The organism is Sphingosinicellaceae bacterium (assembly GCA_019285715.1).
GTDB lineage: Bacteria > Pseudomonadota > Alphaproteobacteria > Sphingomonadales > Sphingomonadaceae > Glacieibacterium.
Map to the genome: position 1 here is coordinate 799,202 of CP079108.1, position 57,533 is coordinate 856,734.

The 57,533-nt window shown below is 67.3% G+C and carries 53 protein-coding genes and 1 pseudogene (2 of these 54 running past the window's edge); 27 read left to right on the top strand and 27 right to left on the bottom strand.

The window, feature by feature from the left end; genetic code table 11:
- The 4 genes from KX816_03750 to KX816_03765 form a co-directional block, all read left to right on the top strand.
- On the top strand, window positions 1-436 hold the 3' portion of the coding sequence (locus KX816_03750) for a VOC family protein (GenBank protein QXQ08385.1). It extends 50 nt beyond the left edge of the window; only the last 436 of its 486 coding nucleotides appear in the window; its start codon lies off the left edge, out of view; the stop codon is at window positions 434-436.
- Between the two features lie 171 nt (window positions 437-607).
- The gene (locus tag KX816_03755) at window positions 608-1,969 is read left to right on the top strand and encodes an amidohydrolase family protein (protein QXQ07174.1); all 1,362 of its coding nucleotides are present in this window, start codon (window positions 608-610) and stop codon (window positions 1,967-1,969) included.
- 23 nt (window positions 1,970-1,992) lie between these two features.
- Window positions 1,993-3,369, top strand: coding sequence for an amidohydrolase family protein (locus KX816_03760; GenBank protein QXQ07175.1), 1,377 nt, complete (start codon window positions 1,993-1,995; stop codon window positions 3,367-3,369).
- 237 nt (window positions 3,370-3,606) lie between these two features.
- Window positions 3,607-5,988, top strand: a complete 2,382-nt coding sequence (locus tag KX816_03765) for a TonB-dependent receptor (protein ID QXQ07176.1) — start codon at window positions 3,607-3,609, stop codon at window positions 5,986-5,988.
- A 345-nt stretch (window positions 5,989-6,333) separates the two neighbouring features.
- Here KX816_03765 and KX816_03770 read toward each other — a convergent pair whose 3' ends face one another.
- Complete coding sequence (locus KX816_03770) at window positions 6,334-6,711, bottom strand: UrcA family protein (protein QXQ07177.1); 378 nt, start codon at window positions 6,709-6,711, stop codon at window positions 6,334-6,336.
- 113 nt (window positions 6,712-6,824) lie between these two features.
- Between KX816_03770 and gcvA the strand changes: the two genes are divergently transcribed.
- Complete coding sequence (gene gcvA, locus KX816_03775) at window positions 6,825-7,706, top strand: transcriptional regulator GcvA (GenBank protein QXQ07178.1); 882 nt, start codon at window positions 6,825-6,827, stop codon at window positions 7,704-7,706.
- Window positions 7,707-8,069: 363 nt separating this feature from the next.
- Window positions 8,070-8,660 carry a PEPxxWA-CTERM sorting domain-containing protein gene (locus KX816_03780; protein QXQ08386.1) on the top strand — a complete coding sequence of 197 codons (591 nt, stop codon included), beginning with the start codon at window positions 8,070-8,072 and terminating at the stop codon, window positions 8,658-8,660.
- Between the two features lie 84 nt (window positions 8,661-8,744).
- On the opposite strand, the gene KX816_03785 is transcribed toward KX816_03780, so the two are convergent.
- The 4 genes from KX816_03785 to KX816_03800 all read right to left on the bottom strand — a co-directional run bounded on the left by KX816_03785 (window position 8,745) and on the right by KX816_03800 (window position 14,612).
- Complete coding sequence (locus tag KX816_03785) at window positions 8,745-9,605, bottom strand: OmpA family protein (GenBank protein QXQ08387.1); 861 nt, start codon at window positions 9,603-9,605, stop codon at window positions 8,745-8,747.
- A gap of 371 nt (window positions 9,606-9,976) precedes the next feature.
- On the bottom strand, window positions 9,977-12,304 hold the full coding sequence (locus tag KX816_03790; GenBank protein ID QXQ07179.1) for a DUF3772 domain-containing protein: 2,328 nt from the start codon (window positions 12,302-12,304) through the stop codon (window positions 9,977-9,979).
- Between the two features lie 557 nt (window positions 12,305-12,861).
- Window positions 12,862-13,284 carry a hypothetical protein gene (locus tag KX816_03795; GenBank protein ID QXQ07180.1) on the bottom strand — a complete coding sequence of 141 codons (423 nt, stop codon included), beginning with the start codon at window positions 13,282-13,284 and terminating at the stop codon, window positions 12,862-12,864.
- A 239-nt stretch (window positions 13,285-13,523) separates the two neighbouring features.
- Window positions 13,524-14,612: an AI-2E family transporter gene (locus KX816_03800; protein QXQ07181.1), complete on the bottom strand. Its 1,089-nt coding sequence runs from the start codon at window positions 14,610-14,612 to the stop codon at window positions 13,524-13,526.
- Window positions 14,613-14,872: 260 nt separating this feature from the next.
- Between KX816_03800 and KX816_03805 the strand changes: the two genes are divergently transcribed.
- Window positions 14,873-15,439, top strand: a complete 567-nt coding sequence (locus KX816_03805; GenBank protein QXQ07182.1) for a hypothetical protein — start codon at window positions 14,873-14,875, stop codon at window positions 15,437-15,439.
- A gap of 73 nt (window positions 15,440-15,512) precedes the next feature.
- Here KX816_03805 and KX816_03810 read toward each other — a convergent pair whose 3' ends face one another.
- The 3 genes from KX816_03810 to KX816_03820 are packed head-to-tail and all read right to left on the bottom strand — an operon-like array spanning window position 15,513 to window position 19,643.
- On the bottom strand, window positions 15,513-16,472 hold the full coding sequence (locus KX816_03810) for a hypothetical protein (GenBank protein QXQ07183.1): 960 nt from the start codon (window positions 16,470-16,472) through the stop codon (window positions 15,513-15,515).
- A gap of 17 nt (window positions 16,473-16,489) precedes the next feature.
- Complete coding sequence (locus KX816_03815) at window positions 16,490-18,004, bottom strand: hypothetical protein (GenBank protein ID QXQ07184.1); 1,515 nt, start codon at window positions 18,002-18,004, stop codon at window positions 16,490-16,492.
- A 25-nt stretch (window positions 18,005-18,029) separates the two neighbouring features.
- Window positions 18,030-19,643 (bottom strand): hypothetical protein, encoded by a 1,614-nt coding sequence (locus KX816_03820; GenBank protein QXQ07185.1) that lies wholly within the window; start codon window positions 19,641-19,643, stop codon window positions 18,030-18,032.
- A 366-nt stretch (window positions 19,644-20,009) separates the two neighbouring features.
- On the opposite strand from KX816_03820, the gene KX816_03825 reads away from it, so the two are divergent.
- Together KX816_03825 and KX816_03830 are read left to right on the top strand one after the other, a co-directional pair.
- Entirely contained in the window at window positions 20,010-20,834 is an 825-nt protein-coding gene (locus KX816_03825) for a hypothetical protein (GenBank protein QXQ07186.1), read from the top strand.
- 8 nt (window positions 20,835-20,842) lie between these two features.
- Window positions 20,843-21,187 carry a hypothetical protein gene (locus KX816_03830; GenBank protein QXQ07187.1) on the top strand — a complete coding sequence of 115 codons (345 nt, stop codon included), beginning with the start codon at window positions 20,843-20,845 and terminating at the stop codon, window positions 21,185-21,187.
- A 52-nt stretch (window positions 21,188-21,239) separates the two neighbouring features.
- Here KX816_03830 and KX816_03835 read toward each other — a convergent pair whose 3' ends face one another.
- The 6 genes from KX816_03835 to pqqA form a co-directional block, all read right to left on the bottom strand.
- Window positions 21,240-22,220 (bottom strand): aldo/keto reductase, encoded by a 981-nt coding sequence (locus KX816_03835; protein ID QXQ07188.1) that lies wholly within the window; start codon window positions 22,218-22,220, stop codon window positions 21,240-21,242.
- A gap of 58 nt (window positions 22,221-22,278) precedes the next feature.
- Window positions 22,279-23,361, bottom strand: a complete 1,083-nt coding sequence (gene pqqE, locus KX816_03840) for a pyrroloquinoline quinone biosynthesis protein PqqE (protein QXQ08388.1) — start codon at window positions 23,359-23,361, stop codon at window positions 22,279-22,281.
- Window positions 23,362-23,435: 74 nt separating this feature from the next.
- Window positions 23,436-23,708: a pyrroloquinoline quinone biosynthesis peptide chaperone PqqD gene (gene pqqD, locus KX816_03845; GenBank protein ID QXQ07189.1), complete on the bottom strand. Its 273-nt coding sequence runs from the start codon at window positions 23,706-23,708 to the stop codon at window positions 23,436-23,438.
- Window positions 23,705-24,439, bottom strand: coding sequence for a pyrroloquinoline-quinone synthase PqqC (pqqC, locus tag KX816_03850; protein ID QXQ07190.1), 735 nt, complete (start codon window positions 24,437-24,439; stop codon window positions 23,705-23,707). The genes pqqD and pqqC overlap by 4 nt, the downstream gene beginning before the upstream one ends.
- Window positions 24,436-25,338 (bottom strand): pyrroloquinoline quinone biosynthesis protein PqqB, encoded by a 903-nt coding sequence (pqqB, locus tag KX816_03855; GenBank protein ID QXQ08389.1) that lies wholly within the window; start codon window positions 25,336-25,338, stop codon window positions 24,436-24,438. Before pqqB ends, pqqC begins: the two co-directional genes overlap by 4 nt.
- A 7-nt stretch (window positions 25,339-25,345) precedes the next feature.
- Window positions 25,346-25,537, bottom strand: a complete 192-nt coding sequence (pqqA, locus tag KX816_03860; protein QXQ07191.1) for a pyrroloquinoline quinone precursor peptide PqqA — start codon at window positions 25,535-25,537, stop codon at window positions 25,346-25,348.
- 151 nt (window positions 25,538-25,688) lie between these two features.
- Between pqqA and pip the strand changes: the two genes are divergently transcribed.
- The 6 genes from pip (at window position 25,689) to lexA (ending at window position 31,403) form a co-directional block, all read left to right on the top strand.
- A complete protein-coding gene (pip, locus tag KX816_03865; protein QXQ07192.1) occupies window positions 25,689-26,657 on the top strand; it encodes a prolyl aminopeptidase in 969 nt (322 codons plus the stop codon).
- Window positions 26,650-28,125, top strand: coding sequence for an MFS transporter (locus tag KX816_03870; protein QXQ07193.1), 1,476 nt, complete (start codon window positions 26,650-26,652; stop codon window positions 28,123-28,125). The genes pip and KX816_03870 overlap by 8 nt, the downstream gene beginning before the upstream one ends.
- Before the next feature lie 106 nt (window positions 28,126-28,231).
- Window positions 28,232-29,020, top strand: coding sequence for an indole-3-glycerol phosphate synthase TrpC (gene trpC / locus KX816_03875; protein ID QXQ07194.1), 789 nt, complete (start codon window positions 28,232-28,234; stop codon window positions 29,018-29,020).
- Complete coding sequence (gene moaC / locus KX816_03880; GenBank protein QXQ07195.1) at window positions 29,017-29,487, top strand: cyclic pyranopterin monophosphate synthase MoaC; 471 nt, start codon at window positions 29,017-29,019, stop codon at window positions 29,485-29,487. Before trpC ends, moaC begins: the two co-directional genes overlap by 4 nt.
- Window positions 29,484-30,701, top strand: a complete 1,218-nt coding sequence (locus KX816_03885; protein QXQ07196.1) for a molybdopterin molybdotransferase MoeA — start codon at window positions 29,484-29,486, stop codon at window positions 30,699-30,701. The genes moaC and KX816_03885 overlap by 4 nt, the downstream gene beginning before the upstream one ends.
- 36 nt (window positions 30,702-30,737) lie before the next feature.
- Entirely contained in the window at window positions 30,738-31,403 is a 666-nt protein-coding gene (gene lexA, locus KX816_03890; protein QXQ07197.1) for a transcriptional repressor LexA, read from the top strand.
- 43 nt (window positions 31,404-31,446) lie between these two features.
- Here the strand turns inward: lexA and KX816_03895 are convergent, their stop codons facing one another.
- Both KX816_03895 and KX816_03900 read right to left on the bottom strand, forming a co-directional pair.
- Entirely contained in the window at window positions 31,447-32,838 is a 1,392-nt protein-coding gene (locus tag KX816_03895) for a ComEC/Rec2 family competence protein (GenBank protein ID QXQ07198.1), read from the bottom strand.
- A gap of 3 nt (window positions 32,839-32,841) precedes the next feature.
- Window positions 32,842-33,633, bottom strand: coding sequence for a DUF4131 domain-containing protein (locus KX816_03900; protein QXQ07199.1), 792 nt, complete (start codon window positions 33,631-33,633; stop codon window positions 32,842-32,844).
- A gap of 49 nt (window positions 33,634-33,682) precedes the next feature.
- Between KX816_03900 and gltX the strand changes: the two genes are divergently transcribed.
- Window positions 33,683-35,110: a glutamate--tRNA ligase gene (gene gltX / locus KX816_03905; GenBank protein ID QXQ07200.1), complete on the top strand. Its 1,428-nt coding sequence runs from the start codon at window positions 33,683-33,685 to the stop codon at window positions 35,108-35,110.
- Window positions 35,107-36,387 (top strand): citrate synthase, encoded by a 1,281-nt coding sequence (locus KX816_03910; GenBank protein QXQ07201.1) that lies wholly within the window; start codon window positions 35,107-35,109, stop codon window positions 36,385-36,387. Before gltX ends, KX816_03910 begins: the two co-directional genes overlap by 4 nt.
- Window positions 36,388-36,459: 72 nt before the next feature.
- Here KX816_03910 and KX816_03915 read toward each other — a convergent pair whose 3' ends face one another.
- The 7 genes from KX816_03915 to KX816_03945 all read right to left on the bottom strand — a co-directional run bounded on the left by KX816_03915 (window position 36,460) and on the right by KX816_03945 (window position 42,690).
- A complete protein-coding gene (locus KX816_03915; GenBank protein ID QXQ07202.1) occupies window positions 36,460-37,191 on the bottom strand; it encodes a phosphoadenylyl-sulfate reductase in 732 nt (243 codons plus the stop codon).
- Window positions 37,184-37,669, bottom strand: a complete 486-nt coding sequence (locus KX816_03920) for a DUF934 domain-containing protein (GenBank protein QXQ07203.1) — start codon at window positions 37,667-37,669, stop codon at window positions 37,184-37,186. Before KX816_03920 ends, KX816_03915 begins: the two co-directional genes overlap by 8 nt.
- Window positions 37,662-39,308 (bottom strand): nitrite/sulfite reductase, encoded by a 1,647-nt coding sequence (locus tag KX816_03925; protein ID QXQ07204.1) that lies wholly within the window; start codon window positions 39,306-39,308, stop codon window positions 37,662-37,664. Before KX816_03925 ends, KX816_03920 begins: the two co-directional genes overlap by 8 nt.
- Window positions 39,308-39,565 (bottom strand): DUF2849 domain-containing protein, encoded by a 258-nt coding sequence (locus tag KX816_03930; protein QXQ08390.1) that lies wholly within the window; start codon window positions 39,563-39,565, stop codon window positions 39,308-39,310. The genes KX816_03925 and KX816_03930 overlap by 1 nt, the downstream gene beginning before the upstream one ends.
- Window positions 39,565-40,335, bottom strand: a complete 771-nt coding sequence (gene cobA / locus KX816_03935) for a uroporphyrinogen-III C-methyltransferase (GenBank protein ID QXQ07205.1) — start codon at window positions 40,333-40,335, stop codon at window positions 39,565-39,567. The genes KX816_03930 and cobA overlap by 1 nt, the downstream gene beginning before the upstream one ends.
- A gap of 124 nt (window positions 40,336-40,459) precedes the next feature.
- Entirely contained in the window at window positions 40,460-42,103 is a 1,644-nt protein-coding gene (locus KX816_03940) for a phosphoenolpyruvate carboxykinase (protein ID QXQ07206.1), read from the bottom strand.
- A gap of 86 nt (window positions 42,104-42,189) precedes the next feature.
- On the bottom strand, window positions 42,190-42,690 hold the full coding sequence (locus tag KX816_03945; GenBank protein ID QXQ07207.1) for a DUF4142 domain-containing protein: 501 nt from the start codon (window positions 42,688-42,690) through the stop codon (window positions 42,190-42,192).
- 132 nt (window positions 42,691-42,822) lie between these two features.
- Here KX816_03945 and KX816_03950 point away from each other — a divergent pair, with 132 nt between their 5' ends.
- The 6 genes and pseudogenes from KX816_03950 (at window position 42,823) to KX816_03975 (ending at window position 47,211) form a co-directional block, all read left to right on the top strand.
- On the top strand, window positions 42,823-43,590 hold the full coding sequence (locus tag KX816_03950; protein QXQ07208.1) for a response regulator transcription factor: 768 nt from the start codon (window positions 42,823-42,825) through the stop codon (window positions 43,588-43,590).
- Entirely contained in the window at window positions 43,559-45,151 is a 1,593-nt protein-coding gene (locus KX816_03955; GenBank protein QXQ07209.1) for a sensor histidine kinase, read from the top strand. The genes KX816_03950 and KX816_03955 overlap by 32 nt, the downstream gene beginning before the upstream one ends.
- Window positions 45,148-45,555, top strand: a pseudogene (locus KX816_03960) (aldolase). Before KX816_03955 ends, KX816_03960 begins: the two are co-directional and overlap by 4 nt.
- 105 nt (window positions 45,556-45,660) lie before the next feature.
- On the top strand, window positions 45,661-46,536 hold the full coding sequence (gene rapZ / locus KX816_03965) for an RNase adapter RapZ (GenBank protein QXQ08391.1): 876 nt from the start codon (window positions 45,661-45,663) through the stop codon (window positions 46,534-46,536).
- Window positions 46,533-46,940: a PTS sugar transporter subunit IIA gene (locus KX816_03970; GenBank protein QXQ07210.1), complete on the top strand. Its 408-nt coding sequence runs from the start codon at window positions 46,533-46,535 to the stop codon at window positions 46,938-46,940. The genes rapZ and KX816_03970 overlap by 4 nt, the downstream gene beginning before the upstream one ends.
- A gap of 1 nt (window position 46,941) precedes the next feature.
- Window positions 46,942-47,211, top strand: a complete 270-nt coding sequence (locus tag KX816_03975) for an HPr family phosphocarrier protein (GenBank protein QXQ07211.1) — start codon at window positions 46,942-46,944, stop codon at window positions 47,209-47,211.
- A gap of 45 nt (window positions 47,212-47,256) precedes the next feature.
- On the opposite strand, the gene pdeM is transcribed toward KX816_03975, so the two are convergent.
- The 4 genes from pdeM to KX816_03995 form a co-directional block, all read right to left on the bottom strand.
- A complete protein-coding gene (pdeM, locus tag KX816_03980; protein QXQ07212.1) occupies window positions 47,257-47,925 on the bottom strand; it encodes a ligase-associated DNA damage response endonuclease PdeM in 669 nt (222 codons plus the stop codon).
- Window positions 47,926-47,974: 49 nt separating this feature from the next.
- Window positions 47,975-48,835: an NAD(P)-dependent oxidoreductase gene (locus tag KX816_03985; protein ID QXQ07213.1), complete on the bottom strand. Its 861-nt coding sequence runs from the start codon at window positions 48,833-48,835 to the stop codon at window positions 47,975-47,977.
- 56 nt (window positions 48,836-48,891) lie between these two features.
- Window positions 48,892-51,339 (bottom strand): ligase-associated DNA damage response DEXH box helicase, encoded by a 2,448-nt coding sequence (locus tag KX816_03990; GenBank protein ID QXQ07214.1) that lies wholly within the window; start codon window positions 51,337-51,339, stop codon window positions 48,892-48,894.
- Between the two features lie 87 nt (window positions 51,340-51,426).
- Window positions 51,427-52,074 (bottom strand): PEPxxWA-CTERM sorting domain-containing protein, encoded by a 648-nt coding sequence (locus tag KX816_03995; GenBank protein QXQ07215.1) that lies wholly within the window; start codon window positions 52,072-52,074, stop codon window positions 51,427-51,429.
- Between the two features lie 231 nt (window positions 52,075-52,305).
- Here KX816_03995 and KX816_04000 point away from each other — a divergent pair, with 231 nt between their 5' ends.
- The 4 genes from KX816_04000 to KX816_04015 all read left to right on the top strand — a co-directional run.
- Window positions 52,306-54,570, top strand: coding sequence for a S8 family serine peptidase (locus KX816_04000; GenBank protein ID QXQ07216.1), 2,265 nt, complete (start codon window positions 52,306-52,308; stop codon window positions 54,568-54,570).
- A gap of 76 nt (window positions 54,571-54,646) precedes the next feature.
- Entirely contained in the window at window positions 54,647-55,708 is a 1,062-nt protein-coding gene (locus KX816_04005) for an SDR family oxidoreductase (protein ID QXQ07217.1), read from the top strand.
- Window positions 55,709-55,762: 54 nt separating this feature from the next.
- The gene (locus KX816_04010; protein ID QXQ07218.1) at window positions 55,763-56,722 is read left to right on the top strand and encodes an NAD(P)-dependent oxidoreductase; all 960 of its coding nucleotides are present in this window, start codon (window positions 55,763-55,765) and stop codon (window positions 56,720-56,722) included.
- 62 nt (window positions 56,723-56,784) lie between these two features.
- Window positions 56,785-57,533: the 5' portion of a ligase-associated DNA damage response exonuclease gene (locus KX816_04015; protein QXQ07219.1), read on the top strand. It continues 253 nt past the right edge of the window; the window shows 749 of its 1,002 coding nt (coding positions 1-749); the start codon lies at window positions 56,785-56,787; its stop codon lies off the right edge, out of view.

Genomic DNA, 57,533 nt, shown 5'->3' on the forward strand with positions numbered 1-57,533 from the left:
CAGCGGCGTCATGACGCTGTTCTATTACGACGACGTCGCTGCCGCAGCGCGCTGGTACGCGGCCAATCTCGATTTCGAAAAGGTCATCGACTACGATTGGCTGACTGTCTTTCGGGTCGTCGATCGCAGTTACCTCGGCCTTGTCGCCGCCGGTGCCGGCAGCCAGCGGCCCGTTGCCGGCGCGAACAAGGGCGCAATGATCAGCATCGAGACCACCGATCTCGACAAATGGCACGACCGCTTCTTCCGGGCGGGGGTCGCGGGCACCGGTCGGGGCCTCGATATCGGCTGTGACGGCCAGAGCATCGAGTTCAAGGTGCAGGATCCCGGCGGCTATACCGTCGAGTTCTTCGAGTGGATCGATCCCCCGATCGCCTGGACCGATGGCGACGAACAGCGGCGACGACTTTTGCGCCTGTTACCCCTCGCAGACTGACCACAGGGTCGCGCGTCGCTCGAGAGTGAATGCATACTCGCGGAGGACCTGGTCGACGCACCGATAATCATGAACAAATAGTTTCATGAATTATCATATGCATAATCAAGTTTTAGGCTTGAATGATTATTGGTGCTGTGTACGCTGTGTCGACAAAGGGGAACACAGGCCATGCGCGTTACACGCTTTCTTACAGCGATCGCCGGCCTGCTCGCGTCCGCCGCTTTTGCCGCGCCGCCAGCCGTCATCCACGCCGGACAACTCCTTGAAACGCCGGGCAAGCCGCCGCTGGTGCAGGCGACTCTGGTGGTGGTCGATGGCAAGGTGCGCGAGGTTCGCCAGGGCTTCGTCGACCCAGCAGTGCTCGGCCTGCCTGCCGCAACCAAGGTTATCGACCTGTCGCGGATGTTCGTCATGCCGGGCTTCATCGACCTGCATGTCCACCTGAGTTCGATCGGAATACGCGACGCCGCGGTTCGCAAGCCGACGGAGTATTTCAGCCTGGTTGGCGCGCATAACGCCAACACGACGCTGATGGCCGGCTTCACCACAGTCCGCGACCTGGGGTCGATCGGCTACACCGTGTTCGCGCTCCGCGATGCCATCCGCGACGGCCTGGTGCCGGGGCCGAAGATCCTCGCGTCCGGTGATCCGATCAGTCCGACCGATGGCCACGCCGACAATCACGGCTACCGCGAGGACGTGATGAACGCGATGCTGCGCCGCGGCGTCTGCGACGGTGCCGACGACTGCCGGCGCGCCGTCCGTGCCGCGGTCAAGCGCGGCGCCGATGTCATCAAGGTCATGGCCAGCGGCGGGACGCTCGACGAGTCCGACGCCCCGACCGACAAGCAGTTCACCGATGCCGAACTGCAGGCCATCGCCGAAACCGCACACGGGCTCGGCCGTAAGGTCACCGCCCACGCCCATGGCAAGGACTCGATCGACGCCTGTATCCGCGCCGGCTTCGACTCGATCGAGCACGGCATGTGGGCCGACGCCGAGACGCTGAAGGCAATGAAGGCCAAGGGCATCTGGTTGATCCCGACGGTCTATCCGATCGACTATGTCGGCGACACACCCGAGAAGGTGCGCGCCGGGCCGATGAAGGACCTGCCGCCGGTCTCGCTGGCCAAGGTCATCGCGCTCGGCAGCCAGCCGAAGAAGCTGGCGAAAATGGCGCACCAGATCGGCACCAAGATTGCCCTCGGTACCGACGCCGGGGTCTATCCGCACGGGCAGAACGCCAACGAGTTCGTCGAGTATGTCACCGCCGGCATGACGCCGATGCAGTCGCTGATCGCCGGCACCTCGGACGCCGCCGAGGCCGGCGGCATCAAGGGCGTCGGGCGGCTCGAGCCGGGGATGGCGGCCGACCTCGTGGCGCTGGCGACGAGCCCGCTCGACGACATCCGCGCGGTCCTCGACGTGCCCTTCGTCATGCGCGACGGCATCGTCTTCAAGGACGGCGGCACGGCCGTCCCGATCCAGCAGTCGCGCGTCGAAACCGACGACGTGCAGGACGCCTACTGACCTCCTTTCGACAGGAAAAAGCGATGCAGACGGTCCGGGCGATGCGCAGACTCCTACTCGGTGCGGCGGCGACGCTGGCGCTCGCGGGCATCGCGCGCGCCGATACCTATACGATCGAGCATGTCACCGTGATCGACGGCCGCGGGTCGCCGCCGAAGCCCGACATGACCGTCGTCGTCGACGGCGAGCGGATCGCCTCGGTACTGCCTTCCGCGGTCGCGGGCGCCGTCCGTGGCACGGCGATCGACGGGCGCGGCAAATACCTGATGCCGGGGATGATGGATATCCACATCCACCTGCGCGGCGTCACGCCCGGCATGAACCCCGACGGCACCCACAAGACCGACCGCAAGGTCGCGCAGGCGGCGCTCGCCAGCTACCTGTATGAGGGCTTCACCAGCATCTACGACGCCGGCAACCAGCCCGAGAACATCCTCTACGAGCGCACCGAGGAGCGCGCCGGCCGCATCCAGTCGCCGCGCATCTTCGCGACCGGTAATCTGATCACCTATCCGGGCAGTCACGGCGACTCGATGGCGGTTCGTATCGCCAACTTCGAGAAGGACAAGGCGCTCCTCGACAAGCACATCGCCGAGCAACAGCCTGACGTCCTCAAGGTGACGTACGACGAGGAGGGCTGGGGCAGCCGGCCGATGATCACGCTGATGCCGCTGCCGCTGCTGCAGGACATTATCCAATACTACAACATGCACGGCATCCGCACGACCGTTCACGTTTCCAACGAGCGGCGCGCGATCGAGGCGATCTACGCGGGTGTCGACACCCTCGCCCATCCGGTGATCCAGGGACCGGTCAGTGATGCGTTCGTCAAGCTGATGGCGGTAAAGAAGGTCCCGTTCGCGACGACGCTGACCATAGGCGAAAACTACAGCCGCCTCACCGAACATCCCGAGTTCCTCGACCAGCCCGACTATGTCGCGGCGTTCGCGGCCGACGAGCGCAACAAACTGCGGACCGAAACCCGCGCTGCCTACCAGGCTCGATCGTGGACGTGGTGGATGAAACTGATGACGCCGATCTGCGAGGAGAATATCCGCAAGATCGTTGCCGCCGGGGGAGTCGCTGCGCTCGGTACCGACCAGTCGAGCGGACCGGCGGCGCACCGCGAGATGCAGTTGCTGGTCCAGGCCGGGCTTACACCGCTCGAGGTAATCAAGATCGCGACCTACAACGGCGCGGTTTTCCTTGGGAAGGCCGATGACCTCGGCTCGGTCGAGCCGACCAAGCTCGCCGACCTCGTGCTGCTCAACGCCGACCCGAGCGTGAATATCGATAACGCCAGCAACATCGCCCTCGTCATCAAGAACGGGAAGATTGCAGACGAAAGCAAGATGCCGCTGGCAGGTGGGGTGCAGAAGAGACGCTACACAGCGAAGTAATCAGTCCCCCAATCCGGGAACCAAGATATCGATAAATCGCCGCTCTAGCAGCGGCGCATAGGCTGCTGGCGTGATCGTGACGTTCGAGACGACCGTATAGTTCACAGAATAAATCCTTACGGCGGGTCACCGACCCGAGCAGTCAAGTTTTGCTGTTGCTTTAAGCCTGAAGGGACGTAACATATGATTCTGAATATGCTGGCGCGGGGAGGCGCGGCACAGAGGGGAACACCGGACATGACGAGAAGGTCATCATTTTGCGCGCTCGCTACGGCCCTGCTGGCGTCGCCCGTCGCCGGCATCGCCGCTCCCGCTGCCACGGCTGACGTCACCGCCGCAGCGGCTGATGATGCCCTTGGCGGCGATATCATCGTCACCGCCCGCAAGCGCGGCGAGGAGCGTCTGCAGGATATTCCGGCGTCGATCTCGGCGCTCAGTGGAGACACGCTGGCGAAGATGGGCGTCTCCAAGTTCGAGGACTTCGCCTACAGCGTCCCCGGCCTGACCTTCACCGACCAGGGCCCCGGCCTCAAGCGCTACACCCTGCGCGGCGTCCAGTCGGCGGGGCAGGAGCAGGTTGCGGTCTATTACGATGAGGTCCCGATTCCGGGCATCCAGAGCTCGAGCGGCGACAGCGGCTCGCAGATCGGCGACCTCAACCTCTACGACATGGAGCGTATCGAGGTGCTGAAAGGCCCGCAGAGCACGACCTTCGGGTCGAACTCCCAGACCGGCGCGATCCGCTTCATCACCAAGAAGCCCGACCTGCACTCGGTCAGTGGCTCGGCGAAGGTCACGGGCGCGGCCGTCGCCCATGGCGATCCGAACGGCAGCATCTACGGCATGGTCAACATGCCGCTCGTCGACAACGTGCTCGGCATCCGTGTCGTCGGCTACTATGACCGGACCGGGGGCTACATCGACAATACCCGTCTCGGCCAGAAGAACATCAACTCCGACGACACCTATGGCGGGCGCGGCATTCTGCGTTACGAGCCAAGCACCAGTTTCTCGGTCGACGCCGAAGTCTGGCTGCAGAAGCGCAACACCCACGGCAGCAGCGACTACAGTCCGTACGACACGTTCCACCAGAGCGGCGACACCAGCAATCCCGGCTACAAGGACAATGTCCCGAGCTTCGCATATTTTCAGACTGGGGAGTTCAAGAGCGGCAACTACGTGGAGACGCCGCGTCCGGATACGCAGCAGATCTACTCGCTGACTGCCAACGGCGACCTCGGCTTCGCGCAGCTCACCGTCACCGGCTCGCTGTATAAGCGCAAGCTGCAGTTCTACCGCGACAACAGTTTCTCGGTGATCTCGCTCGGGGTCGGCCCGGTCGGCGCGACGTGCCCGGGCAACAAGCCATGCGTCCGCGCCGACCTGTTCCCCGAACTCACCGACCAGACCCAGAACCTTAACCAGAAGGCGTTCGAGGCGCGGTTGAACTCCAAGGGCACCGGCCGTTTCCAGTGGGTTGCCGGCGTGTTCGCCCGCGACCGCCAGTCGGGCTTCCGCAGCTATTCACCGATGGTCGACAGCGACGGCCAGATCATCACCGCCAGCACGCCGCCGACCGGCTTCTCGACCGCGGTCGGTGCCGGCATCGAGGATTGCAACCCGTGCGCGTTCGCCCGGGTCAACACCCGCAGTATCAAGGAGGCCGCGGTCTTCGGCGAAGGCACCTACGACCTGACCTCGTGGCTCGAGGTGATGGGCGGCCTGCGCTACTACGATGCCAAGCAGCGCGATCACGGCCTGACGCTGTTCCAGTTCCCGACCTTCGGCAGCACTTTGCCGGCACCGTACGACCGCAAGCTCGACGAGCACCGCCTGATCAAGAAGGGGCAGATCTCGGTCAAGCCAACCGAGGACATCAGCATCTACGCGCTCGCCTCGCAGGGCTTCCGCCTCGGCGGCACCAACCAGTCGGCGGCGGTCCAAATCCCCGACGGCTACGAGTCGGACTCGCTGTGGAACTATGAGCTCGGCTTCAAGTCGACGTGGTTCAATCGCCGGTTGATCTTCAACGCCGCGCTGTACCAGATCGACTGGAAGAACATCCAGGTATCGGGCCGCGATCCGACCGGCTCGTTCGCCTTCATCGGCAACGCTGGAGCCGCGAAAATCCAGGGTGCCGAGGTCGAGGTTCAGGCCCGTGTCGCCGAGGGTTTCGACGTCAGCGGTGGTTTCAACTGGCTTCCGAAACGCGAGCTGACCGAGGACCAGATCAGCACGGATATCGCCGCCCCGGGCAAGAAGGGTGACAAGATCCCGCGCATCCCGGCGTTCACTGCGACTGCGTCGGCGCAGTACACGGTCGCGCTGCCGGTCACGGGCTGGACCGGGCTCCTGCGCGGCGACTATAGCTACAAGGGCAAGACCGGCACCGAGCTGCGCCCGACTTCGGCGACATACCGGACACAGCATGCATACAGCATAGTCAACCTGCGTGCCGCCGCCAACAATCTCGATAATGGAGTCGGCATTGCGTTGTTCGCCGACAACATCTTCGACAAGGCTGGTGATGTCTACATCAGTGCCGCCGCCGTGACGCCCACCACCAAGTACACGAACCGCCCGCGAACGATCGGCGTCGAACTTACAAAGGCCTTTTAGGACGCGGCTATATCTTGGACGTTACGCCCCCACGAAGCGCAGCCGTTTAGCAATCGCCCGGAGTCAGAAGACGTTGCAGAACGGCAAGACCGTACGAGCAAGCCTGCTAGCTTGTGCGTACGGTCATCCGTGTCGCGCCTCGGAGCTGGATTGCATGCCTCCAGTACCGACCGACCACAGCAAGGAAGCCTCTCGGCGCAGGGATCAACGCTCGGCGGTCATCGCTGCGTAGGGCCGGGCATGCTTGACCGCGTCGTGGTAGCAGCGCTGCTCGGCGAGCCTCAGCCACCGGCCGGCACTGCCGAAGAAGCCGATGTCGCAAACCGAGCGCGCCGCGGCTCGGACTCAGCGATTGAGCGCGGCGCGCCCTTGAGGGGTCGACAAATCCAGGTCTGCGTAGCTGACGGTCTGAACTCGGACAGTGTCGGCGAGCGCCGGGTTCTCGACGATGGGGCTCGCTCCCGCCGCGGCGGCGAGGCAGAGGCCTGCGCAGATCGCCGTGCCGAAAATGCCGAGGGCGGCGCGCACGATGGTGTGACTAAAATTGAGGGACATCGCTGACTCCTGGATCTTGGGAAACGTCGTCGCGCTGGCGGTAACCGCCCCGGCGGAGCGGCGACTGCCCAGCCAGCGTCTCAGCCCGACCACGGCTTGACCGAATATGGCGGTCCAGTCGTGGTTGTGGTCGGCGAGCAGCCGGGTCGCTTGGTGGTCGAGGATCATGGCAGTCTCCCGTCGCTGGCGGCCACCGACCGCGCTCTCGATTTGCCTCCGCTGGGGTAGATCGGCCAACGAAAGCTTGGACACGGGCGATAAGCTCAGCTTATGGTCTGCCGATGCGCCGTTTGCCGCCTCTCGCTGCTGTCCGCGTGTTCGAGGCGGCTGCGCGCCACCTCAACTTCACCACCGCCGCCGACGAGCTCGGCATGACGCAGGCGGCGGTCAGCTATCAGGTCCGCGCGCTGGAGGAGCGGTTGGGGGTGCCGCTGTTTCTCCGCGCCAAGGGTAGGGTAACGCTATCGGATGCCGGTCGCCGCGCCGCGCCGCTGGTCAGCAGCGCGTTCGACGCGCTCGACGGTGCCTTTGCCGCGCTCCGCACGGAGGAGGCGGGAGTGCTGACCATCAGCAGCTCGACGACCTTTGCCTCGAATTGGCTGGCACCAAGGCTTGGCGGCTTCCAACTCGCCCAGCCCGACATTGCTGTGCGGCTGCACTCGTCGAACACGATCGTCGATTTCGCCCGCGACGAGGTCGATGCCGGCATCCGGTCGGTACGCGCACCGGGCCCGGGCCTTAACGCCGAGCCGCTGTTCACCGCCGACGTCACGCCGATGGCAAGCCCCGGCTTTCTTTCGCGCCACCCGATGCGCGTCCCAGCCGACCTGCTGACGGTCCCGCGACTGTCGCCCGACGACGACTGGTGGCCGTTGTGGTTCGCCGCGGTGGGCCTCGCGCCCGACCCTCAGCGCGCCGGGCTAAGGCTCGATTCACAGGTGATCGAGGGCGCGGCGGCGATAGCGGGACAGGGCATCGCCATCCTCAGCCCGCAGATGTGGACCCGAGAGCTGGCCGACGGCCGGCTCGTCGCGCCGTTTGCAGAACTCGCCTCGACGGGCGCCGGTTTCTGGCTTGTCTGCCCCGAGGGCCGCCGCAACGTCGCCAAGATCAAGGCGTTCCGTGCCTGGCTGCTCGCTGAGGTCGCGGCTGTCGTCGCTTGACGGCGCCGCCGGCTTTCTTCGAACCGACGCCCGCTGCCGAATTTTGCGCCTTCCTTGGAGTTTGGCGATCTACTCCGCGCAGCTGACGTTCAATCGGCATCGCATCGGCCAGTGATGAGCGGTCGCGCTGGGCTCTGTTAACCATTACGAGACAAATATGTCAGAATTCTTTACATAACGCGGGCCTCGTTAAGGCTACGAAACGGTGCAACATGTTGATTCGAAACACTTATAGCAGATGGCATTATACTTGCATTAAACGTTGCAAGGCGTCGCTTCGTACGAAGCTTAGCTGACACTAAAAGATACTTCCTAGGCCGGGCGCTCGGCGTGTGGCCTGCAGAAAGAACTCGCATGACCAGTATGCTTAAGCTTATCACGACCGCTGCGTTTCTCGGCTCCGCGTCCATCGCATCGGCTGCCACCACCCTGTATACCTTCGACGACGCTGCCTATCAGAGCGTCTTCTCGTTCAGCCCATATGCGTCGGTCGTTTCGGGCTCGCTGCATAACAAGTATGCTGCGCCGACGATCGCGGGCGTGGCTGATGCTACCAAGTATCTGGCCGTTCTCGGCGGTGGCCAGGCGACCTTCACCCAGGCTATCGGAAACATCACCACCGTCAGCTACGACTGGGGATCGATCGACCGGTTCAACTCCGTCAAGGCCTACAGTGGCGACACGCTTGTTTCGACGATCTACGGCTCGGCATTCCCGCCGGCCACGGGTGACATCTCGTCAGCCGCGACGAACAAGTACGTCACGCTGAACTATGCCGCTTCGGCGAACATCACCAAGCTGGTCTTCGGTTCGGACACCAACTCGTTCGAGCTCGACAACATCTCGGTCACGGCCGTCCCCGAGCCCGCCACTTGGGCGATGCTCATCGCCGGTATGGCTATGACCGGTGCGACCATGCGCCGGCGTCGCGGCGTCACCGTCGTCGCCTCATAAGCCGATGGCCGCGGTCCTGACGGACCGCGGCCAACTCGCTGGATTGCGAGAAGCACGGGGTGGGCAACACCCGCCCCGTGTTGCTTACAGGCCGTCGAGACCCTTGCTGACCAGGATATTCACCGCAACACGGCGGTTCTGCGCCTTGCCTTCGACGCTGTCGTTGCTCGCCAACGGATCGGCCTCGGCCATACCGGTCGGGGTCAGCATACGGTACGGTTTCCAGTGGCACGCCTGCTGGATATAATTGACGACGCGGCTCGCCCGCTTCTCGCTCAGCTGCTGGTTATATTCCTCCGGTCCGGTGGAATCGGTGTAGCCGACAACGAGTATCAGGGCATTCTTCATCCCCTCGGCGGTAGCCGCCGCGGCGCACAGATTGGCCCTGGCCTCGGCGGACAGCTGCGCTTTGCCGGTATCGAAGTTCACGTTCGTCGTGCCCTTGATGTTATACTGGTCGATGTCACCCATCCGGCCGCGCAGAGCGCCGGTCGCCGCAGTCTGTTCCTCGAAACCCTGGGCGGTACCGGTCCGGATCATCGTCGCGGTCTTGAAGTCGTTGTTCCGGAAATTGATCTGGCTCGCGACCAAGGCGTCGCCTGCCTGCATCGTCTTGACGGCGACTGGCAGGCCGTTGAGCAGCGCGGTCGAGGCAAGCGTGCTCCGACCAAGTCCGAGAAGACCCGTGCTGGCCTTTACCCGGGTCGAATCGTTGATGGTGATAATTGTCTTTTTGCCATCGGCGGCAGTAACTTGCATCTGGTCGCCGCTGCGAGCCGAGATCACACCCTTGATGTCAGGCCCCCTGGAGGCAGGCGAGGCTGGCATGGTCGCCCTGAGCTCGGCTTCCGGCGCGGGTTGCTGCGCAGACAAGATGCCCGGTACCGACGTGGTCAGCATGGCCACCAGCAAAAAGGCACTCGGCCCCTTGGAAATTGTGCTCATTAAGGCATCTCCATCAAACAATACCGGCAGCAATGCGTTGATATTCTGCTGCTTTTCCGCAGCAAGGTATCGATCACACACTAGGGATAAGCAGTCGATTACGGACAGGGCATCCGCAGCATCTGTCCGACCGTCCGCGTCTTGGCGCGCCTAGCAGTCGGTCCCCCTCCTTTTCGCTGCATGATCTACGCAGCGCACATGGCGAATATGAACAATAGACGCATGGTTGGTCTGGCCATCCTTTCTGGCGTATGAACGCTTCAGGATACAGGGCCAATGAAGTCGTTGACTCGAGCGGATCGTGCGGCAAACCGTTGTTCGTGCCTACTGCGCACTCAACCGTGCATTTTACAGATTTGCTTGATGCTTCTTTATTGCCCGGCGCTGGGCCAGCTTGCGCCAAGCTTCTGGGACAATGCCGTCAGCTCGGGGCCCGGTTCGAGGACTACGGTCTGGCCGCCAGCACCGACAAAGCCGATCTTGGCCTCGTTGAGCGCTTCGATGATCGCAATGTAGAGGTCACTGCGGACGCGAACGACGTCGCGCTGCGAGGCGACGAAGCCGAAGGCATTGAAGTTGACCGACCCGCCGGGTGTCAGCGCATCGACGAAGACCTTGGGACCAGGATCGTCGAGAACCTCGGTGGACGCATCGAGGACGTTGCGGATGACTGTGATGGCACGCGGTGCGTCGCCCGCCGCGCCGATCGATACCTGGAGCTGGACCCGGCCGCGCGGGTCGCCGAGCGTCTTGTTCTGGACCGGCTTCGAGATGAGGTCCGAGTTCGGCACGATCAGCGTCGTGCGGTCGGCTTGCAGGATCTCGGTGGCGCGGACCCGGATCCGCTTCACGTCGCCCTCGACGCCGCCGACGTTGACCAGGTCACCGACCTTGATTGGGCGCTCGACGAGCAGGATGATGCCCGAGACGAAGTTCTGGACGATCTGCTGGAGACCGAAGCCGATACCGACCGACAGGGCACCGGCGATCAGCGCGATCTGGCTGAAGCCCAGCCCGGCGGCGGTAAGTGCCCACAGCACTACGGCGCCGACACCGAGGTAGCGCACGCCGGTGCTGACCGAATTTCGCACCCCTGCATCCCAGTCGGTGACCGGCAGAAACCGGCGATCGAGCCAGCGCTGGGCGAGGTGGACGAGGCCCAGCCCGAGCACGAGGCAGGCAATGCCGGCCGCGAGCGAGCGCGGTGACAGTTCCAGCGAGCCTATCCGAAGCCCTTGCCCGACGCCGCCGATGTGGGCGGTGAGCACGTCGCCGTTGCGCCCGAACGGCGTCAGCGCGAGGCTGAGTGTACCGAGCACGATGAGGATCTGCAGCACCGCTGCGGTCACCACACCGAGTTGCCGGACAGTCGGGTGACTGAGTGCCAGCGTGTTGATCAACAGTCGCCCGATCCAGCCGCCTGGACGAAAGAGTTCATCAATCGCGTCGTCGGTGAAGCGCAGCAGCAAGTAGGCCATCGCGGCGAGCACGCTGACCCAGAACATCTGCGTCGAGACCAGCAGCGCGAGCGTCGAATAGCCGAATACCACCGCCCCGACGGTCACCGTGACGGCCAGGGTCAGGCCAAGCGCCACTAGCGTGACACCGGCCCCGCGCGCCGGCAGCGCGCTGTCGTTGTCCGCGGCCTCCGGGCGATCCTCGCTAAGCGCCAGCAGGATCAGGCCGGCGATCGCGGCATAGGCGAGCGAGGTGACGCAGTTGGCAGCGACGGTCGCGGCTAGGCTGGCCCCGACGACGTTGTTGACCTGGCTGATCAGGAACCCGGCCCCGGTAAGCAGCGCGGTCAGCCACGACAGCGACCGGGCGCGGCGCGCCATTCGCTCCGACACCAGCAGCAGGCGCTCGGAGGGGGTCCTGCCTCCCGCCAGCTGGCGGCTGAGCGCAAGCACTAGCGCTCCCCAGAACACCGCTATGACGGTCGCGTGCGCCAACGTGCCCGCCTTCTCCGATAGCAGCGAGGCCCAGTTCAGCCCGAGATTGACCGCCACCGCCGCCAATCCAGGGAGCATCGTATTGACCAGCGCCGTGGCGAGCGCGCGGGCGGACTGGTGAAAACGTCGAACCGGTCGATACCTGTCCGTGAAGCGGCCGATCAGGCGGAGCAAAGCCTGGCGCAGTAGCACCGCAAGCCCGAAGGCGAGCGCCAGCGACAGAGTGACAAGCAGTACTGCCCGCGTGTCGATCGCAGCGACGGCGGTATCGAACGCGTCGCTGGCCAGTCGCGACAGGCGCTGCGTGTCGGCCTCCAGGGAGTCACCGAGCGAGGTCCAGAACTCGGCCTCGAGCGGGGAAGCGGTGCGGTCGAAGGTGCGGGCATCGAAGGCGGTGCGGCGTCGCTGCGAGACCTCGGTGAAAATATGGTTCGCGGCGAGCGCCGCCTGACGCGCACGCTGCAACTGGCCGACAAGTAGCTGCTTCTGCCCGAGCAGCTCGTGCCGTTCGCGGCGCTCGTTCGCGCCGAGCCGCTTGCGCGGCTTCCCGTTGGTCATCGACAGCGGGCGCAGCCGGACATCCAGCGCGAGAATTTCACGAGTGCGTGCTCGGGCAAATGTGTCGGCAGCGGCCTGTGCGGCAGCGGTCTCCTCGCGCAGGCGCGCCAAGCTGGAGTCGGTGCTGGCACCGACCGCCTGCTTCTGCAGGTCGGCAACGTCGCGCGCCAGCGCGGCAAGGCCAGCCACGTTAGGATCAACTCGCGGAAGCGTGACCGGCTGGACGTTCGGGGTGGCCTGCGGCGCCGAAACAGTAGGGGCTGGCGGAGTCGCCACAACCTGCGCCTGCGCGACGGGCCCCGCCAGTGCCGCAACCGCAATAAGAGTGCCGGCTAATCCCGCAGTCAGTCGCCGCAAAGTCACGCCGGCGCCGAACCGGCCACGCCGCCGTCCAAGCCACGGTTCATAATTTCTCACGGTTTTCATGCCCTGCATCAAACGCCCGCAGAGTGATGATCGAAACAAATTCGCCCGGATTCGGGACGAAGGGTTCTGGCGAAGGGATCAACGAGTGGCACCGCATGAGCCTTCCGGCCACCATTGGACATGCCCTATACCGACCGGAGAGACAGGACAGGCGGGGTTACGGCGACCCCCGCTTCACCGCACCTGAGCCGGGCACCTGCTGCCGCTGATGGTCGCCGCGGGTGCCGCGAGCGGCGTCGGCACCCGGACTTAATTTGGAGAAGGTCTTTGAGACCGCGATCTCGGGGTTCCGCCTCGACTGGATTGTTGAGCTACAGGACCTAACCGAGCGGCATTTCCCGTGCGGTAGCGCCCGTCGCCATTGATCCCGACGGCAGGTCACCAGCGCGGATCTTGATCAGCCCGTGAAGCGGTACGTCGGTCCCGTTGACGCGGACGACAACGACCCGCGCGCCGAGCTTGTGGCTACCCGTATGCCCGAGCTCGTAGACATGACCGGCAGCCGGGCTGCCGCGCGGGATCACGACGACACCGTTCAACGACACGTCGTCGGCCACCTCGAGATAGATTTCGTCACCGGTCTTGTTATCGGCGGCGCTGAGCGGAGCCATCGTCATCAGGTGGACGACCGTGCCGCGCGGCAGGACGCGTCCGTCGGCGTGCGGAATGGTCGACGCGGAGAGGTTACCCGCCGCAATGGCAGCGATTGCTGCCGTCAGAAATGCTCGAACCGAAACCTTCATATCATCAACCTCGTAAGCTCTGCATCTTGTGCTGCAGTGCAGCATTCCGTTGTGCGGTGCAACAAAGTTTGCCAAATCGGTCATCGAAGCAATGCATGAGGACGCGACAACAGCCTGCCGGTTTGAGCTGGAAACGGCGCGATCCATTGTCCTCCGAGCGAACTCGACAGGGCCTGCCTTAAGCACGAATTTGGGGTGTCCTCGCCTCGGTGCGGCCGAGCCACTCCAGGGCGCGTACGTCACATTCTCTGCGAGAAGCGCCCGGTCTGGAAGTCGCGCCATAGCATGATCAGCACGGCCATCGCCGCCGGACCCACGAAGAGACCGAGAATACCGAGCGTCTCGACGCCGCCCAGAATACCGATCAGCACCCACAGGAACGGCAGCTTGGTCGCCTCGCCGATCAGGACGGGACGCACGACGTGGTCCGCGACACCGACCACCACCAAGCCGATCACCACGATCGCAATCGCTGCTCCAGCGGAGCCAGCGGCGAGCAAAAGCAGCGCGGCGATACCGATCAGCACGGCCGCTCCGAGCGGAATCATCGCGGCAACCGCCGTCAGCGCTCCGAGGAGCAACGGGTGCGGCACACCCAGCACAAGATAGGCAACCGCGAGCACCGCACCTTCGCCGATCCCGACGAGGACGAGGCCGTTGATGGTCCCGCGGATCGACGCCAGGACCTGATGCTCGACGCGGTCCCCCGACCTACCGAGCAGACGCTCGCCCGCGAGCCGGAAACTGCTCGCCAGCGCCTCGCGGTCGCGTAACAGGAAAAAGAGCGTCAGGAGCGCGAAGATGAGGACGACGAGCCTGTGCATGAGCCCGATGCCGAACGGTCGCGACTTGTGAAGCGCTGCGGCGTTGATGTGATCGAGTGTCGCCGCCGCAGCGTCGGGCGTCACAAGCGCGTTCTGCCACCAGCTGGCGATCGCATTCTTGCCGAACGGGAGCCGATCCGCCCAGGCCGGTAGCGGTACACCGTGAACGCGCGCGTCGGCGATCCACGTCGTCACCGAGTGGATCTCGGCAACACCCTGAACGAAACCGATCGCGAGCGGGACGACCACGAGCAGTGACAGGGTGACGGTGAAGATCAGTGGCAGAAACCGCCGGTACCGCGGAAACCGCCCCACGGCGCGTGTGTAAAGTGGCTCGATGGCGACGGCGAGGATTGCTCCCCAGACCAGCGGTCGAATGAAGGAGCCGGCGATCCATAGGCCGAGGCATCCGGACGAGATGACGAACGCCAGCCAGGCGAGGCGTTGCGACCGGGTCAGGCCGTCGCTGCTGCTTCCGAGATCAGGATTACTCGCTTGGTCCATGGTCCGACCTGCCACCGCACCCGCCACCATGTCCAGCCGTCGATGCGCGTCGGTCGGCCGGTCTCGGTGTATCAACGAGGGGAGGGCGACCGCCTTGATCTCGTCCGGGATCGGTTACAGACACGGCGTTTCACGCGCACGGCCCGTTCGGCGTCTTCAGTCACAAACCGGGATGATCAATGATTGCACTGGGCCGCATGGCGCGACCGCTCCAGCGTAAGTGCACCTCCTGTCGTCGGTCGCAGACAGTGGCCCTCAGCGTGCTTTACTACGTCACCGTTCCCAACAAGGGCGGCGGCACCCGGCGTGACGGCGGATTCAATTGCCGGTTCTGCGGGCAACAGAATCTGGTGGCGCCGAACGAATTGCCAGTAGGCGTCCTGACCACGCTGCCCAGTCAGGCGGACCGACTTCTCGCGACCGAGACCTCGGCGGCAAACCCAGTTAGCGCTCCGGTCCCAGCGCCTGTCCCGGCCGCGCCAGTCAAATCGGCAGTGAAAGCGAAACCGCAGGCGAACACTGTGAAGCCGCCGGCCTGGGTCACAGGTGCCGAGGCAAGACAGCTGCTGCTCGGTGCTTACCAGCGGACGAAAGAATTGACCGCCTTCACGCGCCGCGCAGACGGGACGCTGCAGGCCGGTACTCTCGTGCCTCCGAAGGCGGGCACCGATCTCATCGCATGGCTCGACCAGATCGCGTGCGAATTGCTCGTGCTCGGCGGCGTGAATGGCGATGGCTCACGGTGGAAGGCAGTGTTTCATCCATCTGCCGGTGCCGCGACCTTGGCTCGGGAGCCGGGCGGGCCGGAGGGTGATGGGGCCTCATGATGCGGACCTCGATCTCGCTCATTTCGCCATGGTCTGCCAAATAGCTCGACGGTGGTGAAGCTGAGGCCACCGGCTACTGGGATGCGCTGATTGTCCCGAAGTAATTGTCGAGAAACACCTGCTTCGGTGTCTTGAGCCGCACCCGGCTGGCCCAGGTCCACACCGTGAACTCCATGGTCTCGCCGTCGACGCTTGGCGTGATCTCGCTCAACAGCACGACCCAGTGGTTTGGAAAATACTCGAGGGGCGACCAGTTGTGGGCGGCCGGGCCATCGATGGCGCCGACAGTTTCACTCTCCTTGAGCAGATTGGCGTGGATCAACATTGCGGTATCCGTGCCCTCGGCAACGCTGAGATCGGTCGCGTTCGGGATGCCGGGGTTGGACGCCCAGCGGCCGTTGTCTTCGACCGTCGTCCAGATGCCGGTCTGACGCATCCAGTCGGCGATTTCCTCCGGCCGTGTCATGCCGGCCAGCAGTTGGTCGGGATCGCCGTTCCAATCCGGTTGCCAGAAGGGCTGCAGCGTATTCCGGATCGCGCCGAGCATCATCCATTCGGCCTGCGACGCGATGCGCCCATGGGTCTCGAGGTCGGCGAAATCGGCGGCGCGGAGGTCATCGCTGGCGGTCACGGTGAAGTTGCCGATGGATCCGCTGCCGGTGTCGAACAGGTCCGTAGCATAGTGGGCCACCGCGACCGGGTCGCGACCGATCGCCATGACCAGCAAGGCGGCCGGGCCGCACAGGTTGAGCGCGCCCTGGTCGATGCTGCGGTAGCCGCTGCCGATATCCGCCGCGGTCGTGGGCGCGAACAGCCCCTTCAACCGCTCGGCTACCGTAGCGCGGTCGAGGCTCGCCCACGCACCGGTTTCGGTGCTGTCCGCGAACGTCGCGATAATCGCCTGCGCATCCTCGAACGACGAGCGCATCGTCGTGTCGCCGATCCGGTGGTCGGCCATGAAGTCGGTCAGCTGGTCGGCGTCGTTGAACCAGCCGGTGTCGGTCTTGTCCGGCGCGGTATCGGTATCGCCCATGGCAAAGTCCTTTCAGGTTAGCCCCAGTGCAAGGTCGGCATCGCGTCGGGGGTCTTGGGCAGCCGCTTGCAGATGAAAGCGAGGATCGAGATGTCGTCGCGCGGCGGCGGCGGCGGCGGCGGCGCTGGGGTCGGTGTCGGTGTCTGTGTAGGCTGCGGCTGGGGCGGGTCAGCCGGCCCGACCTGTATCGGCACATGCAGACGGTTTGCGAGCACGGCGTTGATCAGTCCGGGATTGAACTGCATGCTGATACTGGGCCGGAACCGCATCGGCGCGATCGCGCTGCGAGCCACCGATTCAGGCGCAACGGCGAGGCTCTGCCGATCGAGGCGTCGGAACGCGATTTGAGCGTTGATCGCGATCGGTGGCGCCGGCGCGGCGGTCGACGGCGCGCGCTCCAGCATGATGCGCGGCGTGAACTGCAGGTTGCGTCGCGTCAGGCGGTTGGCCGCGAGTGTAAAGCGCAGATCGACGGGGCCTGCCGGCGCGGGGTCTGCCGCGCGCTGTGTCACCTCGAGGTTGCGGATGAACACTACGGCCGTCGCATATGCGGGACAGGCCCCGCCGGGAGGATCGCCGCCGTCCGAAAGGTTCAGTTGTGGATCGTCGCTGCGCCAGATCCTGGAGGTCAGTGCGCTGCTGTTGAACCATGGGCGCAAGATCGCCACCGACCGGTAGTCGAAGGATACGTGTTCGACCGTGCTCGTGCTGCCGTCGAGCACGACCTTGAGCTCCGCAGGCGCATTGGCAACGAGGTTCGCCATCTCGCCCGCCGACAGGTCGAAGTGCAGCCAGGTCCCATCGCTGCCGAAGTCCTTGGGTGAGAGCCCGGTAGGCGCGTAGTGACCGCCACCGGCGGCGTCGGAAAGCAGGTCGACGTCGGGGTTGAACGCCGCGGCCCATTGCTGCCAGCGCGGACGCGGATCATTGACTGCCGCATCGTGCTCGGCCTGGAGCGCCGCGTCGATATCGTCGCGCCGGCCCAGCGTCTTCCAGTCGTTCTCGGCGGACGCGAGCGCCGTTCTGAGTGCCGGCTCCTCGACCTGGAGCCAGTGCCGCGCCGCGTCGGCGTCCGTCGTCATCTCGCCCGTCAGCTTGTGCGCGCCATAGTCCTCGCGCGCGACGATCCAGGCGTCGCGGTACTGGCGGTAGGCGCGGTAAGCGGCGGTCTCGGTGCGGGTGCCGTCGCTTGCCGTATCGTACAACAGGGTCTCGGCGGCGGCTGCCTGGTCAACGGCGGCACTGCTGCTGCCCGCGACTTCGGCGCGCGCCAGCACGTCGCCATAGACATCCCACAGGTAGCGGTCGCTGTCCGGACTGGCGACCATGTCGCGCGGCAGGAAGTTGACGGTCCGCGCAAAGTCGGCGGCGGCAGCATAGTCCGCCGCCGTCTGCGGGGCCGCCAGCGCCGCCAGCGATGGCACCGTATAGGTCAGTGGCGACAGCAGCGGAAAACTGAGGAAAACGCCCGCGTCGGTCGCAAAGACAAGCTTCGACTTCTCGATCAACGCGAGCTGGACATAGGCATCCATCGGTGGCCGCTCCCTGTCGTGAACCTCAAATCCAGTTGGCGGCCGGGATTTGCGGGTCGGGATCGGGGCTTTTCGGCATGACGTGGCACTTGAAACCGATCAACTGCATGCCGTCGACGGACATCGTGTTGTTCTCGAACTTGAAGCCATAATCGCGCGACGTACTGCCCGACCCCGACTTGTGCGAGCCGCTGCCGCCGACGAAGAATGGACCGAACGCCATCGCCGCACCAGCGCTCGTCGCCTGGCTGTGGGCGGTTGTCGCGTAGTCCGAAAAGCCGTGGGAGTTACCGAAGCTCAGCGACAGCTTGCGGATGAAGATCGCGGTCGTCGGATACGCTGGCATCTTGCCATTGGGCGGCGAGGCCCCGTCGGACAGATGATCGCTCTTGGTCAGCACGTTGTTCGCATCGAACCGCCAGCCGTGACTGGTCAGGAAGGCGGTACGCAGCCACGGTCGGGCGATCGGGATCTGGGCGATCTCGAACGACATGCTGGTCTGGCTGGAATCGACGGTGCCGTGATACTCGCTGTGGCTGTCGGATACCGAATGCGAGGCGTGGACGCCGAAGCCGAGGAAGCCGCCGCCGCCGCCGCCCGACGATTTCGACCATTGGTAATCCGAACTGCTCTGGCTCGAGAAATCTCCCGCCGAAAAGCCGAAGCGCGTCCAGCCCGTCGAGGTCGCGAAGCTGCCGGGGACCAATGATGTGAAGAAAAAGTCGCTGCCTGAGACCGGGCTGGTCAGTCGAGCGTGCTCGAGGTCTTCGACGTACTGCTGCTTGAGCAGTGACATGTCACGCCGCGACACTTGCTCGATGTAGGCCGCGATTTTTTCGTAGTCGTCCTTGTAGCCGTTACTGACCCAGTCATCCATCGCCGCACGGACCTTGTTGCGATAGATATTGGCGTTGATCGCCCAGTCGTGGATAGCGCGCGAGTCGGTCGCGGTCAGTGCGTCGATGCGACGGGCATTATACTCGAGCGCGGCGTCGTCGTACGCCGCCATCTTGGTAAAATAGGCTTTCTGCAACTCGCTCGGCTCGGTGGTCGTAACCTCCTCGTCGGTGATCAGGTCCTTCTTCTTGACGACCGTTTGCAGCAGGCCACGAAACTTCGCTATCTTGTCGACGACGTCCTGCGGCAACTCGGTCTTCATGACCTGGCTCATGCGCAGCGTGTAGTCGTAGATGTCCGAGAGCGTGCCGTCGTTGCTCTGCACCGCCATCTGCGCGAACTGGCCGTTGGTGGAACTGGCGACGTCGGGAACGAAGTCGAGCGCGCGCGCTAGGCTCTCGGCTTGCAGATACATACGCATCGTGTCCTGCGCCATCAATCCGTTGAGCTGCTCCTGGGTCAGCACAGGTGGTGCGGGCGGCGGCGGCGGGGTCGTGCCGGCTGCGGCGGCCGTCGCGGCAGCTGCACTTGGCTGCATTCCGTCAACGGCGGCCTTCTTGACGACGCCGGTCAGGCCTTGGGTCAGGAATTCGAAGTCGCTGACGTCGTAAGGAATTCCCGGCGTGCACCAGCTGAAGAAATTATCGGCCGACTTGGGTACGGTGTCGTCGCCGTTGGTCAGGACATTGTAGAGCTTGCCCATGATCGAATTGGCCAAAACACTAGGTTCGATATCCGCCATGCCACTTCCTTTTCACGACACACGAAAAGACCGTCGCGCAGGACTGCACGACAATAGATGCTAAGAAATAATTAAGGGTCTCAAGCGCTAGATTCAGAACCCTAATATGATCGGACCGCGGGGGCCCGAACAGGAACTAATCACGACTGGCGCATGGTGTCATGGACGGTAACAACCGGCCCAACACAGCTACTTTGCGCCGTGGCTTGCGACTCGCTGTACTGTGTAGCCCTGCACCGCGTCGTGAACAAGAGAGTTGCCAACGGAAAAATTGTTTTGTTTTATTCACCACAGCGAACCGAATACGACTCGGTGTTGCGTTGAGTCGCGCCGCCAGACGCGACGCTGGCGAGGGGAGCCGTTGATATGGCCCGATTTGCGATGCTGGACGTTTTTTCCGGAATGCCGAACCCGGTCTGGCCAGCGGATGACGATCTCGTCGCTCCCATGCTGGACCGCGCGGCACCCGACACGGACGAGGCACCACCCCTGGGTTATCGCGGGTTTCGCATCGTCGACACCGATACCGACCCGGAGCAACTGACCGCGACGACAGCCGACGCGATCGGGAATTACTCCGACGTCGCCCGTATCTTTGGCAGCCCCGACGACGAACAGGCATTGCTGGAGGCCGGCGTGAACGCCGGGGCGATCAGTGATGATCTCCGCGGCTACGTTGCCGATGCGATCGGCAGCCCGTCGTCGTCGGGTCCGGCGGTGTCTGCGATCGCCGAACCGTGCCCGCCATGCGGCGGCATCGACGCGCCGAGCTATGATCCCGGGTACTGGAACGACCCGTCGCGCCAGCGCTTCAACAACTGTTATGCCTATGCCAACAACAACGCGACCGGCACGTTTCCCCAGCCGGGTCGCGGTACCCGGGCGATCTTCACGACGCTCGACTGTGCCGATGTCGGCGCTGCCTCGAACCGCGACGGCCTGGTGACGACCAGCACGTTCCAGGCCTCGCGCGCAGGCTGGTATGTCGCCCTGGTGATCTGGCCGGGCCAGGATTATCACTGGTATCGCCAGGACGACATCGGTTGCTGGTCGCACAAGCCCGGCCAGACCGCGGCCCGCGATGTCGACAGCAGCGGCCGCAAGATCACAGATCCGCAGACCTGCGACCGCGGGCCGTACACCGATTTTTGCACCTTCATGGTCAGTGACGCCAACGTAAGCATTGCATGACCGGGCCGGTGTCGGTCGTCGCGACGGCACTGATCTATTCCGGGCGTCCGAACCCGTCGTGGCCAATCGCGCCAAAACCAGCCGCCGAAATCGCGGCGGCGCTCGACCGCATGCCGAGACTAGTCGGCCGCAACCAGGACTTGGGCGGTCTCGGGTACAGCGGCGTCGCGGTCGAGATCACCGACCCCAGCGGTTACCAGCGGCATTGGAGCCTCTTCCAGGGCGTGGCGAGATCGGCTGACCACAGTTTCGCCGATGCCGATCGGCGGATCGAGGACATGGTCGTGCGAACAGTCCCGAGCGCGACACGCGAGCAGCATCAGGTTCTCATGGCCTTGGCCCAAACTCGCTGAGCACCGGGCGAAAAGAGTAGGGCGCGGGCGCTATCGTGACCCCGGCGACCGTTTACTCGAAGCCGACGATCGCGTGCGGAACATAGGGCTTCTCGAGACGCGCTATCTCCTCCTGGGTCAGGCCGATTTCCAGCGCTGCCAGGGCGTCGTCCAGATGCGCGGTCTTCGACGCACCGACGATCGGAGCCGACACTTCGGGCTTGGCGAGCACCCAGGCCAGCGCGATCTGCGCGCGCGGGACGCCACGCTCGGCGGCGATTTCCGCGACCCGCTCGACGACCTTCCGATCGGCGTCGGCGGTGCGGCGGTACAGCATCTCGCCGAACTGGTCTGCCGAGGAGCGCTCGGTCGCCTCGTCCCAGTCGCGGGTCAGGCGGCCGCGCGCGAGCGGGCTCCACGGGATGACGCCGACACCCTCGGCGGCGCACAGCGGCAGCATCTCGCGCTCCTCCTCGCGGTACAGCAGGTTGAGGTAGTCCTGCATCGTCGAAAACCGCGTCCAGCCGTTCGCGTCGGCGACGTGCAGCATCGTGGCGAACTGCCACGCGTACATCGAGGAGGCCCCGATGTAGCGCGCCTTGCCTGCCTTGACGACGTCGTGGAGCGCTTCGAGCGTCTCCTCGATCGGCACGTCATAGTCGAACCGGTGGATCTGATAGAGGTCGACGTAGTCGGTGCCGAGCCGGGTCAGGCTGGCGTCGATCTCGGCCATGATCGCCTTGCGGCTGAGCCCCGCGCCGTTCGGGCCCGGCCGCATCCGGCCGTGCACCTTGGTGGCGATCACCAGCTCGTCGCGTCGCGCGAAATCCTTAAGCGCACGGCCGACGATTTCCTCCGAGGTGCCGTCCGAATAGACGTTGGCAGTGTCGAAGAAGTTGATGCCGGCTTCGACCGCCCGCTGCAGGATCGGGCGGCTGCGCGCCTCATCGAGGGTCCACGCATGGTTGCCGCGGTCGGGCACGCCGAAGGTCATGCAACCGAGGCACAGCGGCGACACGTCCAGCCCCGTCGAGCCAAGCTTCACGTAGTTCATGATCGTCTCCACTCGATTTGCCGATCGTCCTCCCACGACCGAAGACGCGGAGCCACTGTCAGAAAGAGGTCGGTGAGGCCCTTCGAAACCGGCGCGGCACGAGGGTCAGCGGCATGTCGCGCGAGGCTTCGATTGCCTCGGCCATGCGGTAATGGTCGGGGGCCTTGGCACAGGCCGGGTCGGTCGCCGCGGCGTCGCCGGTGAGCGCGAGCGCCTGGCACCGGCAGCCGCCCCAGTCGATCTCGCGCCGGTCGCACGAACGGCAGGCGTCGGGCATCCAGTCTGTGCCCCGGAAGCGGTTGAAGGCGTCGGAACCGGTCCAGATCGACGCCAGCGACTGGTCGCGGACGGAGGGAAAGACGAAGCCCGGCAATGTCTCGGCGGCGTGGCAGGGCAGCGCCTTGCCCATCGGCGAGATGTTGATGAAGCGGTTGCCCCAGCCGCCCATGCAGGCCTTCGGCCGCGCCGCATAATAGTCGGGCACGACGTAGTCGATGGTGATCCGCCCCAACAGCCGGGCCCGCGCGGCCTCGACCGCGGCGGTGGTGTATTCGAGCTGCTCGAGGGTCGGGAGCAGCGCGCCGCGGTTGAGCAGCGCCCAGCCGTAATACTGGACATGCGCGATCTCGATCCGCTCGGCTCCCAACGCCTCGCCGAGGGCGATCATGTCGTCGATGCGGTCGACGTTCTGGCGGTGGACGACGAAGTTGGCGGTCAGCGGCAGCCCGGCCTCGCGGATGCGCCGCGCGGCCTCCAGCTTCTTGGCATGGCCGCCGCGGTAGCCGCCGAACAGGTCGGCCTTGTCGGGCAGGACGTCCTGGAAGCTGAGCTGGATGTGGTCGATCCCGGCAGCCAGCAACTCGGTCATCGCGGCGTCGGTCAGCAGCACGCCCGAGGTGATGATGTTGGTGTAGAGCCCGATCGACGACGCGTGTGCGACCAGCGTGACCAGGTCCCGCCGCGCCATCGGCTCGCCACCCGAGAAATGCACCTGGAGAACGCCGAGCGCCGCCGCCTCGTCGAGCACCCGCAGCCATTCGGCGGTCGAAAGCTCGCCGGCGGGTGCATCCAGCGCCAGCGGGTTTGAGCAATAGGCGCATTGCAGGGGGCAGCGGTGGGTGAGTTCGGTGATCAGTCCCATCGGCGGGGCTGGGGCAGGGGCCGGAGCCCGGGCAGGGGCCAAGGGCGGCGCGACGACGTCCGGGGCGAGCTCGATCATAATTGCACGGCTCCGCGCGCCGACAGCGTCTCGAGCGTTGCGAGAACATCGGTCGCGATCAGTTCGGACGGCGCCTTGAAGCGGATGGCGAGGTCGTCGGCGATCGCACCGATCGAACGCGAACCGTCGACCAGCTTAAGTATCTCGACGGCAATTTCGTCGGGCATGAACAGCTTTTCCGGAGCAAGCAGGACCCAGGCGTCACGCACCGCGTCGAAGCGGAATTTCACCCCGCGGCGGAAACTCGGCACGGTGGCGAGGCCGCTCATGCGGCCGGGACGAAAGCGCCGGGCGGCACCAGCTTCGGGGCGACATAGGCGAAATACAGCGCGTCGAGCTGCGACCACAGGACATCGCATTTGAACCGCAGCGCCGCGAGCGTCGCCTGCTGCTTCTCGGGCGTGTCGGCATGCTCCTTGACGTACGCCAGCGCGAAATCGCTGTCCTGCGGCGCCTGGGTCAGGCGCGGCGTGAAATAGGCGAGCGTGTCGGGCGTGATCCAGTCGTAGTTGGCGAGCATGCCCGACACCCGCTCGGCGATGATCGAGGTCGAGAACAATTCGGTCAGCGACGACGCCACCGCCTCCAGCAGCGAGCGGTCCCGGACAAAGTGCACGTAGGCGTCGACGGCAAAGCGTGTCGCAGGCAGGATTGCCGACGTGCTCGAAACCAGCGCGCGGTCGAGCCCGACCCCCTCGGCGAGCTTGAGCCAGCGCTCGATGCCGCCGGGCTTGGTGCCGTCGCCGTCGTGATCCTCGATCCGCCGCCGCCACTCGCGCCGAAGCTCGGCGGTCGGCAAGCGCGCCAGCAGCGTCGCGTCCTTCGCCGGGATCTGGCTCTGGTAATAATAGCGGTTGAGCGCCCACGCCTGGACCTGCCCGCGTGCCAGTTTGCCGTCGTGGAGCAGCCGGTGGAAGGGGTGGAGGTTGTGGTAACGCTCCGCGCCGATCGCACGCAACGCGGCCTCCAGCCCGGCCGGGGAAAGCAGGATGTCGGTCAAATCTCGAACCTCATGCCGTCTTCCGCGACCGTCCATCCGGCCGCGACCGCAAGACTGCGCTCGGGCGAGTCCGCCAGCAGGACCGGGTTGGAATTGTTGATGTGGATCATGATCTTGCGCTCGACGACGATTGGCTGGAAGGCGGCGAGCGTGCCGTCGGGGCCGGACAGGCTCATGTGGCCCATGCGCCGACCGGTCTTGGCGCTGAGTCCGGCGCTGACCATCTCGTCGTCCCGCCACAGGGTGCCGTCGAAGAACACCGCCTCCGCGCCGTCGATCCGTGCGGCCAGTTCGGGGGTCATCATGGCGCAGCCGGGAATGTAGAACAGGCGGCGGTCGCCCTCGGATATCTGCGCCGCGACGGTGGTCTCGTCGATGGCGATCGCCGGCATCGCATCACCCTGCTCGAGGTAGAGCGGCACCTTTCCCGGCACGGCGAACAACTCCACGGTCAGCCCGCCGGCCAGCGCGACCGGCTCGTCGAGCTTGAGCGTCACGCGCGGCACGACATCGCGCGCCAGCACCTCGAAGATCGAGTTCGCATCGAGCACGGCATGGATCCGCGACGTCGCGTACAGCGTGAACGCCTGGCGCTCGCGCAGGGTCAGCAGACCGGCGATGACGTCGATGTCGCCGCCGGTCAGGATGATCCCGGCGATCGGGGTCGAACGCGTCTCGCCCCGCGGATGCAGGACGGTCGTCGCGCCGATCTGCTCGCGCAGGTCTGGCGAGGCGTTGAGCAGATACCAGTGTTCGCCGTCGCCGCTGACGGCGATGCTGGCCTGGGTCCTGGGAAGTGCCAAGGGGTCACCCGCGCGGGCGCGCCGACAGCCTGCTGCATTGGAGTTCCACTGCGGGAATCCGCCGCCGGCTGCCGCCCCCAGCACCACAGCCTGCATCGCGTATTTAGTCAGGCAGTTCGGCGCACGCGTAGCAGTTGATCTCGGCACCGAGTGCGATTTCGACGATCTTCGGGGTTTTCCAGGTCATGGACGGTCCTCCAACAGCGCGGCCGATTGCGAACCTCTCGCCCGGCCTGCTGGTTCTGCCATATCGGCGCGGCGCCGTATGTAGGTCGATCGGCTTTTCGCCTGCCATTTATCGCGAAACACCGTCATCGCGACGGTCAGATCGGCGCAAAACGAGACCAAAGTATCATAGACTTTTCGTCGCATCGGGTGGTCGGCAAGCGCGCCGCTGGTATGGGTCGGCGCGGCGTCGATACACGCCGACTCGTTCGGGATACGCCATGACAGACTTGCGCACGCTCTATCCGCCGATCGAGCCATATGAGACCGGCATGCTCGACGTCGGCGACGGCCATCTCGTCTATTTCGAGCGCAGCGGCACGCCGGGTGCCAAGCCAGCGGTGTTCCTGCACGGCGGGCCCGGCGGCGGTGTCTCGCCAAAGCACCGCCAGTTGTTCGATCCGGCGCGCTACGATGTCCTGCTGTTCGACCAGCGCGGCTGCGGCCGCTCGACCCCCCACGCCGGGCTCGATGCCAACACCACCTGGCACCTGGTCGCCGACATCGAGCGCCTGCGCATCATGGTCGGGGTCGAGCGGTGGCAGGTGTTCGGCGGGTCCTGGGGCTCGACGCTCGCGCTGGCTTATGCCGAGGCGCATCCCGCGCACGTCAGCGAGCTGATCGTGCGTGGCATCTTCATGGTCGGCCGGGCCGAGCTCGACTGGTATTATCAGTTCGGCGCGTCCGAGATCTTCCCGGACAAGTGGGAGCAGTTCCTCGCCCCGATCCCCGCCGACGAGCGCCACGACCTTGCCGCCGCCTATCGCCGCCGCCTGACCGGCAGCGACACCGCCGCGCAGCTCGAGGCGGCGCAGGCGTGGGCACTGTGGGAGGGGCAGACCATCACCCTGCTGCCCGACGCCGGAGTCACGTCGGGCTTCGCCGATGCACATTTCGCGCTGGCCTTCGCGCGGATCGAGAACCATTATTTCGTCCACAACGGCTGGCTCGAGGAGGGGCAGCTGCTGCGTGACGCCGGGCGCTTGCGCGATATCCCGGGGGTCATCGTCCAGGGCCGCTACGACATCGTCTGCCCGGCGCGCACGGCCTACGAACTGCACAAGGCCTGGCCCGGCGCCGCGTTCCACCTCATCGAGGGCGCGGGCCACGCCTATTCGGAGCCCGGCATCCTCGACCAGCTGATCCGCGCCACCGACCGTTTTGCCGGGGCGCAACGCGCCGATGGCTGACGGTCGCGGCCCGACCGCCAGCATCGAGACCGCGGACTCCTTCGAAACGGCCGTTGTGCCGGGGGCGGAGACCGGGGCCGGTGGCCTGCCGACACCGCGGCGCTATTGGGCGGTCGTCGCGATCTGGCTGGCGATGGCGATGTCGGTGCTCGACAGTTCGATCGCCAACATCGCCCTGCCGACGATCGCCCGCGACCTCGGCGCGAGCGCGGCGTCCTCGATCTGGGTGGTCAACGCCTACCAGATCGCGATCACCAGCAGCCTGCTGCCGATCGCGATGCTCGGCGACATCGTCGGCCACCGCCGCATCTACATGGTCGGGCTGTCGGTGTTCGCCGTCGCCTCGATCGGCTGCGTCCTGTCGCAAAGCCTCGGGGACATCGCGATGGCGCGCTTCGTGCAGGGCTTCGGGGCTGCCGGCGTGATGGCGATCAACGGCGCGCTGGTGCGCTTCACCTACCCACGTTCGATGCTCGGCCGGGGCATCGGCTACAATGCCCTGGTCGTCGCGGTCTCCTCTGCCGCCGGCCCGAGTATCGCCGCGGCGATCCTGTCGGTCGCCTCGTGGCGCTGGCTGTTCGCGGTCAACGTGCCGCTCGGCCTGCTGTCGCTGGTCATCGGCTATCGGTGCCTGCCGATCACGCCCCGCAGCGGCAACCGCTTCGACATCTGGTCGGCGCTGCTCAATGCCACGACCTTCGGCGCGGTGTTCCTCGCGGCATCCGATGTCGCCCACTCGACGCTGTCGCTGCTGACCGCACTCGAGGTCGCCGTTGCCGTTGCCGCTGGCGTGCTGCTCGTCCGGCGGTCGCGCGGTCAGGTCGCGCCGATGGTGCCGCTCGACCTGCTGCGGCTGCCGATCCTGAGGCTTTCCTATGCGACCTCGTCGCTGTCCTTCGCGGCGATGATGATGGCGGGCGTCTCATTGCCGTTCATCCTGCAGGCGCGCTTCGGCTTCGACCGGGTCGAGACCGGGCTGTTGATGACTCCGCTGCCGCTGGGTGTCGCGGTCGCCGCACCGATTGCAGGACGGCTGGTCGAGCGTTTCCCCGCCGGGCTGCTCGGCGGCATCGGGCTCGGCCTGCTGGCGCTGAGCCTGGCCGGGCTGGGGCTGCTGCAGCCCGGGTCGGGCGCGCCGATGCTGGTGGCGCTCACCGCGCTGGGCGGCATTGGCTTCGGGCTGTTCCAGACGCCGAACAACCGGACCATGCTCGGTCTCGCGCCGCCCGAGCGCAGCGGCGCGGCCGCGGGGATGCTGGCGACCGCGCGTCTGGCGGGCCAGACCGCAGGAGCGCTCATGGTGGCCCTGCTGTTTCATCGCGCCGGCCCAGCAAGCATAGTGCCGCTGTGGTCGGCAGCAGCGATCGCCTTGGCCGCCGCCGCCGTCAGCATGGGCCGATTGCGCCACCGGCCGTCGCTTCCGGGCAGATCGGCGCCCGGCACCGGTCAGGGCTTCACGAATCGATAGGCAAAGCGGTCGGTCTTGCCCTTGATCGAGGGCGCGAACACCTTGGCGAAGAGCATCATAGCTCCGGGGGGATGACGCGAGGCAGCGGCCGCCCTAAGACCACAACGTGACCGACCGCCTCGCCGCTATCTGTGCCGTGACCCGCGCCGAAGTCGCGCGCCGCAAGGCCGTGCGCTCGCTGGCCGACCTCGACCGCGCCGCCACCGCGCAGACCGCCCCCCGTGGCTTCCGCGCCGCGCTCGACCACGCCGCCAAGGCAGGTTTCGGGCTGATCGCGGAAATCAAGAAGGCGTCGCCCTCCAAGGGCCTGATCCGCGCCGACTTCGACCCGGCCGCCCACGCCCGCGCCTACCAGGCGGGCGGCGCCACGTGTCTGTCGGTGCTGACCGACGCGCCGCACTTCCAGGGCCACGAGGACTATCTGGTCGCCGCCCGCGCCGCTTGTGACCTGCCGGTGCTGCGCAAGGACTTCATGCTCGACCCGTGGCAGGTCGCGGAGGCGCGCGGCATCGGCGCGGACGCCATCCTGATCATCGTCGCGGCGCTCGACGACGGTGCCATGGCCGAGATCGAAACCGCAGCGCTGGAGCGTGGCATGGACGTGCTGGTCGAGGTCCACGATGCCGCCGAGCTCGGCCGCGCGCTCCGCCTGAAGTCGCGCCTGATCGGCGTCAACAACCGTGACCTGCGCGACTTCTCGGTTGACCTGACCCGGACCTACGACCTCGTCGCGCATGCGCCCGCCGGCTGTACCTTCGTCGCCGAGAGCGGCATCGGCAGCCACGCCGACGTCGCCTCGATGGCGACCCACGGCGTCCGCTGCTTCCTCGTCGGCGAGAGCCTGATGCGCGCCGCCGACATCGCCGCCGCGACCCGCCAACTGCTCGCGGCATGACCGGCCTGACCCACCTCGACGAGGCCGGCGCGGCCAAGATGGTCGACGTCTCGGCCAAGGCGATCACCGCGCGCACCGCCACCGCCGAGGGGCGGATCGTCATGCAGCCGGCGACGCTGGCCGCGATCAAGGCCGGTGCGGTCGCCAAGGGCGACGTCATCGCGGTCGCGCGCATCGCCGGCATCATGGCTGCGAAGCGCACGTCGGAGCTGATCCCGCTCTGCCACCCGCTGCCGCTGTCCGGCGTCGAGGTCGCGGTAGATTTCGAGGCCGACGGCATCCGGGTGACCGCGACGGCGCGCACCACCCACTCCACCGGGGTCGAGATGGAGGCGCTCAGCGCGGTCTCGGTGGCACTGCTGACGATCTACGACATGGCCAAGGCGGTCGACCGCGGTATGACCATCGCCGGCGTGCGGCTGCTGGCAAAAAGCGGGGGCCGCTCGGGCGACTGGCGCGCCGCATGAGCGACCTGCTGGCTGTTGCCGAGGCGCAGGCCCGACTGCTCGCCGGCCTCGAGACGCTGCCCTCCGAGATACTCCCGCTAGCCGACGCGGCGGGGCGGCGGAGCGCGGGCGAGGTCGTGGCGCGGCTCACCCAGCCGCCGTTCGCCGCCTCCGCGATGGACGGCTATGCAATCCGCTGGGCCGACCGTGCCGGGCCGTGGCGGCTGATCGGCGAGGCGTCCGCCGGGCACGTCTTCGAAGGCAGCGTCGGGGCGGGCAAAACGGTCCGCATCTCGACCGGAGCGCCGGTCCCCGACGGGGCCGACACCGTCGTGGTGCAGGAGGATGTCGCGCTCGACGGCGACCGCGTCACCCTGAGCGGTGACGGGCCGCCCCGCGCCGGTGCCCACATCCGGCCGCGCGGCCTCGACTTCGAGAGCGGCGCGGTCCTCGTCGACGCCGGGGCGGTGCTGACCCCGACCCGGCTCGGACTACTGGCGGGGGGAGGGCACGGCCGTGTCGCGGTCCCGCGCCGTCCGCGCGTGGTCATCCTTTCCACCGGCGACGAACTCGTGCCGCCCGGGTCGGTGCCCGGTCCCGGCCAGATCGTCAGCACCGGCGGGACGGCACTCGCCGCCCTGTTCAACGCCGCCGGATCCGAGGTCTACGGCGGCGGCATCGTGCGGGACGACCGCAACGCGCTTGCCGCAGCGATCCGCGCGGCCGCGGACGCCGACCTGCTGGTCACCATCGGCGGCGCATCTGTCGGCGACCACGATCTTGTGCGCCCGGTCCTGATCGAGCTCGGCGCGACGATCGATTTCTGGCGGATCGCGATGCGCCCGGGCAAGCCGATGATGGCGGGCACGCTCGGCGGCCAGCGTATAGTCGGGCTGCCCGGCAACCCGGTATCGGCCTACGTCTGCGCTCTGTTGTTCGTGGTCCCGATGCTGAAGCGTTGGGCCGGCGACCCCGAGCCGCTGCCGAAGCGTTTTACTGCCAGGCTGACGGCGCCGCTGCCTGCCAATGATCGCCGCGAGGACTATCTGCGCGCGCGCGCCAGGAACACCGGTGATGGAGTCGAGGTCACAGCGGCAACGCTGCAGGACAGCAGCATGCTCCGCACCCTCGCTGACAGCAGCGCGCTGATCGTTCGCGCGCCCTACGCCACGCCCGCCGTCGTCAACCAAACGGTGTCCTGCGTCGCGCTTGACTTCGTTCCAGGCGTTGCCTAAACGTTCCCCTAAGGTTCCGTTCTAGGAAGGCCCGCGATGCTGACGCGCAAGCAACACGACCTGTTGACCTTCATCGATACGCGCCTCGCGCGCGACGGGGTTTCGCCGTCGTTCGAGGAGATGAAGGACGCGCTGTCGCTCAAGTCCAAGTCCGGGGTCCACCGGCTGATCAACGCGCTCGAGGAACGCGCCTTCATCCGGCGCCTGCCCAACCGCGCCCGTGCCCTCGAGGTGCTGCGGATGCCCGAGACGCGCCCGACCGCAACCGTCCACACCCCCGATTTCAGCCAGCAGCGCTACGCGCCGCCGCCCGCCAACGACGTCATCGAGGTCCCCCTTCACGGCCGCATCGCCGCCGGTCTGCCCGTCGAGGCAATGGAGAGCGACCGATCGCTTTCAGTGCCGTCGACTTTGTTGGGCCCAGGCGATCACTATGCCCTCGAGGTATCGGGTGACTCGATGGTCGATGCCGGGATCTTCGACGGCGATTACGCACTGATCCGACGCTGCGAGACGGCCCGTGATGGTGACATAGTAGTCGCGCTCGTGGACAACGCCGAGGCGACCCTGAAGTACCTCCGCCGCGAGAAAGGCATGATCCGCCTCGACCCCGCAAATTCGTCGCATCAGGCGCAGCACTACTTGCCGTCCAGGGTCAAGGTGCAGGGCAAGCTGGCGGGGTTGCTCCGGCGGTATAACTGATGAGCAGGGCAGGGCGTGAGAAGGCTGCGTAGGGTGTGCACGTTCAGTCCCAGCTTTCCGCTTTGACTGTCGCAGCCCCTGACCGCCGCTTCTTCGCATGCCAAGGGGCCGGCTTCGGCAGCCACGGGTGGTCCCCTAGCCGGGCCGCAACCGTCGCCACCCGCGGCGGATCGAGCCAGATCGCGACTGCGCCCGTCTCCCCCAGCGCTTCGCGGTCGAGCTTAAGCCATCTCGGCGCGCACCAGGCCGGCAGCCGCCGCATGCTGACGACGATATCCGCGCCCCCGCACGCCGGGGCCATCGCCTCGCGCGGCACAACATCGCGGGACAGCGTTGCCAGCAGCCGCCAGCGCCGCCCGCCGGCGTCGAGGTCGGCGACACAGGCATCGATGCTGCAGCGTGCCCCGGGAAGTTCGCTCAGCGCGACGTCTGCGGTGGTTGCGGCGGTCGCATCGCTCCACATGTCGCGAATATAGTCCCCGGCGCGGTCGCGGAGGAACGCGAGCCGGCCGTCGGGAACGAGGTACGCGGCGTGCCGCCCATCGGCGCTGACCAGCAGGTCGGGCGGGCGGGCGAGCAGCGCCACAAGGCCGCCCATCGCCAAGGGCAATATTCCGAGAAGCCGCGACCGGCCCTGCCAGATGCACAGCCAGAGCCCGCCCAAGATCAGCAGCAGGTACGCGCCGTCGGGCATCAGCGGCAGGCGGAAGACCGCGCCGGGCCAGCTCGCCACGACCCGCGCAAGCTCGATCAGCAGGTCCATCGACTTGCCCAGCAGCCATTCGAACGGCGCGCCGATGCCCAGCGCGCCTGCGAGCAGCGCGACGATCAGCAGCGGCATTACGACGAAGCTCGTCCACGGAATCGCGATCAGATTGGCGAACACGCCGTAAACACCGGCGCGGTTGAAGTGATACAGGGCGGTCGCCGCCAGCATCGCTTCCGCGACGAGGCCGGTGACCAGGAGCATCAGCAAGTGGCGGAAGACGCGCACCATCCAGCCCTGATTGTGTACCGGCTCCGCCAGCCAGCGTCCGAGCCGCGACTGGTATAGCGCGACGATCCCGGTGACCGCGGCAAACGACAGCTGGAAGCTCGGCCCGAGCAGGGATTCAGGCCGGATCAGCAGGATCAGGAACGCCGCCGCGGCGACCAGCCGGAGCGTCAGCGCCTCGCGCCCGATGGCGACGCCGACGAGCACGATCAGCGTCGCGATGCACGACCGCACCGTTGGCACCTCGCCTCCCGCGAGCAGCGTGTAGGTGATCCCCGCAAACGCCGCCGCACCCGCCGACAATGCCTTGACCGGGAGCCGCAGCGCCAGCCACGGTACCATGGTCAGCGCCCGCCGCACCGCCCACAACGTGCCGCCGACGACGATGGCGATGTGTAGCCCGGAGATCGACAGCAGGTGCGCGAGACCCGCGTCGCGCATCTCCTAGTTGACCTGGGGCGGGATCATGCCCTGGTTGCCGGTAACGAACGCGGCCGCGATCGCCCCGGCCGGACCGGGCACCGCGGTGGTCAGTTCGGTGTCGATATTGGCGCGGAGGCGTGCGAGGCGGGCGAGGGCGCCGCTCGGTGGGCGCGCGGCGCGCAGGATCGTGACGTCGCCCAGCGGGTAGCCCGTCGCCCCGACTTCCGCGAACCACGCCTTGCGGGCGAAGTCGTAGCCGCCTGGCACGCTCGGTCCCGACGGCGGGTTCAACGCGGCATGAATGGATACGCGCGCGCCCGGCACGACGCCGGGCATCGCCGCGCCCTTGCGGCTGATTCGGATGCGCGGGGGCAGGGCCTTGTCCTCGGGCAGCAGCAGGAAGCGGAAGCGCTCGCCACCCCGCACGATTTCGATACTTTCGACGGTGCCGGTGACCACGCCCGAGAAGCGGTCGGTGAGCACCGGCGCGGCGACATCGGCGCTCCGCCACGCCGCCGATGCGAGGCCGAGCGCGACCAGCAACCCGCCCCACGCCAGCAGTCGCGAAGCGCGTCCACCGAGCGCCAGCCCGCCCGCGACGAGAGCCGCCGCGACCGCCAGCGCGGCCCAGCGCTCGTCCGCCCAGGGCACCACGAACCAAAGCGCAACACCGCTGCCGAGCGCGACGGGAGCGAGCAGCGGCAACTGGTTTCGCTCGGCAAACAGCCACGCTTCGAGGCGTTCGGCGACCGGCCCGCCGAGCCACGCGAAGACGCGGGTTTGAAGCCCGCGCGGGGCCATGCTACTCGCCACGCCCCGCTCCCCTTCCGGGCAGCGATGCGCGTAATCGAACCGAGGTGCAATGGCCGACACGGGACAGGTGGTGACGCGGTTCGCGCCGTCGCCAACGGGCTATCTTCACATCGGCGGGGCGCGCACGGCGCTGTTCAACTGGCTGTATGCGCGCCACCACAAGGGCAAGTTCCTGCTGCGCATCGAGGATACCGACCGCGCGCGGTCGACCGACGCTGCCGTCGCAGCGATCCTCGACGGCATGGCGTGGCTCGGGCTGGATGCGGATGCACCGCCCGTGATGCAGTTCGAGCGCGCGCCGCGCCATGCCGAGGTGGCGCGGGGCCTGCTCGACGCCGGGCACGCCTATCGCTGCTATGCGACTGCCGAGGAACTCGCGGAGATGCGTGCCGAGCAGCGGGCGCAGAAGCTGCCGCTGCGCTACGACGGGCGCTGGCGGGACCGCACCGACACCCCCGAACTGCCGTTCGTGATCCGCTTTCGCGCGCCGCAGGAGGGCAGCTTCACCGTCGAGGACCGCGTCCAGGGCGCGGTGACCGTTTCGAACGTCGAGCTCGACGACATGGTGCTGCTGCGCTCCGATGGGACCCCGACCTACATGCTCGCGGTGGTCGTCGACGATCACGACATGGGGGTTACCCACGTCATCCGGGGCGACGACCACTTGAACAACGCCTTCCGCCAGCTCGCGCTGATCCGCGCGCTTGGTTGGTCGGAGCCGATCTACGCGCACGTCCCGCTGATCCACGGTCCTGACGGGGCGAAGCTGTCGAAGCGCCACGGCGCGATGGCGGTCGATGCCTACCGCGACGAACTCGGCATGTTGCCGGAAGCGATCGACAATTACCTGCTGCGCCTCGGCTGGGGCCACGGCGACGAGGAGTTCATCGACCGGGCGCGTGCGATCGAGTTGTTCGACCTCGACGGGGTCGGCCGCGGGCCGGCGCGCTTCGACCTCAAGAAGCTCGAGAATGTCAACGGCCACTACCTCCGGCTTGCCGACGACGCCCGGCTGATCGGGCTGGTGACGCCTTGGATCGAGGCTGCGCTCGGCTTCTCGCTGGACGTCGCCGGCCGGGCGCGGCTCGCGGCGCTGATGGGCGAACTCAAGCTTCGCGCCAAGGACCTGAACGAACTCGCCGAAGCGACGTTATTCCTGTTCCGTCCGCGTCCGCTGGCGATGGACGAGAAGGCGACGAAACTGTTAAGCTCGGCTCAGGACGGCATCCTCTACGCCGCGCGCGAAGCGCTCGGACAAGTGGGGGAGTGGTCCACGGGCGCACTCGAGGCGGCGATCAAGGTAGTTGCCGAGACGCATGGCCTTGGCCTTGGGAAGATTGCACAGCCGTTGCGTGCGGCAGTTACCGGCCAGAGCACCTCGCCGGGGCTGTTCGATGTGCTGGCGGTATTGGGACGAGACGAAACCCTTGGGCGCCTCGACGACGCGCTCGCTCAAAGCGGAGGAAAGTCTGCATGACAGGCGCGAACATCGCGGTCGACGGCAAGACGAACGACTATCCGGTGCTGTCCGGGACGATCGGTCCCGATGTCATCGACATCCGCAAGCTGTATGGCCAGACCGGGGCCTTCACCTTCGATCCCGGTTTTACCAGCACCGCGGCGTGTGAATCGAAGATCACCTATATCGACGGCGACATCGGTACCCTGCTGTACCGCGGCTACCCGATCGACCAGCTCGCCGAGAAGTCTAGCTTCCTCGAGGTTGCGAACCTGCTGCTCAATGGCGAGCTGCCGACGCCCGAGGGACATGCCGAGTTCAAGCACCTGATCACCCGCCACACCATGATCCACGAGCAGCTGGCGCAATTCTACCGCGGCTTCCGGCGCGACGCGCACCCGATGGCGATCATGTGCGGCATCGTCGGTGCGATGGCGGCATTCTACCACGATTCGACCGACATCCATGACCCCAAGCAGCGCGTCATCGCGGCCCACCGGCTAATCGCGAAGATGCCGACATTGGCCGCGATGGCGTACAAGTACTCGATCGGGCAGCCGTTCCTGTACCCCGACAACTCGCTGAGTTTCAGCGGCAATTTCCTACGCATGACCTTCGGTGTGCCGGCAGAGGAGTATGTCGTCGATCCGATCATCGAGGACGCGATGGAGAAGTTGCTGATTCTCCAGGCCGACCACGAGCAGAATGCCTCGACCTCGACGGTGCGCCTTGCCGGATCGTCGGGCGCCAACCCGTTCGCCTGCATCGCGGCCGGCATCGCCTGCCTGTGGGGCCCGGCGCACGGCGGCGCCAACGAGGCGGCGCTCAACATGCTGCGCGAGATCGGTACGCCAGACCGGATCCCGGAGTTCATCGCGCGGGCCAAGAACAAGGACGATCCGTTTCGCCTGATGGGTTTCGGCCACCGGGTCTACAAGAACTACGATCCGCGGGCGAAGGTCATGCAGGGCGTCGCGAAGCGCGTGCTCGACCAGCTCGGGGTCAGCGATCCGGTGTTCGACGTTGCCCGCGAACTCGAGCAGATCGCGCTCAACGACCCGTATTTCATCGACAAGAAGCTGTACCCGAACGTCGACTTCTACTCGGGCGTAGTGATGTCGGCGATCGGCTTCCCGACGTCGATGTTCACCGTGCTGTTTGCGGTTTCGCGCACCGTCGGCTGGATCGCGCAGTGGTCCGAAATGATGGAAGACCCGGAGCAGAAAATCGGTCGCCCGCGGCAGCTCTACAAGGGGCCGGTGCAGCGAGAGTATGTGGAGCTCAACAACCGTTAGGCCTGTAACAGGCCGATCGTTCGGGCGAACAATGCGCCGCCGACCTTCGGGGCGGCGGCGTTTCGTTGACGGTCAGAAGACCGGCTCATGGATGCCGCACTCGGTTTTGTCCCAGCCGCGCCAGCGACCGGAGCGCGGGTCTTCGCCCGGCTTGACCTGGCTGGTACAAGGCACGCAGCCGATCGATGGATAGCCCTGCGCCTCGAGCGGGTGATGCGGCAGCTTGTGCTCGGCAAAATACAGGTCGAGCGCTGGCTTAGTCCAGTCGGCGAGCGGGTTGATCTTTAGCCGCCCCTCGTCGATCTCGAAGCGGGGCAGGCCGTTGCGGCTGCCGAAGCCCTTACGGCCACTGATCCACGCATCGAACGGAGCGAGGGCGCGGCGCAGCGGCTCGACCTTGCGCAGGTCGCAGCAACCGTCGGGGTCATAGCTCCAGCGCAGGCTGGTCGAATCCTTCTGGGCAAGCAAGTACGGGTCGGGCCGGAAGACCCGCAGGTCGGTGAAGCCGAGGCGCTCCGCCAGTTCGTCGCGGTAGGCGAGCGTTTCCCCGAAGATCTTCTGCGTGTTGACAAAGATGACGGGCACGTCCTGGTCGACCTTGGCGACCATATCGAGCAGCACCGCGGACTCCGCGCCGAACGACGACACCGCCGCGACGCGCCCGCGCAGTTCGCCGCGCAGCAGGTCCGCCAGCATCGCCTGCGTCGGGACGCCCGCGTATTTCGCGGTCAGCCGCGCGACATCGGCGACGGTGAAGGCCGGCGCGGTGTCGATGACGTCCGGGATGCGGGCGGCCTCAGCCATGACGCAGCGCCCAAACCGGCGGTTTGTTGTCCGCCGACTTTTGATAGACGTAGGGGAAGCGCGCCAGCGCCTCCTCGACCTTGGCGGGGTCGAGCGGCTTCACTGGCGCGAAGCTGTCGAAACCGACGCGGCGCAGGAACACCATCTGGTCGAGCAGCACGTCGCCGGCGGCGCGAAGCTCACCGGTGTAGCCCGCCTCGCGCAGGATCTTCGCGGACGAGTAGCCGCGACCGTCGCGGTACTTCGGGAAGGCGACCTCGACCAGCCGGACGCGGCCGAGGCAGGCGATCAGCAAGCGCGCATCGTCGGCGGGGTCGAGGCGGACGGCGGCGGCGTTGCTGTCGCCGAGGAACTCCGCGAGCGGCACCAGCGGGCCATCGTCGGGCGCATCGTCGCGGAAACGCAGCCGCGCGGGCGCGTCGTCGAGCGGCAGCGCGGCAGCGCCGGCGACCGGGCTCTGGTCCTGGACATCACCCATAAACGGCTTCCTTGAACGGTGCGTCGCCGAGGCGGCGGTAGGTGTCGAGGAAGCGCTCGTCGGGGCCGGTGCGGACGGCGCGGTAGCGCTCGATGACCTTCTCGACGGCATCGACGACGCCGGCTTCGGAGAAGCCCGGGCCGAGGATCTTGGCGAGGCTCGCGTCCTCCGCGCCCGATCCGCCAAGGCTGAGCTGGTAGGACTCCTCGCCTTTCCGGTCGACGCCGAGGATGCCGATGTGGCCGGCGTGGTGGTGGCCGCAGGCGTTGATGCAGCCCGAGATCTTGATCTTCATCTCGCCGATGTCGCGCTGCCGGTCGAGCGCGGCGAAGCGCTGCGCGATCTTCTGCGCGACCGGGATCGAGCGGGCATTGGCGAGCGCGCAATAGTCGAGGCCCGGACACGCGATGATGTCGGTGACCAGATCGAGGTTCGGCGTCGCGAGGTCGGTCTCAGCCAGCGCCTGCCACAAAGCGTACAGGTCGGCCTTGCGGACGTGCGCGAGGACGAGGTTCTGACTGTGCGTCACCCGCAGCTCACCGAAGCTGTAGCGCTCGGCGAGGTCTGCGATCAGCTCCATCTGCGCCGAAGAGGCGTCGCCCGGGATGCCGCCGGGGGGCTTCAGGCTGATGGTAGCGATCGCATAGCCGGGCTGCTTGTGCGGGTGGACGTTCTGGTCGACCCAGACCGCGAAGTCGGGGTCCGAGCGGTCGATGTCGTGCTTGGCGAACAGATCGTACTCGGGCTCCGCGAACTGCGCGATGATGCGATCGTACTCGGCCTGCGGCGCGTCGATGCCGAGCGGCTCGAGCAGCGCCCATTCGGCCTCGACCTGGCGCGTAAACTCTTCGACGCCGAGCTCGTGGACCAGGATCTTGATTCGCGCCTTGTAGATGTTGTCGCGGCGCCCGTGGCGGTTGTAGACCCGCAGGATCGCCTCGCAGTAGCTGAGGTACTGGCGGACCGGGATGAACTCCTTGATCCAGTGGCCGATCATCGGGGTGCGGCCCATGCCGCCGCCGACGAGGACGCGGAAACCGAGCTGACCGTCGGGGCGCCCGCCCTCGCGGACCAGCTGCAGACCGATGTCGTGGAGCTGGATCGCGGCGCGGTCGATGGCGCTGGCGGTGACGGCAATTTTGAACTTGCGCGGCAGGAAGCTGAACTCCGGGTGGAAGCTCGACCACTGGCGCAGCAACTCGGCATAAGGGCGCGGGTCGGCGATCTCCTCGGCAGCGGCGCCCGCGAACTGGTCGCTGCTGATGTTGCGGATGCAGTTACCGCTGGTCTGGATGGCGTGCATCTCGACCGTCGCCAGCTCGGCCATCAGGTCGGGGGCTTCCGCCAGCTTGATCCAGTTGTACTGGAGGTTCTGGCGCGTCGTGAAATGCGCATAGTCGCGGTCATACTTGCGCGCGATGTCCCCTAGCATCCGCAGCTGCGGTGACGACAAGGTGCCGTAGGGGATCGCGACGCGCAGCATGTAGGCGTGGAGCTGCAGGTACAGGCCGTTCATCAGCCGCAGCGGCTTGAACTGGTCCTCCGTGATCTCGTTGGCGAGGCGGCGCGCGACCTGGTCGCGGAACTCGTCGACACGCGCGTCGACCAGCGCCTGGTCGAAATGATCATACTGGTACATCAGGCTCTCGCTAGGTCGGGGCGCACGGAGGGGCCGACGCCGCGGATGCGCTCGCGGGCGGTACGGGGGCGGGGCGGCGGGCCGGGCTCGGCATCCACCAGCGCCGCGTCGTTGACGCGCTCGGCGGCTACCGTCTGGTCGAAGATCGGGTCGCCGGGCTCGACCGCGACGGCATCGCGCAAGTGCAGGCTCCACGTCGAGCCGGTCCACCAGAGGACGTCGCCGGTCAGCAGGTCGTTGCCGGTCAGCAGCTTGATCATACTGTAACGACTTTCGAAACGGGGAGCAGTGCGTCGACGGCGACGCCGAGCGCAGCGACATCGCCGACCACCAGCAACGCCGGCGAAGCGATATCGAGCCGCGCCACGGCACCCCCAAGGTCAGCGAGCAATGTCCTAAACCTGCGAGAACCGGGCAGCGTACCGCGCTCGAGGATAGCGCACGGTGTCTCGGGACTAAGGCCGTCGGCGATCAGTTTGTCGGCTATCGCGTCGGCCGCGGACACGCCCATGTAGATGACCAGGGTGCGGCCCTTGCCTGCGAGGCCGGCCCAGTTCTGGTCGCTCAGGCCCTTGCACTGGCCCGCAACGAAGCTGACCGACGAGGCGTGGTCGCGGTGGGTGAGGGGCATCAGGGCTTCGGCCGCCGCACCGAGCGCCGACGACACGCCGGGGACGACCTCGACCGCGACACCGGAAGCGAGGCAGTCCTCGACCTCCTCGCCGCCACGTCCGAACACGAACGGGTCACCGCCCTTGAGGCGCACGACGACATTGCCAGCCTTCGCTTCGGCAACCAGCAATGCGCCGATGTCTCCCTGGGGGAGCGTGTGGCGGGCGCGACGCTTGGCGACGCTGATGCGGCGCGCGGTGGCAGCCGCAAGATCGAGCACGGCGGGGTCGATCAGCCCGTCGTGGACGACCACGTCGGCGATGGCGAGCGCCCGGGCGGCTCGCAGCGTCAGCAGGTCGGGGGCACCGGGGCCGGCACCGACCAGGATAACACGACCGTGGGTTACTTCGCTCATGCAGTGCAGATGGTCGTTGTACCCCACCGTTGAAAGGAAGCCTTTCTACGGCGGGGCGAAGCGGAGTTTACCCACGCACTCGGTAGGAGATCAGCGGTCGTCACTGCAGCTCGCACCCGTTGCCCTAAGCCGCCTTCGGCGCAGCCTCGCGCACGCCCGCATCGACGTGCTCCTCGAACTGCGCGAAATTGTCGACGAACAGCTGGACAAGGGTGCGCGCCTTTACGTCGTAGGCGGCCTTGTCGGCCCAGGTCTCGCGCGGGTTGAGGATCGTCGAGTCGACGCCGGCGACGCTTATCGGAACCTGGAAGCCGAAGAACGGGTCGGTGCGGAACTGGGTTTCGCCGAGCGAGCCGTCTAGGGCGGCCGAGAGCAAGGCCCGGGTGACGCGGATCGGCATGCGCTTGCCGACGCCGTAGATGCCGCCGGTCCAGCCGGTGTTGACCAGCCAGACGTCGACACCGCCCTTGGCGATGCGGTCCCGCAGCAGGTTGCCGTAGATCGACGGGTGACGTGGCATGAAGGGCGCGCCGAAGCAGGTCGAGAAGGTCGCGTCGGGCTCGGTGACGCCGATCTCGGTGCCGGCGACGCGCGCGGTGTAGCCCGACAGGAAATGGTACATCGCCTGTGCCGAGGTCAGCTTGGCGATCGGCGGCAGGATGCCGAACGCGTCCGCGGTCAACATGATGATGTTCTTGGGCACGGGGCCGAGGTTGTCGTCGCTGGCGTTGGGGATGAAGTCGATCGGGTACGAGGCACGGCTGTTCTCGGCGAGGCTGTGATCGTCAAGGTCGATGATGCGGGTGTCTGGGTCGATGACGACGTTCTCGAGCACGGTACCGAAGCGCCTGGTGGTCGCGAAGATTTCGGGTTCGGCTTCGGCCGATAGGCGGATGACCTTGGCGTAGCAGCCGCCCTCGAAGTTGAAGACCGCGGTGTCGGACCAGCCATGCTCGTCGTCGCCGATCAGCGTGCGGCTGGCGTCGGCGGACAGCGTCGTCTTGCCGGTGCCGCTGAGGCCGAAGAACACCGCGGTATCACCGGCCGGGCCGATGTTGGCCGAGCAGTGCATCGGCATGACGCCCTTCACCGGCAGCAGGTAGTTGAGGATCGAGAAGACGCTCTTCTTCATCTCGCCGGCGTATTTGGTGCCGCCGATGAGGATCGTCTTGCCCTCGAAATCGACCGCGACGATGGTCTCCGAACGGCAGCCATGACGGGCTGGGTCGGCCTTGAAGCTCGGCAGGTCGACGATCGTGAACTCGGGCAGGAAGTCCGCCAGCACGGCGGCCTCTGGGCGCACCAGCATCGTGCGGATGAACATCGAGTGCCATGCCAGCTCGGTGATGACTCGGACCTGGACGCGGTGCTCGGGCTGAGAGCCGCCGAACAGGTCCTGGACGAACAGCGTTTCCTTCTGCGCCAGCGCGGCGGCGAAGTCTGCCTTGATGGCAGCGAACTGCTCAGGGCTGATCGCCTTGTTGGTCTTGCCCCACCAGATCGTCGGGCCGGTGACGTCATCCTTGACGATGAACTTGTCGTTCGCCGAACGGCCGGTGTGCGCGCCAGTTTCGACGACGAGCGCGCCGTCCTTGGACAGCAGGCCTTCACCGCGCTTGACCGCCAGCTCGACCAGAGCAGCGGTACCGAGGTTCCAGTGCAACGTCGCCGCAGTCGTGAAACCCTGGGCATCGAGGCCGTGGCGGGATGCGTTCAAAGAAGGTCTCCTAGATCGATACGGCGAGGGCAGCCGCGAGTTAGAGCGCATACAGGACGCACCCCGCCGGCGTCAAAACCGGGAGGTGCACCTTAACTTAAGTTAAAGACCGCGTTCAATTGTATGATAACCGGACGTTACATTCCTGCCATCGTGCCGGGCATTCCCTGGAGTTCGGTCAGGTGCTGCTTGACGACCGGCGCGATGCCCGCCGCCGCCTGCTTGAGCGCCGGCTTGTCACCCGACTGGGCGAAGGTCTGCTGGAGTTCCAGCGCCTGATGATGCGCGGCGACCTGCTGGTGGATGTAGACCATCTCGCGATCGGCGGGCTTGGCCGCCTTCAACTCGGCGATCATCTTCTGCTGGGCGGGTGTCAGCTTGGGCGGCCCGGCCATGACGCCGTCCGACTTGGCCGCGGCCTTCACATCGGCGGTCGACTTGGCGTGGTCGGTGATCATCATGTTGGCGAAATCGCGGACCTTCTGGGTCTTGGCATCCTTCAGCACCATCTCGCTCGAGGTCTTTTCGAACAGGTCGCCAGCGCCGGCCATCTTGACGAATTCGGAGGCGTTCGTGGTCGGCGCAGCGAGCCCCGGAGCGGCGATAAGTAGGCTGGCGATAACGATAATCTTGTTCATGGGGGGCTCCTGGTTGATTGCCGGTGCAACCTGTCTGACCAGCGCTGGTTCCGGTGCCAGCGTGCCGCAGGGTGGGACGCCGTACGCGCCAAGCTTGCCAGCCGGGTGCGCAGGTTGCAGAGCGAGCGTCGCATGTCTTCAGCCAGCGCCCCGCCCGTCGGCTCGACGCCGATCACCCCACCGCCGATCGTGCCCGTGACGATCGCGCTGGTCGACGACGACCGCAACATCCTGACCTCGGTATCGATCGCGTTGCAGAATGAGGGTTTCGCCGTCCGGATCTACTCGGACGGAGTCACCGCCCTGAAGGCGATCGGCGACAATCCGCCCGACCTCGCGGTGCTCGACATCAAGATGCCGCGCATGGACGGCATGGAGCTGCTCCGCCGTCTGCGCGACAAGACCGACCTGCCGGTGATCTTCCTGACCTCTAAGGACACCGAGATCGACGAGGCACTCGGCCTGGCGATGGGCGCGGACGATTATATCGGCAAGCCGTTCAGCCAGCGCCTGCTGATCGAGCGTATCCGTGCGGTGCTCAGGCGGGTCGCAAGCCGCCGGGGTGATGCCCCCGCCGAGGGCGAGGCCGTGCCCGGCCCGGCGATCACCCGCGGCAGGCTGACGATGGACCCGGCGCGCCACCGGGTCGCGTGGAACGGGCACGACGTAGCGCTGACGGTGACCGAGTTCCTGATTCTCGAGGCGCTCGCCCAGCGCCCAGGCTTCGTCAAGTCGCGGGACCAGCTGATGGACACCGCCTATCAGGACGACGTCTACGTCGACGACCGCACGATCGACAGCCACATCAAGCGCCTCCGCAAGAAATTCCGGGCGGTCGATAACGAGTTCAAGGGGATCGAGACGCTGTATGGCGTCGGATATCGCTTCAACGAGGCCTGAGGCTTCGACAAGGCCGGAACGGGGCGTGCCGCCGGCGCGCTGGCGCTTCAGCCTCGCGCCGCGCATCGTCGCGGTCAACGGGTTCGCCGTGCTCGCGCTGATGATCAGCGTGATCTATCTCGACAGCTTCCGCGAGCGGTTGGTCGACCAGCGCGTTGCCGAACTGACGATGCAGGCGCGGCTGATCGCGGACTTCATGTCGGCTTCGCCGCCTGCGCGCTGGCCCGCATTGGCGGCGCGTTACGGCCGGGCCGGGGGCACGCGGCTGCGGGTCTATGATTCGTCGGGCAACCTGGCTGCCGACAGCTGGACCTCGACCGGCGCGACCTTCGAGCTTCGAGACCCCCGCACCGAGCCGTTCAAACGCAACGCCGCGCGCACCCTCGACATCATCATCGAGGGCTTCGGCACCAACGAGGCGCTGCCCGACTATATCGTCCCAGTACGCGACACCGCGGCGGCGTGGGACGAGGTGCAGAGCGCACGGCAGGGCCGCATTGCGACGGCGCTGCGCCGCGCCCCCGACCGCACCATCGTCATAGGCATCGGCGTGCCGATCATGCGCGGCACGGCGAGCCCGGTGCCGCATCCGGTGCTTCAGCTCACCCTCGATACCCGCGACATCACGCGGCTGGTGCGCAGCGAGCGCGGCACACTCGGGTTCGTCTTCCTCGGCGTGCTCGGGGTGAGCGTACTGTTCTCGAACTTCCTCGCCTCGACGATCGTGCGCCCGCTGCGGCGGCTGGCGGCGTCGGCGCAGCGGGTTCGGCTCGGGCGCTCGCGCGAAGTCACGGTGCCGCGCTTTGCCCGGCGGCGCGACGAGATCGGGCAATTGGCGCGCGCGCTCAGCGACATGACCGGGGCGCTGAGGGAGCGCATCGACGCCACCGAGGCGTTTGCTGCCGATGTCGCCCACGAGCTCAAGAACCCGCTCGCGTCATTGCGCAGCGCGGTCGACTCGCTGGAGCTGGTGCGGACGCCGGAGCTCAAAACACAGTTGCTCGAGGTGATCCGCGACGATGTCGGGCGCATCGACCGACTGATCACCGACATCGCCGACGCCAGCCGCCTCGACGCGGAATTGTCGCGGACACGCTTCGAGGCGATCGACCTGGGCGAACTGACCGGTGGCCTGATCCGCGCCTACGAGACCCGCGGCATACCGCGCGGCATCCAGATCGCTTATGCGAGGCCAGAGGCCGCCACGACGCTGGTGATGGGCGAGGGCGACCGCCTCGCGCAGGTGGTCCGTAACCTCGTCGACAACGCGGTATCGTTCTCTCCCGACGGGTCACTGGTGGTGGTCGTCGTGGTCCATGCCGGCGACCGCGTGCTGCTCAGGATCGACGACGCCGGTCCCGGCATCCCGCCGGAGAACCGCGAGGACATCTTCCGCCGCTTCTACACCGAACGCCCCCATGCCGAGGAATTCGGTCGCCACTCCGGCCTCGGCCTCGCCATCGTCCGCACCATCGTCGAGGCGCACGACGGACACATCGACGTCACCGACCGCGAGGACGGCCCCGGCGCGCGCTTCATCGTCAGCCTGCCGGCGGCATAGGGGCAGGCTGGGTGATCCGCGTCCACGCCACGGCGGTCGCGCGGGCAGGGCGGGCGGTGTTGCTGTTCGGGCCATCCGGAAGCGGCAAGTCCGACCTCGCGCTGCGCCTGATCGACCGCGGCTGGACGCTCGTCGCCGACGACCAGGTCGAGCTGGTGCACGACGGCGACCGCCTGCTCGCCTCGCCGCCCGCGACGATCGCGGGCCAGATCGAGGTTCGCGGCGTCGGTATCGTCGCCCGCGCGTATGTATCGGGACTGCCCGTCGTCCTCGCCTTCGACCTCGCCGAGCCACCCGAGCGCCTCCCCGGACCGGGGCGCAGATTCGTTGGTGGCGTGCTCCTGCCCTGCCTTGGGCTGGCACCGTTCGACGCGTCCGCGCCCCTCAAGGTCGAAGTCGCGTTGACCCTCCATGGGAACCGCGTAGAAACCGCGACCGTGCCCGACGACCATACCGAGCCCAGTGCGTCCGCCGCCGCCCCGCCGGCGCGGGTCCTTGTCGTCTCGGGAATGTCCGGCGCCGGAAAGTCGACTGCGCTCAAGGCATTGGAAGATTTGGGCTATGAGGCCGTCGACAACCTGCCGCTGGCGTTGTTCGACCGGCTGCTCGACCGTGAGGAGCTGAACGACGAGCGGCCGCTGGCCTTCGGGATCGATTCGCGCACCCGCGGCTTCGACGGCGAGGCGATCTCGGCGCGGCTGCAGGCGCTGCGCGCGGGTGGGTTGGACGTCCGGCTGATCTTCCTCGACTGCAACGGTGGCGAGCTGATCCGTCGCTTCTCCGAAACTCGCCGCCGCCACCCGCTGGCGCTCGACCGCCCCGCCGCCGATGGCATTGCCGCCGAGCGCGAGATGCTCGCGCCGCTGCGCCGCTGGGCGGACGCGGTCATCGATACCACCGACTACCGCGCCGCCGACCTGCGCACCGCGATCGGCGAGCGCTTCGGGGCCGAAGGCGGCACGCCGCTCACCCTGACCCTTATGTCGTTCGGCTTCGCCCGCGGCCTGCCGCGCGACGCCGACCTGGTCTTCGACATGCGCTTCCTTGCGAACCCGCACTGGGACCTCGCGCTGCGCCCGCTGACCGGCGAGGACGACGCGGTCGCCGCCTATATCGCCGCCGACCCGGCCTTCACGCCCGCTTTCGAGCGCATCGCCGACCTGCTGCTGACGCTGCTCCCGGGCTACGGCCGCGAGGGCAAGGCTTATCTCACCGTGGCGTTCGGCTGCACCGGCGGCCGGCACCGCTCGGTGTTTGTCGCGCGGCTTATCGCCGAACGACTGGCGGCGGCGGGCTACGCACCCCATCTCGTCCATCGTGACAAGGCCGGACGGAGCGCCGACGGCGCTGCGGGCCCCGCCGTCCCGGAGCAGTTGCAGGCATGATCGGTTTGGTACTCGTAACCCACGGACGGCTCGCGATCGAGTTCGTCGCCGCGATGGAGCACGTCGTCGGCAAGCAGGAGGGGGTTGTCGCGATCTGCATCGAGGCGGACGACGACATGGAGGTTCGCCGCGGCGATATCGCCAATGCGATCAAGGCCGTCGACACCGGCGAGGGCGTTATCGTACTGACCGACATGTTCGGCGGCACACCGTCCAACCTCGCGATCTCGCTGATGGGCGCGCGCGGACTGGTCGAGGTCATTGCGGGCGTCAACCTGCCGATGCTGATCCGGCTCGCCAGCGTTCGCAAGACCTGCGACGTCGCCAGCGCGGTGATCGCGGCGCAGGAGGCGGGCAAGAAGTACATCTCCGTCGCGTCCAAGATCCTCGGCGAGGCCGCCTGAGTTGGCCGGGCCCGTCGTCGTTCTGATCACCAACCGCAGGGGGCTCCACGCCCGTGCCAGCGCGCGCTTCGTGACGCTGGCGAGCGGCTTCGACGCGGTCGCCACGGTGACCAAGGATGGGTCCTCGGTGACCGGCACCTCGATAATGGGGCTGATGATGCTCGCGGCGGCGCCCGGAGACAGTATCGAGATCGCTGCCGAGGGCGCTCAGGCGGATGCCGCACTGGCGGCTCTGGTGGCGCTGGTGGAGTCGAAGTTCGGCGAGGATTGAGGGCGGCTTTTTCCGCCGTCGGTGCGCGGCGGTGCGCGGGCGCCCCTAAGCCGCCACCGCGAACCGCAGCAGCCGCTCCGCCGTCGGCACCAGCGCGGTCAGCGGCCCGCCCACCGCCCGCCCGATCGCGGGGTCGCTAACGTCCAGCCCGCCGGTCAGCGCGCCGAACGCGGGAAGGACGATCTTGCTCGGTGTCACCGCGAAGCACCGCCGGACGATGCCGCGCCCTTTGACGCGCAGGCGCAGCCGTGGGTGGTAGTGGCCCGATACCTCCGGACGCGCGTCACTTCGGTCGGCCTCATGGCGCAGGACGATGCCATGGGCGACGCATTCCGCCATGACGCGGCCACCGAGCGCGCGGGCGACCTCGTGATCGTGGTTGCCGGTAATCCACACCCAATCGAGGCCACGGGTCAGCTGCATCAGCGCGGCGCGCGGGCCGTCCGCCAGCCGCGCCGGGCCGCCGGCATCGTGGAAGCTGTCGCCGAGGCACCAGATCTTTGCCGCACCCGTCGCCTCGATGGTGTCGATCAGGCAGTTCAGCGTGTCGGCGCTGTCGTAGGGCGGCAGAAACTGCTGGCGGGTGCCGTAATAGCTCGCCTTCTCGAAGTGCAGGTCGGCGACCAGCAACGCGTTCTGCGCCGGCCAGTACAGCCCGCCGCACGCCATCGGGCGCAGCGTTTCGCCGGCGAACGAAAAGGAAACATCGGGCATCGCTGCGGTATAGCGCAGGCGCGGACGGGGGCAAGCGCGGCGTGCTATTTCAAGCGGATGCCGGCGGCTGTCCGAGCGCACTCCAGTCGCGCTTGCCGCCGTCGGCCGCGATGATGCGGTCCATCCGCTCGGCAAGCAGCCGGGCGAAGGGCAGCTCGACGTTGTCGCCCGCGGCGGCAAGCCCGAGCCCGACATCCTTGCGGCCGAGGCGCAGCGGGAAACCCGCGGGCTCGAACGCGGCCTCGGCGATCATGCGGCCGTAGTTGCCGAACATGCGGTTGCCGAACCCGGTCTCGGTGAACAGGTCGTACATCGCCTGCGGGGTCACCCCCCGCGCGCCCGCGATGGCATAGGCCTCGGTGACGGTCTCGATGACCGATGCGATGGAGAAATTGGAGGCAAGCTTGGCCGCGACCGCCATGCCGGGCTCGTCGCCGATGCGGATGACGCGCTGCCCGACCGCGTCGAATATCGGTTGGGCGCGCGCCAGATCGGCGTCGCTGCCCGCCGCAAGGATCGACAGCTGCCCCGCCGCCGCGACGTCTGGCCGCCCGAGCACCGGGGCCGCGACGAACGTCTGTCCTGCCTCGCGATGCGCTGCGGCGAGCCGGTCGGTGAGGGCGACGCTGACCGTGCTCGACGAAATGTGGAGGATGCCCGGCCCTGCCGACAGGATGCCGTTCGCGCCGAATGTCACTGCTTCGAGCGCCGCATCGTCGGCGAGCATCGAGACGACGATCCCCGCGGCCGCCGCAGCTGCCGGCGCGTCTTGTAGCGTCGCACCCGCGGCGACCAGTGGGTCAGCCTTGCGCGGGTCGCGGTTCCACACCTTCACCGCATGGCCAGCGGCGACCAGTTGCCCCGCCATCGCTGCACCCATCTGCCCGAGTCCGACGAAGCCGATGTCCATGTCCGTGTTCTCCATTCCTGCTCGGCGATAACGATGCGCGCCGTTGATGGTCCCGTTCAGCCGATCGCGGCGACCGGTTCCGGGGGCGTCTCGTCGGGTAGAGGCATCGCCTCCGCCGCCAGCGCACCGGCCTCGAGGAGGAGCGCCTCGTCGGCGCGCCCGAAAACCCGTTCCTTGCCGGCCTCGAGCAGCACTGGCACGGCGAGCGGCGAAACCCGGTCGAGGACCATGTGGACCATGCTGGTCTGGGCGCGTTCGAGCAGCCCCGCCAGCCGGTCGATCTCGGTGAGCTTGGAGCGCGCGTCGGTCCACGCCGCGGTCAGCAGCAAATGGTCGGGCTCGTGCCGGCGCAGCACGTCGTAGATCAGGTCACTGCTGAAGCTGACCTGACGCCCGGTCTTGTGTTGGCCCGGCTGCTGGCGGTCGATCAGCCCGCCGATGATCGCGACCTCGCGAAAAGCGCGCCTGAGGAACGGCGAGGCGGCGATCCACTCGGCCAGCTCCTCCTCGAAGATGTCGGGGGAGAACAACGGCTTGGGATCGGTGACCGGCTTCAGGCTCCACACCGCGACCATGTAGTCGCTGCCGACGAAGCCGAGCGGCTCAAGCCCGGCCGCCTCCATGCGTTGGGTCAGCAGCATCCCGAGCGTCTGGTGCGCGTTGCGGCCCTCGAAGCCGTAGGCGACCATGTACCAGCGGCCCTCGCGCTCGAAGGTCTCGACCAGCAGGTCGTCGAGGCCAGGGAGCGCCGAGCGGATGCGCTGCCAGTCGAGCCATTCGTGGACGTCGTCCGGCATCGCCCCCCAGCGTTCTGGGGCGTTGAACAGTTCGCGCACGCGACGCGCAAGATTGGTCGACAGCGGCATGCGGCCACCCACGTAGGTCGGCACGCGCGGCTCCTTGCGCGACATGCGGACAAACAGGTCCGGCCCCTCGAAGCCGGTGACCTCGATGACCTGGCCGGCGAACATGAAGCTGTCGCCAATCCTGAGTTGGGCCGCGAACCACTCCTCGACCTTGCCCAGACTCCGGCCGTTGCGCCCGAACTTCACGTTGAGCGCGGCGGCCTCGACGATGGTGCCGGAGTTCAGCCGGTGCTGCGCGACCATGCGCGGGTGGGTGACGCGGTACAGGCCGTCGGGGCCGCGGGTCAGGCGCTTGTAGCGGTCGTAGGCCTTGAGGCTGTAGCCGCCCTGCTCGACGAAGGCGACGGTGCGGTCGAACTCGGCGCGCGGCAGGCCGGCGTAGGGGGCGCTTGAACGGACCTCGGCGAACAGGTCGTCGGCGGCGAACGGCGCGGCGCTGGCGCAGGCCATGATGTGCTGGGCGAGGACGTCGAGCCCGCCGGGGCGGAAGGTATCGTGGTCGAGCTCGTGCGCCTCGACCGCATCGCGCGCGGCGAGGCTCTCCAGATACTCGAAGCGGTTGCCGGGCACGACGACGGCGCGCGAAGCCTCGTCCATCCTGTGGTTGGCGCGGCCGATGCGCTGGAGCAGCCGCGAGCTGCCCTTCGGCGCCCCCATCTGGACGACGAGGTCGACGTCGCCCCAGTCGATGCCGAGGTCGAGGCTAGCGGTGGCGACGATCGCCTTCAGCCGCCCGGTCGACATCGCCGCCTCGACCTTGCGCCGCGCCTCCGGACTCAGCGAGCCGTGGTGGATGCCGATCGGGAAGGCATCGTCGTTCTCCGCCCACAGGTCGCGGAAGACCAGCTCGGCCACGGCCCGCGTATTGACGAAGACGATGGTCATGCGCGCGCCGCCGATCAGCTTGATGACCTCGCGCGCCGCGTAGCGCCCGTTGTGCCCCGACCACGGGATGCGCCCGTCGGGGACGAGGATGTCGACGTGCGGCTCCGCCCCGGGATCCCCGACCACCAGCCGCACCGAGTCAGCATCGGCGTCGGGCGCGAGCCAGCCCTGGTAGGCCTCCGGGTCGGCGATGGTGGCGCTCAGCCCGACGCGGCGCAGGCCGGGCGCCAGGGCCTGCAGCCGGGACATCGCGAGGTTGAGCTGGTCGCCGCGCTTGGTGATCGCGAAGGCGTGGATCTCGTCGACGATGATCGTCTTGACGTTGCCCAGCATCCGCGCCGCGTCGGGGTAGGAAATCAACAGCGACAGGCTTTCGGGCGTCGTCAGCAGCATCTGCGGCGGCCGCTCGCGCTGGCGCAGCTTGCGGTCGGACGGGGTGTCCCCGGTCCGTGTCTCGACCTTGATATCAAGCCCCATCTCGGCGATCGGCCCGAGCAGGTTGCGCTGCACGTCGACTGCCAGCGCCTTTAGCGGCGACACGTAGATCGTGTGCAGCCCGTCGACCGGGTTCGCGACGAGGTCCGCAAGGCTCGGCAGGAAGCCGGCCAGCGTCTTGCCCGCCCCGGTCGGCGCGACCAGTAGCGCGTGCGAACCCGCGGCGGCAGCGTCGAGCATCTCGGTCTGATGGCGCCGCACGTCCCAGCCGCGCGTCGCGAACCAGTCGAGGATGACGGGGGGGAGTGAGGGAGTCACGGCTGGAATATAGGGAGACCGTGGCCGGATGCGCCACGGTCTCCTTACATGCGACGATTGGAGAGCGGCCCTCGCCGGGCGGCTCGACTAGGCAGCGGCGACGCGCGACCGGCGGCGCATGGTGGTGCCCACCAGGCCGAAGCCGGTGAGCATCAAGGCCCAGGCGGCGGGTTCCGGAACGCTCGCGGTTGTGCCCTCGACAGTGATGCGGACGCCTGCATCGCTGAACGCGGCCCAGCCGTCCGAGAAGAACGAGCGGAACAGCGTCGGCGTGCCGAGCGGCGTGTTGCTGTCGCCGAGGCTCGCAAAGCCGGTCGCGCCGAACTGGCCGGAGCCGAAGATCACACCGTAGGTGCCCGCCTCAAGGGTCAGCGACAGCGGCACGACGAGGTCCTGCGTGCCCTGCGATACGGCAAATACGACATGGCCGAGGCTGATGTCGGCGAGCGCGGTCGAGGCACCGGCAGGGAATGCGGCACGCGAAGACAGCGGAACGACCGCGCCGAAGATGCTGCCACCTGGAAAGCCGCCGAACTGCGCGCCGATGCCGGTGATCGTGGTGGTCCTGGTGAGCGTGAACGCTGCGCCCATGAAATTGTCTGCGGACAGGATATACTCGCCGCTGTCGTCGCCGGAGTAGGCGGCACTCTGGTAGATCACCGCGGCATTCGCGGGAACCGAGACGGCGAGCAGGGCGATCGCGACGGCGAGGCCACTGGCAAATCGGGGGGTCATGAGATCGCTCCGGACAGGGTTAACGGTTCGTTCCGCTAAGCCCGTGACGTTACCGTTGTGCGATAGCGTCGCCTGTGTCGCGCTGGATCGATGCGGGGTGGGGCGGTCGCACGTGGCCGATATAGCGCAACCGCCAGGAATCCTCGGATGACGGGCCATCGCGGCCTTGCCTAGCCTTGGCTGGCACCGGGTGCAGGTATAGCCTCCGCTTCGCATAGTGGGGGCTTGCCAGTGTCGGTTTGCGTTGGTGCTCGGGCGTTCCTGGCGGTGCCGCTGCTGATGCTCGCCGCGTGCGGCGGCGGTGGGGGAGGCGGGGTTGTTTCCACGCCGACGCCGACCCCGACGCCCACACCAGCTCCGACCCCGACCCCAACCCCAACACCGACGAACTACGACACCGCCGAGTACCGCCGCTCGAATGGCGCGAGCCAGGCGCAGGCGATCGTCGCTTACCAGTCTGGAGTGACTGGTGCGGGGGTCGTCGCCGGGGTCGTCGACAGCGGGGTCGATCCATCGAACTCGGAATTCGCCGGGAAGATCAGCCCGATGTCCGCCGATCTGGCGGGTAGTCGCGGGATCGCTGACGAAGGTGGCCACGGCAGCGCGGTCGCCGACGTCCTGCTCGGCGCCAGGAACGATGTCGGCATCCACGGCGTCGCCTTCGACGCGACCTTGCTGGTGCTCAAGACCGACACCCCGGGCAGTTGTGCGGGGACGCCGCCGGCCGCCGGCGAGAGCGCGTGCAGTTACTCGGATAGCGCGATCGCAAGGGGCGTCGATCTGGCGGTGACTGCGCATGCCCGCGTCGTCAATATCTCGCTCGGCGGCGTGCCGGCCAACGCGGCGCTGCATGCCGCTATCGACCGGGCCACCGCCGCCGGGGTGATCATCGTAATTTCCGCCGGCAACGATTACGATGCCGCGAAAGGCACGGGCGCCAACCCGGACCCGCTCGCCCAGATCGCGATCGACCCCGCCGCTCACGGCCTCGTGCTGATCGCCGGAGCGACCGACGCCACGAAGACCACCGCAAGCTTTTCCAACAAGGCCGGCAACAGCGCAAATTTCTACCTGACCGCGCTCGGTGTCGGGGTTCGTTCGATCGACCAGACCGGCGCGTCGTTCCTGTACGATGGCACCTCGCTGTCGGCCCCGGTGGTGTCGGGCGCGATCGCGTTGCTGGCGCAAGCGTTCCCGTCGCTGACCCCGGCGCAGATCGTCGACCTGCTGCTGCGGACCGCGACCGACCTCGGCGCGCCCGGCGTCGATGCGGTCTATGGCCACGGCGAGCTCAACCTCGCGGCCGCCTTCCAGCCGCAGGGCGCGACCTCGCTGACGAAGTCGGCGGTGTCGGTGTCGCTGACCAACAATGCGACCCTCAGCCCGGCGATGGGCGATGCTGGGCAGGCGGCCGGCCAGACGGGCCTCTCGGCATCGATCCGCGACGGGTACGGGCGCGGCTACAGCGTCGACCTCGCGCCGACGATCCGCACCGCGCCACATGCGCTGCGCCTCGTGCCGGCGCTGTCGCAGGATATCCGCAGCCTCGGCGCGGTCGCGGGCGGCACCAGCTTCGCGCTCGCCGTGATGAACGACGCCCCGCTGCGCCTGCAGATGACCTCGGCACAGCCGGTTACGACGCGCGCCGTCGCGGGCTCGATCGCCAGCAAGATCAGTGCGACGACCTCTTTCGCGGTCGGTTATTCGCAGGCGAGCGAAGGCCTGGGCCGTGGCCTTGCCGGGACAGAAGACCCCGGCTTCCTTGTCGCCGAGCGGGCCGACGGCGCGCGTGGCCTCGGTCGCACCCCGCAATCGTCGATCGCCGTGCGGCAGCAGTTCGGCGGCCTCGGGATCACCGCGACGGCGGAAAACGGCGAATTGCGGTTCTACGGCCAGCCGGACAACAGCGAGCTCGATTATGGCAACCGCCGCCCGATCTACCAGCTCGCCGGGTTCAGCCTCGACGGCCACCGCGGCATCTTCGCGCTCACCGGCGGCCTGAGCCGGCTAACCGAGCGCGACACGGTGCTCGGTGCCCGCTTCGCTCCGGCACTGGGTGGCGGCGGCGCATCGAGCTGGTTCGCGGATATCGGCGCAACCCTGTCGCCGGGACAATGGCGGCTCGTGGCCGCGCTGCGGCGCGGCTGGACACGGGTCGACGCGGCGGCGGTGCGTAGCAGCTCGACCCTCGCCACCGGCGCGATCTCGTTCGACATCGAGCGACACGGCATCTTCCGCCCCGGCGACGCGTGGGTCGTGCGCTGGTCGCAGCCGCTGCGGGTTACCGGGGGTGCACTGGTGCTGACCGACTTCGACACCGCGACCCGCCTCGACCTCGCCCCGGCGGGTCACGAGCGCACCGTCGAGACGGGTTATTCTCGTGCCGTCGGACGCGGCTGGATCAGCGGCAATGCTTACTGGCGGACCCAGCCCGACAATTTTGCCGCCAGCCCCGCCGATGTCGGTGCCGCGCTCCGCTATGGAGTGGCGTTCTAGCGATTGTGCGTCGCGCCGCCGCCAATCTCTGCGCCCTCGCGTTAAGGACGCCGACAACGACATCGGGAGTTCGAACATGAGCGGCACGGCATTGGTAGTGGGCGCGAGTGGAATTGTCGGGAGCGCGACCGCGGCGCTTCTGCTGGGGGAAGGCTGGACGGTCCATGGCCTGGCGCGGCGACCGGGTGCCCAGCCCGGCGTACTGCCGGTCGTGGCGGACCTGCAGGATGCAGGATCAACGGCAGCGGCGCTGGCGAACGTGCGGCCCGATGCGGTGTTCATCACGACGTGGCTGCGGCAGGACAGCGAGGCGGAGAACATCCGCGTCAACTCGGCGATGGTGCGTAACCTGCTGGACGGCCTGCGCGGGCACGGCAGCACGCGCCACGTCGCGCTGGTCACCGGCCTCAAGCACTATCTCGGGCCGTTCGAGGCGTACGGGAAGGGCGTGCTGCCGCAGACGCCGTTCCGCGAGGAGCAGGGCCGGCTCGACGTCGAGAACTTCTACTACGCGCAGGAGGACGAAGTCTTCGCCGCCGCCGCGCGTGACGGCTTCGGCTGGAGCGTCCACCGCCCACACACCGTGATCGGCAAGGCCGTCGGCAATGCGATGAACATGGGGACGACGCTGGCGGTTTACGCGACGCTCTGCCGCGAGACCGGGCGTCCATTCCGCTTCCCCGGGTCGGCGGCGCAGTGGAATGGTCTGACCGACATGACCGATGCGCGCCTGCTGGCGAAGCAGTTGCTGTGGGCGGCAACCACTCCCGCGGCGTGCAACGAGGCGTTCAACGTCGTGAATGGCGACGTCTTTCGCTGGAGCTGGATGTGGGGGCGGATCGCCGAATGGTTTGGCCTGACGCCCGCGCCGTTCGATGGGGCGGTCCAGCCGCTCGAGCAGCAGATGGCGGGCGACGCGCCGGTGTGGCGAACGATTGCGGACCGCGAGGGCCTCGCCGAGCCCGACCTCGCGCGCCTCGCTTCGCCGTGGCACACCGACGCCGACCTCGGCCGTCCGATCGAGGTCGTCACCGACATGTCGAAAAGCCGCCGCCTCGGCTTCACCGCTTACCAGCCGACCGACGATGCGTTCTTCGACCTGTTCGCGGAACTGCGGGCGGAGCGCCTCATTCCGTAGCGAGATACTCCGGGGCGGCTGGCGCCGCGCAGCAGGACCGCTAAAGGTCCCGGTGTGCGAATTCTCCTGACAGGCTCGTCCGGTTGGCTCGGCCGATTTCTCGCGCCGCGGCTGCGCGCCGTAGGCCACGACGTCGTCGGTCTCGACGTGGCACCGGGAGCAGACACTGCGATCGTAGGCTCGGTGGCGGACCGGGCGGTCGTCGACGGCGCCTTCGAGCACGGCATCGAGGCGGTGATCCACGCCGGAGGGCTCCACAAGCCAGACATCGCGCGCTATCCGGCGCAGGCTTTCGTCGACGTCAACGTCACCGGCACGCTGAACCTGCTCGAGGCCGCCAAGGCAGCGCGGCTCGACCGGTTCGTGTTTACCTCGACGACCTCGCTGATGATCAGCCAGGCCGTCCGCGACGAAGCCGGCGACGCGGCGATCTGGCTCGACGAGACCAGCGGGCCATTGGCCCCGCGCAACATCTACGGCGTGACCAAGCTCGCCGCCGAGCGCCTGTGCCGGCTATACGCGGCGGAGCACGGCCTGCCCTGCGTCGTCCTGCGCACCGGGCGGTTCTTTCCCGAGGACGACGACACCCACCACACGCCGTCCGGCGAGAATCTCAAGGCCAACGAATTGCTCAACCGCCGGCTTACCGTGGAGGACGCCGCGGATGCGCACATCGCGGCGCTGGACCGCGCGCCCGAAATTGGCTTTGACCTGTTCGTGGTGTCGTCAGCGACACCGTTCGTTCGTAGCGACGCAGCGGCCCTCAAACGCGACGCCGCGGCGGTGATCGCGCGCTACTTCCCCGATGCGGCCGAGCTCTATGCCCGGCGTGGCTGGACCCTGCCGACCAGCATCGGCCGCGTCTACGATGCCGGTCACGCCGAGCGCCGCCTCGGTTTCCGCTGCCGCACCGGATTCCCCGAGGTGCTCGCCGCCCTGCGCGCAGGCCGCACCCTGCCGTTCGCGCACGACCCCTCGTACGTCTCCCCCAAGGAACCGCAGCCCGTCGCTTGAGCCGTTGCCGCAGCGACTGCGTCGGCCGTGGCAACATACGCCGCGCCGCTTATATTCCACTGATGCCCTCCCCCGGTTCCTGGCTCCAGCCCCACCCCGAGGGCATCTACGTCGCTCCCGGCGACTTCTGGATCGATCCGTCGAGCCCCAAGGACCGCGCCCTCATCACCCACGGCCATGCCGATCACGCGCGTTCCGGCCACGGCAAGGTCATGGCGACGGTCGAGACGCTGGCGATCATGAACGTCCGCTACGGCGAGCAGGTCGGCGGGCAGGGCGTCGCGTACGGCGAGACGGTCAAGGTCGGCGACGTCACCGCGCGCTTCGTGCCGGCGGGGCACGTGCTCGGCTCCGCGCAGATCGTGCTCGAGCACAAGGGTGAGCGCATCGTCGTGTCGGGCGACTACAAGCGCCGTGCCGACCCGACCTGCGCGCCGTTCGAGCCGGTGCCGTGCGACATTTTCGTCACCGAGGCGACCTTCGGCCTGCCGGTTTTCCGCCACCCCGATACCACCGGCGAGGCGAACAAGGCACTGACCGCGCTCGCTGCCAACCCGGAGCGCTGCGTGCTGATCGGGGCGTATGCGCTCGGCAAGGCGCAGCGGGTGATCGGCGAGTTACGCCAGCTCGGCCATGACGCGCCGATCTACATCCACGGCGCGCTGCAGCGGCTGTGCGACCTGTACGTCGAACTCGGCGTGCCGCTCGGCGATATCCGCCCGGCGGCGGGACTGAAGCCGGCCGAGCTGCGCGGCAGCATCGTCCTGTGCCCGCCGTCGGCGCTCAACGATCGCTGGAGCCGCCGGCTGCC

Bases quoted from the DNA above. Each gene is read 5' to 3' on its own strand.
- KX816_03755 (QXQ07174.1), top strand. From the start codon at position 608: ATGCGCGTTACACGCTTTCTTACAGCGATCGCCGGCCTGCTCGCGTCC.
- KX816_03760 (QXQ07175.1), top strand. From the start codon at position 1,993: ATGCAGACGGTCCGGGCGATGCGCAGACTCCTACTCGGTGCGGCGGCG.
- KX816_03765 (QXQ07176.1), top strand. From the start codon at position 3,607: ATGACGAGAAGGTCATCATTTTGCGCGCTCGCTACGGCCCTGCTGGCG.
- KX816_03770 (QXQ07177.1), bottom strand. From the start codon at position 6,711: ATGATCCTCGACCACCAAGCGACCCGGCTGCTCGCCGACCACAACCAC.
- gcvA (QXQ07178.1), top strand. From the start codon at position 6,825: ATGCGCCGTTTGCCGCCTCTCGCTGCTGTCCGCGTGTTCGAGGCGGCT.
- KX816_03780 (QXQ08386.1), top strand. From the start codon at position 8,070: ATGCTTAAGCTTATCACGACCGCTGCGTTTCTCGGCTCCGCGTCCATC.
- KX816_03785 (QXQ08387.1), bottom strand. From the start codon at position 9,605: ATGAGCACAATTTCCAAGGGGCCGAGTGCCTTTTTGCTGGTGGCCATG.
- KX816_03795 (QXQ07180.1), bottom strand. From the start codon at position 13,284: ATGAAGGTTTCGGTTCGAGCATTTCTGACGGCAGCAATCGCTGCCATT.
- KX816_03800 (QXQ07181.1), bottom strand. From the start codon at position 14,612: ATGGACCAAGCGAGTAATCCTGATCTCGGAAGCAGCAGCGACGGCCTG.
- KX816_03810 (QXQ07183.1), bottom strand. From the start codon at position 16,472: ATGGGCGATACCGATACCGCGCCGGACAAGACCGACACCGGCTGGTTC.
- KX816_03815 (QXQ07184.1), bottom strand. From the start codon at position 18,004: ATGGATGCCTATGTCCAGCTCGCGTTGATCGAGAAGTCGAAGCTTGTC.
- KX816_03820 (QXQ07185.1), bottom strand. From the start codon at position 19,643: ATGGCGGATATCGAACCTAGTGTTTTGGCCAATTCGATCATGGGCAAG.
- KX816_03825 (QXQ07186.1), top strand. From the start codon at position 20,010: ATGGCCCGATTTGCGATGCTGGACGTTTTTTCCGGAATGCCGAACCCG.
- KX816_03835 (QXQ07188.1), bottom strand. From the start codon at position 22,220: ATGAACTACGTGAAGCTTGGCTCGACGGGGCTGGACGTGTCGCCGCTG.
- pqqE (QXQ08388.1), bottom strand. From the start codon at position 23,361: ATGGGACTGATCACCGAACTCACCCACCGCTGCCCCCTGCAATGCGCC.
- pqqD (QXQ07189.1), bottom strand. From the start codon at position 23,708: ATGAGCGGCCTCGCCACCGTGCCGAGTTTCCGCCGCGGGGTGAAATTC.
- pqqB (QXQ08389.1), bottom strand. From the start codon at position 25,338: ATGCAGGCTGTGGTGCTGGGGGCGGCAGCCGGCGGCGGATTCCCGCAG.
- pqqA (QXQ07191.1), bottom strand. From the start codon at position 25,537: ATGGCAGGCGAAAAGCCGATCGACCTACATACGGCGCCGCGCCGATAT.
- pip (QXQ07192.1), top strand. From the start codon at position 25,689: ATGACAGACTTGCGCACGCTCTATCCGCCGATCGAGCCATATGAGACC.
- KX816_03870 (QXQ07193.1), top strand. From the start codon at position 26,650: ATGGCTGACGGTCGCGGCCCGACCGCCAGCATCGAGACCGCGGACTCC.
- moaC (QXQ07195.1), top strand. From the start codon at position 29,017: ATGACCGGCCTGACCCACCTCGACGAGGCCGGCGCGGCCAAGATGGTC.
- KX816_03885 (QXQ07196.1), top strand. From the start codon at position 29,484: ATGAGCGACCTGCTGGCTGTTGCCGAGGCGCAGGCCCGACTGCTCGCC.
- lexA (QXQ07197.1), top strand. From the start codon at position 30,738: ATGCTGACGCGCAAGCAACACGACCTGTTGACCTTCATCGATACGCGC.
- KX816_03895 (QXQ07198.1), bottom strand. From the start codon at position 32,838: ATGCGCGACGCGGGTCTCGCGCACCTGCTGTCGATCTCCGGGCTACAC.
- gltX (QXQ07200.1), top strand. From the start codon at position 33,683: ATGGCCGACACGGGACAGGTGGTGACGCGGTTCGCGCCGTCGCCAACG.
- KX816_03910 (QXQ07201.1), top strand. From the start codon at position 35,107: ATGACAGGCGCGAACATCGCGGTCGACGGCAAGACGAACGACTATCCG.
- KX816_03915 (QXQ07202.1), bottom strand. From the start codon at position 37,191: ATGGCTGAGGCCGCCCGCATCCCGGACGTCATCGACACCGCGCCGGCC.
- KX816_03920 (QXQ07203.1), bottom strand. From the start codon at position 37,669: ATGGGTGATGTCCAGGACCAGAGCCCGGTCGCCGGCGCTGCCGCGCTG.
- KX816_03925 (QXQ07204.1), bottom strand. From the start codon at position 39,308: ATGTACCAGTATGATCATTTCGACCAGGCGCTGGTCGACGCGCGTGTC.
- cobA (QXQ07205.1), bottom strand. From the start codon at position 40,335: ATGAGCGAAGTAACCCACGGTCGTGTTATCCTGGTCGGTGCCGGCCCC.
- KX816_03940 (QXQ07206.1), bottom strand. From the start codon at position 42,103: ATGCGCTCTAACTCGCGGCTGCCCTCGCCGTATCGATCTAGGAGACCT.
- KX816_03945 (QXQ07207.1), bottom strand. From the start codon at position 42,690: ATGAACAAGATTATCGTTATCGCCAGCCTACTTATCGCCGCTCCGGGG.
- KX816_03950 (QXQ07208.1), top strand. From the start codon at position 42,823: ATGTCTTCAGCCAGCGCCCCGCCCGTCGGCTCGACGCCGATCACCCCA.
- KX816_03955 (QXQ07209.1), top strand. From the start codon at position 43,559: ATGGCGTCGGATATCGCTTCAACGAGGCCTGAGGCTTCGACAAGGCCG.
- rapZ (QXQ08391.1), top strand. From the start codon at position 45,661: ATGTCCGGCGCCGGAAAGTCGACTGCGCTCAAGGCATTGGAAGATTTG.
- KX816_03970 (QXQ07210.1), top strand. From the start codon at position 46,533: ATGATCGGTTTGGTACTCGTAACCCACGGACGGCTCGCGATCGAGTTC.
- pdeM (QXQ07212.1), bottom strand. From the start codon at position 47,925: ATGCCCGATGTTTCCTTTTCGTTCGCCGGCGAAACGCTGCGCCCGATG.
- KX816_03985 (QXQ07213.1), bottom strand. From the start codon at position 48,835: ATGGACATCGGCTTCGTCGGACTCGGGCAGATGGGTGCAGCGATGGCG.
- KX816_03995 (QXQ07215.1), bottom strand. From the start codon at position 52,074: ATGACCCCCCGATTTGCCAGTGGCCTCGCCGTCGCGATCGCCCTGCTC.
- KX816_04005 (QXQ07217.1), top strand. From the start codon at position 54,647: ATGAGCGGCACGGCATTGGTAGTGGGCGCGAGTGGAATTGTCGGGAGC.